This window comes from Salmonella sp. FC25216 (genome assembly GCF_057751355.1).
The window spans coordinates 1-54,169 of sequence record NZ_JBDGON010000002.1; the positions used below are offsets into that span (position 1 = coordinate 1).

A 54,169-nucleotide genomic window follows, 5' to 3' on the forward strand; every position below is an offset into this window, starting at 1 on the left:
GACTCACTGAGGCGTCTTAATACTAAAATCTGGCTCCTCTGACTGGACTCGAACCAGTGACATACGGATTAACAGTCCGCCGTTCTACCGACTGAACTACAGAGGAATCGTTTCAACGAGGCGCATAATACTGGGCCAGCTATACCGTGTCAATAGTAAAATTAACGCGGTAATTCAATTGGTTAATTAACCTACAAAATGAGGAATTAATGCTCTGATGCTTTCCCGTAGTCGCCCTCGGTTGAGTGTACCCGTAAGCGCTGAGAAGGGTCCTGGCGATAGAACTGACAAAAACGCTGCCATAACGACGGAAAGCGTGGAGCAAACAGTTCTGGCGCACTGAAAAAATACTCTGACAACACGGCAAAACATTCTGCTGGGTCGGTGGCGGCATAGGCATCTATACTGGCAGCGCTTTCGCCAACAAGATCGATTTCATCCTGTATATTATTCATTGCAGCGTGGAGATCGTGTTCCCAGCCGGCCACGTCCCGCAACGGGATGAAAGGAATACCGCTGGCGCGATCGCCATTGCGCATATCCAGTTTGTGCGCGACTTCATGGATAATGAGGTTGAAACCCGAAGCATCGAACGAGTCCTTGATATCCAGCCAGTTCAAAATGATTGGCCCTTGTTGCCAGCTTTGCCCCGACTGTACGACGCGCTGACTATGCACCAGACCTATGTCATCTTCCCATTCATCATCTACAACAAAGGGGGCGGGATAAATGAGTACTTCATGGAAACCATCAAGCCACTCAATACCGAGCTCCAGGATCGGTAAGCAAAAAATTAACGCAATACGCGCGCTTTTCAACGAGTCGAGCTCAAATCCCTGTAGCGCTACCAGCCTTTTTTGCTGCAAAAAACGTTCGGCCAGCGCAATGAGCCGGGCCTGTTCTTGCGCAGTGAGGTTTACCAGAAGAGGTATAGCCAGCGCATCATCCCACGGCCAGTCTGCGTTCTGGGTTATTTCTTGTGCTTTCCAGGGCCATTTAATCATCGTTTTGCTCGTAAACTCGTCACTTGAACAAAATTACCCAAACAGGGTCTGTTAAAATGCCAAATTACCTGGCATCATTGCAATATACGGAGAGATGCCGGAGCGGCTGAACGGACCGGTCTCGAAAACCGGAGTAGGGGCAACTCTACCGGGGGTTCAAATCCCCCTCTCTCCGCCACTATTCAAACACTTAGCTTAACTGCTTTCAACGACCCTCGTCACACTTGGTATGTCACACCTGATATCCTGGTATATAGTGTTGGTATACGCGCTGGATCTCTTTCTTACCATCATCATCTTCTGATTTCCTCAAAACAGCACGTGTCAGTGTTGAAGAAATCTTCGCTTCGCAATGGTGGCACGTCTCCGGTTTACGATATCAGGAGAGTGGCGCGTTTATTACCAGGGTAGGTAGGCGTTGTGAGACGTAGCTGGCTATTAATAGATATTTGATGAAGATTATTTACGCCAGGTTCACCTGCAGCGGCGGACATAGCTAAAAAAACGTATGGCAATCAGCGCGATAATGCCAAAAAAGCAATTAATATTTTTTTAACAAAACTAAAGCTTGCTATGTTCAGTTAACCGTGCGTTAATGGTTGTGCGGTTTGATACAAACTTATCTGAAGTAGTGATTGTAATATTTCTCATTATTTGTTCCTCTTGAGATCTCCTTTAGGTTTTTTTCTCTCTGATAATTTTCTTCAGGCCATTCTGCCCAAGGGCTAATTCAAAAGGTAACAATATTATGACGACGAAAATCACTGGTTTAGTAAAATGGTTTAACCCTGAAAAAGGCTTTGGTTTCATTACGCCTAAAGATGGTAGCAAAGATGTATTTGTACATTTTTCTGCAATCCAAAGTAATGATTTCCGCACTCTTAATGAAAATCAGGAAGTTGAGTTTTCAGTAGAGCAGGGACCAAAAGGTCCATCAGCGGTCAACGTTGTGGCGCTTTAAGGCAACTGATATCACTAATAAAATTCACTTCAGGTGTCCATGTTGTCATGGTTCACAATACAGAACATCGACATTCGATGTTACTGAGCAAAACCCGTTCGGCGCGAAATGTATTTTTTGTAAGTCAACCATGATCACTTTTGATAATGTTGGGCTATACATTCGCTCAGGACAGGTTCCGCTAGATTTTAGAAAATAATTCACATTAGCTCCGTACAGGAGCTTTTTTTATACCCGGATGATTATAATCTATGGAAGCTGGCATCTATAGTGATATTCTTCTCTCTTTCATACAGCGCCTAAAAAACTTAAGGTTGTTTTCATCTATCGGATGAAACCAGGTCAGCCTATCTTTGCGTTGTTATCCGTTATTCAATTCTCACTATTATAATAATAAGCCCGCGATAAATGCGGACTCGAATAACCTAAAGCGTTTTAGAACGGGTAGACCAGACCAACACCTACGATATCATCGGTTACAATACCGCTTTTCGTGTAGAAGTCGTTATCTTCATCCAGCAGGCTGATTTTATAATCAACCAGGGTGGACATATTTTTGTTGAAGTAATAAGTCATACCGGCGTCAACATATTTAACCAGATCTTTGTCAGTGTAACGCCAGTGGCCACGATGGACTTTCTGACCGCCAAAAATCTTTGCCCTTAGACAGCAAACAGGCGACAGACGGACACAGATCGAAATCGAACTGATACTGTGCGACTACTACAACGTTCTGGGTTTTGTTAGCGATACTTGCAGACCATCAACTTTGCCGTACAGATCAAGCTTGTTGCCATTTTTATTATAAACTTCAGCCGCATTTTCTGCGCCTGCCACTAATAACGTCGGGACAAGTAGTGTCAAAATTTTTCTGTGCATTATGTATTCCCTTGTGATAATAATTTATATGAATGTATAGCCACCTCAATAAAATCATAATCTGATACTATTCTATTAAGTTCGCGAATTTAGAAAATAACATGCAACAAATACATTTCAAATTATTTCTATTCGATTTTTTATAATGTAAACTATATAGATAGTAATGAATATATACATTATAATTATCATTTTTATCAATGATTTATTGATTTTTATTTGAGGATTTTTGTTGCGAATATAATTTGTTTTTTATATGTATTTTATATTTTGATTATGAAAAGACATAAAAAAAACCGGCATAAGCGCCGGCAATATGGGTAATAATAAAAATAAATAATAAAAGGCTAATAACCGGATCATTTTGACATTTAATACCAATAAAATAAAACACTATCTCAATAGGTAAAAATAAGTTGTTCTGGTTATAGGTTATTCTGCATCAGAATGCGATTCAATCACCATTATCTTATTTAACAGCAGGTTCAGCGCCAGGCGCAACATTGTCTGAGAATAAACTATTTGTGGCATGAATAACCAGAACAGGCGGAGAAGGTATTTCATGGTCGAAATGTGACTGATATCACATTATAATGTAATTAATGTCATATGACTTACATCACAAAAGCGGAGTAAAGTTTGAGTACCAGGGAGGACAACGCCACCCGTAGCATGGGCGGTAAATTAGCGTTATGGGTTTTTTATACCTTTTGCGGCTACTTCATCTGGGCGATGGCACGTTGCATCTGGTTGATGTCCGCCATACAAACCGAGCCGGTTCTCGGCCCAACCAGCGCGCCTGGCAGCGCAACGGAAAAATGGCTTAACGCGCTCTCGCTGGGCGTCGTCTGGCTTATTCTGGGGAGTATTGCCTGGTACACCCGGCCTCGCAAAAAACTGGCTTATCCCTCCAACACTAAGCCAGAAACGCGCAAGCAAGCAGGGATGTAAAGTGGTGACGGATATGTCAGGATAGCGAACCACATGCTCAGGCATGTAATAAAAATGGTCTGCTATAAAGAGAGGGCGTATGGACTCAGGATACTGGCAATCGCAGTTTGAAGACTGGCTACGTCACCACCACCAGGAGCAGGATGCCGCCCATGACATCTTCCATTTTCGTCGTGCTTGGGCAACCGCGCAAACGCTCGGGGAAAACGGTCCTGTCGACTGGCTGGTGGTTCTGGCGGCATGTTATTTTCATGACATTGTCAGCCTGGCGAAAAATCATCCGCAGCGGCATCGCTCTTCCATTCTGGCGGCGGCAGAAACCCGGCGTATTTTTCTGCGGGATTTTCCTGACTTTCCGGCAGAAAAACTGGTGGGTATTTGTCATGCTATCGAAGCGCATAGTTTCAGCGCAAACATTGCGCCCGCCACGCCAGAGGCAAAAATCGTGCAGGATGCAGACAGACTGGAGGCATTGGGCGCCATTGGTCTGGCGCGGGTCTTTGCGGTCTCCGGCGCGCTGGGCGTCGCGCTGTTTGATGCCGACGATCCCTTTGCTGACAGACGGCCTCTTAACGATAAACAATTCGCGCTCGACCATTTTCAAACCAAACTGCTGAAACTGCCGCTGACGATGCAGACCGAACGGGGCAAGTACCTGGCGCAGCGTAATGCGGATTTTCTGGTGTCGTACATGGCAAAATTGAGCGCTGAGTTGAAAGGCGACTATGAAACGCAGGACCAGGCGGTCATCCAGAGGTTTGCTACGCATCAGTAACCCCTGTCGCTGAAACGTAAACCGCGTCATTTTATGTTAGTCTGTCGGCAATTATTTTTGGCCGGTTAAATGTATGCAGGAAAATATTTCAGTAACACACGCCCGGAACCTCATCGCCGACGACGCCGGAAGCGAGATCCAGGCGATGCTGAGTCAATTGCTGGAAATCTATGATGTTAAAACGCTGGTGGCGCACCTTAACAGCCTGGGCGAACAGCACTGGAGCCCGGCCATCTTAAAGCGCGTAATGATGAACGCGGCATGGCATCGTTTGAGCGACAATGAACTCGCCTGTCTTAAAACAGGGTTGCCGACGCCGCCAGCGCATCATCCGCATTACGCCTTTCGTTTTATCGATCTCTTCGCTGGCATCGGCGGTATTCGCCGCGGATTTGAAGCGATAGGCGGACAGTGCGTGTTTACCAGCGAATGGAATAAGCACGCGGTACGGACATATAAAGCGAACTATTTTTGCGATCCGCTGCAACATCGCTTTAATGAAGATATCCGCGATATCACGTTGAGCCACCGGGAAGGGGTCAGCGATGAGGAGGCGGCGGAACACATTCGCCAGCATATTCCGCAACATGATGTCCTGCTGGCAGGCTTTCCCTGCCAGCCATTTTCCCTGGCGGGCGTCTCCAAGAAAAATGCGCTGGGCCGGGCCCACGGCTTTGCCTGCGAGACTCAGGGGACGTTATTTTTTGATGTCGTAAGAATTATCGACGCCCGCCGCCCCGCGCTGTTTGTGCTGGAAAACGTGAAAAACCTTAAAAGTCACGACCAGGGCAACACCTTCCGCATTATTATGCAAACGCTCAATGAACTGGGATATGACGTGGCGGATGCCGCTGACAATGGCCCGGACGATCCGAAAATTATCGACGGGCAGCACTTTCTTCCTCAGCATCGGGAACGTATTGTGTTGGTGGGATTCCGCCGCGATTTGAACCTGAAAACCGATTTTACGTTACGCAATATCGCCCGCTGTTATCCACCGCGCCGTCCGGCGCTGGCGGAGCTGCTGGAGCCCGTCGTCGAAGCCAAATATATCCTGACGCCGGTACTGTGGAAATATTTATATCGCTACGCAAAAAAGCACCAGGCGCGGGGAAACGGTTTTGGCTATGGCATGGTTTATCCTGACAATCCAGAAAGTGTGGCGCGCACGTTATCTGCACGTTACTACAAAGATGGCGCCGAAATCCTGATTGATCGTGGTTGGGACATGGCGAAAGGCGAAGCGAATTTCGACGATATCGGTAATCAACAACATCGTCCCCGCCGACTCACGCCGAGGGAGTGCGCGCGTTTAATGGGATTTGAGGCGCCGCAAACGTACCAGTTCAGGATACCCGTCTCGGATACTCAGGCTTATCGCCAGTTTGGCAATTCCGTGGTGGTGCCGGTATTTGCCGCGGTAGCAAAGCTACTGGAAGCCAAAATTCACCAGGCGGTGGCGCTGCGTCAGAGAGAGGCGGTAGATGGCGGACGTTCACGATAAAGCCACGCGCAGTAAAAATATGCGCGCGATAGCGACCCGCGATACGGCCATTGAAAAACGTCTTGCCGGCCTGTTAACCGCGCAGGGGATTACGTTTCATACTCAGGACGCGACATTACCGGGCAAGCCGGATTTTGTGGTGAATGACTATGATTGTGTGATTTTTACTCACGGCTGTTTTTGGCATCATCACCACTGTTATCTGTTCAAAGTACCGGCCACGCGAACGGCTTTCTGGCTGGAAAAAATCGGTAAGAACGTTGAGCGAGACGAGCGCGATATTCAGCGTTTACAGGCGCTTGGCTGGCGGGTACTGATCGTCTGGGAGTGCGCCTTGCGCGGGCGGGCGAAATTGAGCGACGCGGCGCTGGCGGAGCGCCTGGAAGAGTGGATCTGCGGCGGCGGTGCCAGCGCGCAGATCGACACCCAGGGTATGCATCTACTGGCGTGAATTTTCCGTTTTACACGGCGTGACCACCGCCCTGGCGGAAAACAGGTACTTACCCAGCGTCACCAGCACTACGGCAAACACAATCACGCCCAGCGCGGCCCATTCAACGGGCGAGAGCCTCTCGCCGCCCAATCCGGTGCCAAGCAACACGGCGACAACCGGATTCACATAGGCATAGCTGGTCGCCAGCGCCGGGCTGACATTGCGAATCAGGTACATATAGGCATTAATGGCGATGACAGAACCGAACAGCGCCAGGTAGCCGACGGCCATAAAACCCGATAAGCCAGGCAGCGTGGTGAGTTTCTCGCCGGAAAGAAACGCCGCGCAAAGCAAGACCACGCCCGCCGCCAGCATTTCAATCGCGCCCGCCATCATGCCTACGGGGAGGGCGATGCGCGAGCCGTAAACGGAACCAAACGCCCAGCTCATCGAGCCTATCAGGATCAACATCGCGCCCCACGGATTGCCGCTTAAATTGCCACCACTGTTCAGCAGAATAATCCCGGCAAGCCCAATGGCAATCCCCACCCATTCTAATTTGCGCGTTTTAATACCGAAAAAGTAACTAAAGCACAGCGTAAATAGCGGGACGGTGGCGACCACAACTGCAGCAATGCCCGATGGCACGTTTTGATGCTCCGCCACCGTAACCAGGCCATTACCCACCGCCAACAATAATAAACCAATCAGCGCAGCATTGATGGACTGGCGCAGCGGCGGAAGTTTTTCGCCGCGCAGCAGCAAAAACGCCATAAGCAAAATACCCGCTGAGAGGAAACGTACGCCTGCCATCATCAGCGGCGGCCAGCTTTCAACGCCTATTCGGATAACAAAATAGGTAGACCCCCAAATGATGTACAAGGCAAAAAGCGCGCCAAAAAGAGGTAACAACTGCCGGAAACGCATAATCTCTCACGGTGAAATAAAAAGGGTGAATATAGTAAACGTCAAAATTATTATGCTGGCGAGCATTATAATTGTCCTTTTTGAATAAAAAGGCGTTGACCCGTGCCGCTGGTTTCGGCATTGCGCGTTTTGCTACATACTTAACGTTTTAGAAGAAAAAACCGAGGGAATCATTTTGGCAGGAAGTAGCTTACTGACATTGCTCGACGATATTGCCACGTTGCTGGACGATATTTCGGTAATGGGCAAATTGGCCGCGAAGAAAACCGCGGGCGTACTGGGGGACGATCTGTCGCTCAATGCGCAGCAGGTGACCGGCGTTCGCGCCAACCGAGAGCTGCCAGTCGTATGGAGCGTGGCGAAAGGGTCATTGATCAACAAGGTTATTCTGGTGCCGCTGGCGCTGCTGATAAGCGCATTTATCCCGTGGGCCATTACGCCTTTATTAATGTTAGGCGGCGCGTTTCTCTGCTTTGAAGGGGTAGAAAAAGTCCTTCATACCTTTGAAGCGCGAAAACACAAAGAAGACCCGGCGGAGCGGCAAAAACGTCTTGAGGCGCTGGCTGCGCAAGATCCTTTGGCCTTTGAAAAAGATAAAGTGAAAGGGGCGGTACGTACCGATTTTATTCTTTCTGCTGAAATTGTGGCTATCACCCTGGGGATTGTCGCGCAGGCGCCGCTGCTTAATCAGGTACTGGTACTGGCAGGGATTGCGTTGGTCGTAACCATTGGCGTGTATGGCCTGGTGGGGATTATCGTAAAACTGGATGATATGGGATACTGGCTGGCGGAAAAGCGTAGTGTACTGGCGCAGGGCATCGGTAAAGGATTACTGATTATCGCGCCCTGGTTAATGAAAGCGTTATCCATTGTCGGTACGCTGGCGATGTTTTTAGTCGGCGGCGGGATTGTCGTACACGGTATTGCGCCGTTACACCATGCCATTGAACATCTTGCGCAGCAACAGGGTACTTTCATGGCGCATACGCTTCCCGGGGGGCTGAATCTGGTGCTCGGTTTTATTATCGGCGCCATTGTGGTGGCGCTGGTGAAAGGTGTGGCGAAAATTCGCGGTGTTTCGCACTGATTTTCTGCAATGAATTGTGCAAAATTGCCCGTTGTCGTCTAAGGTGAAAACGTTTCATCTGATACCGGAGGCAGGTATGGTCTTTTCTGTCAGTGAGGAAGTTACGGTGAAAGAGGGGGGACCCCGGATGATCGTCACCGGTTATTCCAGCGGAATGGTAGAGTGCCGCTGGTATGACGGTTTTGGCGTAAAGCGGGAGGCATTCCATGAGAATGAGCTCGTGCCAGGCAAGGAAAGGCGCGTGCGGGACGAAGCCCGATGACAAAACGCCCGGTTAACGCCGGGCGTTTTGTTGTGGATAAAGAGAGTCGTCGCGCGGCGACATGCTGCTATCAGGTTATGCCAGGATTTAGCGGTATCCCTTAGTGATGTCTGACTACCGTAAGCCATCAAGGGGCGTTGTATAAATAACCAGGAGTTACCAGGGTGCCGCACGAGACACTGTTAGAAAATCAAGGCTGGTTTAAAAAGCTGGCGCGGCGTTTTGGTCCCGGCCATGTCGTCAACACTTGCTTTCTGATCGTGATGCTGTTCTCGACGCTACTTACCTGGCGGGAAGTGATGATACTGAAAGACGCCTATGTCGCCAGTCAGCGCAATCATCTGGGGAGCGTCGCGAATGCCCTTGACCGCCAACTGCAATTCAACATGGATAGGTTGATCTTTTTACGTAACGGTATGCATGAAGCGCTGGTGGCGCCGCTGGCTTTTGCCGCATTGCAAAGTGCGGTAACGCAGTTTGAGCAACGACGCGCCCGGCATTTCTGGCAACTGGAGCTGGATAAGCGGCGGACATTGCCGCTATATGGCGTTTCCGATCAGTTTGTCGCCCGGACGACGCTCCTTTCGCGGGATAATCGCGATCTGGCAAATGAATTAACCGCCACGCTGGAGCTGGGGTATCTGGCGCGTCTGGCGCGCTCATCCGCCATGCTGACGCTGGAGACGATGTATGTTTCTCGCTCAGGGTTTTATCTCTCAACCCTCCCTACGGCATACGGTAGCGATATCGTATCACGTTACTATCAGTACGTGACCCAGCCCTGGTTTATTGAGCAAAGTCAACGGCGTAACCCACAGCGCGGCGTGCAGTGGTTTACCTCCTCACAGCCCTATATTGCTGTTGAGCAGCAAAAAGTGACAGCCAGTGTGCCGCTGGATCACGATAATTACTGGTATGGCGTACTGGCAATGGATATTCCCGTCGCGTCATTCCAGCGATTCCTGCGCGATGCGGCTGAAAAGGATATCGAAGGAGAGTATCAGCTATACGATAACCATCTCCGTTTGCTGGCAGACTCCACGCCGGAACAACAAACCGCTAATACGTTAAATGACCGTGAACGCGCCTTACTGGCGCGTGAAATAGAAAAAGATACCCTCGGCGGGCTGCGTTTAGGAACGCATTATGTAAGCTGGGAGCGGCTGGATCATTTTGATGGCGTCCTGCTGCGCGTGCATACATTTCGTGAAGGCATACAAGGGAATTTTGGCAGTATTAGTATCGCGCTGACGCTGTTATGGGTACTTTTTACGGCGATGCTGTTGATCTCCTGGGGCGTTATTCGACATATGGTCAAAAACATGTTTGTTCTGCAAAATTCGCTGCAATGGCAGGCATGGCACGATCCGCTGACCCGGCTCTATAACCGTGGCGCGCTGTTTGAAAAAGCGTCCAGGCTGGCAAAGCGTTACCGGGAATCCCGCCAGCCTTTTTCTGTGGTACAGCTGGATTTAGATTATTTTAAAAGCGTTAACGATCGCTTTGGCCATCAGGCCGGCGATCGCGTGTTGTCCCATGCCGCTGGGCTCATTGGCAGCACCATTCGATCGCACGACATCGCCGGACGGGTAGGGGGCGAAGAGTTTTGTATCGTGCTGCCCGGCGCGACGAAAGCGCAGGCGCTGCAGATTGCCGAACGCATACGCCAGCGCATTAATGACAAAGAGATTCTGGTGACGAAAAGCACGACGCTTCGTATCAGCGCGTCAATGGGGATCAGCAGCGCGGAGGAATACGGCGACTATGACTTTGAACAGTTGCAGTCGCTGGCCGACAAACGGCTTTATTACGCCAAACAGTCCGGACGTAACCGTATTTGCGCCAGCGACGCGACTCAGGAGCGGGAAAAGAAATAGTCCATTCCTTCGCGCCAGCCATTCGGTCCTTCATTCTGGCTACGGTAGACGCGCTGAGGATCGTCGTTACGCAAATGTACGCCCTCCCGGTTTAGCCCTTTAACGATAACCGCATAATCCATCACATCCAGTAAGGGCGCATCATTGGGACCGTCTCCCAGTCCCAACGTCAGAGGACGCGCGTGCCACTGGCGACGATATGCTTCAATCAGCCAGTTGGCGGCCTGATCTTTACCGGCGGAGGCGTCCAGCACATGCCAGAAACGGGCGCCATGGACAAATTGCAGCCCCAGTTCATTTAAACGGGCGACAAACTGCGCCATGCGTTCATCGCTATCGCGCCAGATCAGCGACACCGAAGTTTCATGCAGACGGGTTAGGGCAGACTGTGCCCGATTCAGGCCCGTCCATTCACTTATTACCTGATCGTCAACGTCATCAAAAGTGGTGAACTTAAACTGTTCCTTTTCACGCAACTTATGCAGGACGAGGCGGATTTCGTTGTGAGAAATACCGGCTATCAGGCGGGGATAGTTGGGATGGTCTTCCCAATGAGCGTCCAGTTGGATCACCGCACCGTTTTCCGCAATCAGCGGCAGTCCCTGTAGATTTAACGTCGTCTGGAGCTGGAGCATTTCAGCCGCGGTTTTACTGCTACAGAGGATCACGGGTACGCCGCTTTCATGCAGGCGCGTAAGCCAGGGGGCTGCGGGCTGCCACTCAAAGGTGTGGCTGTTCAGCAACGTGCCGTCCAGATCGGTAAAAATCAGCAAGGGGTCATGGATTGAGAGCATTTTTTCCTCATTTTCCATTGCAACGGCGGGCTTATTTCCAGGAAAAATCCTAAAGCACATCCGAAAGAAGTAGAACGCTAACTGGAACCGATCCCGTCGCTTCCAGACAGCGCATGCGTTGTCACACTTTTGCTACCGAACCATTAGCAGGCTTAATCATTCATGTAAAAAATATTTACTTGTCATGCAAAAAAATTGCAGATAAGGTAAATCTCACATCAGATTTCCTGGTGTAACGAATTTTCAAGTGCTTCTTGCATAAGCAAGTTTGATCCCGACCCGTAGGCCGGGATTTTTTTCGGCCATTTTTAACGGTTTATTTCCGTTACACTAAAATCATGAATATCCAGCTCGAATGCTTCAGCTAATTCATGCCATGTATGATATTCCCGTCCGTCTACGCTCACTCGCTCAGGATCTTCCTGGCTACGGTGAACCTCGCTTTCGCTGATTTCATTTATTGCCGCCAGTAGCGCATCTACGTCGACGCTGACTTCGCGCTTGGCCGTATCGCTGTACTCTTTTGCCGTTTTCATCTTCACTACCTCGCTGGTTCCTGACAGCCTAAGTATAGCCCGTTGAGAAAACCAGCAAACACGTCAGCAAGGCGCTGTCAGACGCGGAAAATTGTTCTACACTGGCACAAAGTAACAGGAGGAAAATGATGAAGGTGAATGATCGGGTAACCGTTAAAACGGACGGCGGTCCCCGCCGACCGGGCGTGGTACTGGCAGTGGAAGAATTTAGTGAAGGCACAATGTATCTGGTTTCGCTGGAAGATTACCCGCTCGGCATCTGGTTCTTCAATGAGTCAGGTCATCAGGACGGCATTTTTGTCGAGAAGGCGGATCAGGACTAATTGAGCCGGACTGGAGGTGCATTGCCAGTCCGGATGTCTCAGCGCATGTTAACAAAAATGCCGTTAGTGACGTTATCTGTCAGTCGTACTACGTGATAGATCACTTGTTTATTATGCGTTTTTATCTTTCGTTTAATATTCCCCTTATGGGAGGACACTGTCTTGGCTTTAATATTCATTCTGTCAGAAATCTGAATGGTTCCCTGACCTTCCATCCACATTCGCAGCATGCTGGATTCAGTTCGACTTAACGATAACGTTGGTAAATTTATGGTTCCTGAAATACCAGACTCTTTTTTCAGAATATCGCCAAGAATAGTATCCAGCGAGTCAGGTTTAATCGATTTTGAGCTAATCAGTAAGTTTTTTCTTACTAATAAATATTCATCAAAATGTACATTAGCAATTGCCATAAAAACAATAAATAACGTGTCAGGATGTTGATTAATGATTTGCTTTATTTGTTGACTGTCTGAAGGCGTATGAATAAAACAGTCCTCATTAATAAACACCACCGAAGGCTGATGCGCGCTACAAGCGATAGCGAGTTCGTCAACGGTTTCGATGTCGTTGATTTCCCTTTTTTTCACCCCTCTGCTGACCAGATACCCGCTTAACCCTAGCCGGGTGTAACTGCATAAATCCATAATAATCGTTGACATGGCATACCCTCACTCAATGCGTAACGATAATTCCCCTTACCTGAATAACTCACCATAATCAGACGGAACACGAATAGTCACCTTAGATAACGCTTACGCCGTTTTTCAGGCGAACTTACTATCCCGTAAAGTTGCATATAATTTGCCAGGAATCATCTTAAAGTAAAGTGAATATTGTGTTATGTGAGTGAAGTAAAAACAAATAAGTGGCAACAGATATATCCTGGTGAATGTTTTTTAAAATTTATTTTCGGATAAACCTTAGTAAAACATGATAAAGATTATGGGTTATTATTTATCGGCATCTCGCTAACAATATCAGCAAGCAAATTGAAAATTTCGCTGAATAAATGTTCGCAAAACGGTGCAATTAATGGCATTAGCGCGGCCATCAGCATAATGCCGACGGTGAGCGTCAGCGGGAAACCGATAACGAATATAGAAAGCTGTGGTGCCATGCGGTTTAATAGCCCCAGCGCCAGATTGAGCGTAAGCAGGAGGGTAATGACCGGCAATGCCAGCATCAGTCCGTTTAAGAAAATGAGTCCTCCGGCCCTGGCGAGCGCCATAAACGCATTACTGTTCACCGGGTTGCTACCGATGGGCAGGGTGTGGAAGGTATCGACCAGCAGCGAAATAAGCCACAAATGACCATTAAAGGTGAGAAACAGTAGCATGGCGAGCATATCCATAATACGCGCCAGGACCGGCATATTAAGGTGGCTGCCCGGGTCGACGAAGGTGGCAAAGGAAAGCCCCATTTGCAGACCGATAAATTCACCCGCGGTACGAACCGCCGCAAAGGCGAACTGCATGGTAAATCCCAGCGCAATACCGATCAGAATTTGTTGCATTGCCAGCCATAAGGCGGCAATAGAAAAAAGCGGCGTATCGTTTGTCGGTAACGACGGCGCGATAACGAGGGTAATCATCACTCCCAGTCCCAGCTTTACACGCTTGGGAATAGCGCGCTCGCTGAGAATCGGCGCGGTTGAAATCAGCGCCAGCACGCGCAGCAAAGGCCAGAAATAAAGATTCATCCAGTATAGCCATTGCTCGCTTGTGACCTGTATCATCGTTCTGTTTATCCGATGATATAAGGTAAATTGCTGAACAGAGTGCGTACGTAATCCAGCAGCAGGTTGAGCATCCACGGGCCGGCAACGATAATTGCGATAAATACGGCGACGATTTTAGGGATAAACGACAGCGTCATTTCATTAATCTGAGTGGCGGCCTGCAAGATACTGATAATGAGGCCGGTAATCAGCGCGACGAGTAACAGCGGCGCAGCCAGGGCGAGGGCGACTTTCATCGCCTCGGTGCCCATCATCATGACGGATTCTGGAGTCATTTTGCGCCTCTAACTGTAAAAGCTTTGGGCCAGCGACCCCACAAGCAATTGCCAACCATCGACCAGTACAAACAGCATCAGCTTAAACGGCAGGGCGATTGTCGCTGGCGGTACCATCATCATCCCTAACGCCATCAGTACGCTGGCGATCACCAGGTCGATAATCAAAAAAGGGATGAAAATCGTAAAACCGATCTGAAACGCCGTCTTTAATTCGCTGGTGACATAGGCGGGCAGGAGAATACGCATCGGTACTGCTTCCGGTCCCTGTAACGGGCCGCTATTGGCCAGACGGGCAAACAGCGCCAGATCGGCTTCGCGGGTTTGGCGCAGCATGAACGCGCGTAACGGTTGCGCGCCTTTATCCAGCGCTTCCTGCATAGAAATTTTCTGCTCGCTAAACGGCTGGTAAGCGTCCACGTAAATCTTGTCAATGACGGGCGACATAATAAAAAAGGTCAAAAACAACGCCAGTCCGAGTAGTACCTGATTTGGCGGCGCCGAGGGCGTGCCCAGCGCGTTACGCAACAAGCCAAAAACAATGATGATGCGGGTGAAACTGGTCATCATCAGTAAAATCGCTGGCAGGAACGTCAGCGAGGTGATGAAGACCAGAGTCTGGACGGATAATGACCAGCTTTGGCCTCCGCCCGCTAATGGTTGGCTGATAAGCCCCGGCAGTTGCGCAGCGGCGGCGGGACTAAAAAGCCACAGGCCCGCCAGCGAAAGGAATAACAAGCGGCGCATCAGGATCTCCCGGAACGCTTGAGTAAGCTCTTCATCATGTTCTGGAAATCTGCCGGTGGGGCCACAGGCGCTTCCGTGTCGCTCTCCGCGGGAGGAAGAGTGTGCAGCAGGTTAATCTGCGAGGCGGTTACGCCCAGTACCAGACGTGCATTTTCGACCTCAACAATCACCACGCGTTCTCGCGGGCCGAGCGAGGCGCTGGCTGATACCTTGAGTCCACGCACGCTATTTCCTTTTGGGGCGAATCCCATACGCTTAATCACCCAGGCCGCCGCCAGAATGAGCGCTATAATGCCAATTAATGCGCCGCTCACTTGAATTAGCGGCGATCCGGTTGACGCGGCGGGCTGAGAAACCGTGGCCTGTGTCTTCATCATTAACGACTCAAACGACGCATACGCTCGGATGGCGTAATAATATCGGTGATACGTACACCGTATTTATCCGCCACGACGACCACTTCACCCTGGGCAATCAGGTAGCCGTTAATCAGGATATCCAGCGGCTCGCCCGCCAGTCCGTCCAGCGCGACGACCGACCCCTGCGTCAGGCGCAGCAGTTCTTTAATGGTCATTCGCGTGCGGCCCAGCTCTACGGTCAGTTTTACCGGGATATCCATAATCAGGTCGATATCCTGCATGGCGCCGCTGACATCGCCGCCGCCAAGTTGTTGGAAAACCGCGTCGGCGGCGCTTTTATTGGTGGTCGCTTTTTGCTCGTTTAACGCGTCAGCCCACAGATCATCCAATGCGCCAGTATTCTCATCGGACGGATTATTCATGTCACTCATTTGGGCTGTTCCTCATTCAGCGAATTCAAAATTGGGTTGATCAAATGTTCTACGCGTAGCGCATACTGTCCGTTTACGGTGCCATATTGGCTGGTGAGTACCGGCACGCCGTCCACATGAGCAATAATGCGGTCGGGTTTTTCAATCGGCAGTACATCGCCGGGTTTCAGCTTCAAAATCTGGGAAAGACGCAACGGAATGTCGGCAAAATTCGCCACCAGCTCCAGTTCGGAGTGCTGAACCTGGCGTACCAGGTTATCACGCCAGTTCTGATCTTCATGGCGCGAGTTTTCCAGCGGCGGGTTCACCAGCAGCTCACGCAGCGGCTCGATCATGCTAAATGGCAGACAGATGTTAAATTCACCGGTCAGATTGCCGATTTCCACATGAAACGGCGTATTAACGACGATATCGTTCGGCGAGGTGGTGATATTGGTAAATTTCACCTGCATTTCGGAACGAACATACTCCACTTCCAGCGGATTAATGGCTTTCCAAGCATCGCTATAGCCTTCCAGCGCCAGTTTCAGCATACGGTTGATGACGCGCTGTTCCGTATGGGTAAACTCGCGGCCCTCGACTTTGGTCGGGAAACGACCGTCGCCGCCGAACAGGTTATCGACGGCAATAAACACCAGACTCGGCGAGAACACCACCAGCCCGGTGCCGCGTAGCGGCTTCAGGTGGATAAGGTTCAGGTTGGTCGGTACCGGCAGATTACGCGCAAATTCGTGATACGGCTGAATACGTATAGCGCCCACGGTAATATCCGGGCTGCGGCGCAGCAGGTTAAATAATCCCATCCGGAACTGGCGTGCGAAACGTTCGTTAATGATCTCCAGCGCCTGCAAGCGTTCACGCACGACGCGACGCTGGGTATTGGGATCGTAAGGGCGAATATCGCTATCGCTTGCGATACCGGGAGTGGGTTCGTCTTTAGTGTCGCTGTCGCCGTTCAACAGCGCATCGATTTCAGCCTGAGAAAGAATACTATCGCCCATATCGTTACCGCAGAATAAAAGCTGTATAAAGCACGTCGGTGACGACCTGTCTTGGTTGTCCGGCAACGAGCGGCGCGGCCAGCGTCTCTTTAATGGCGGCAATCAGTTTTTGTTTGCCTGCTTCCGTTGAGAGCTCGGCGGCATTCTGACGGGAAAACAGCAACAGCAGACGGCTGCGCACTTCCGGCAGATATTCATTTAATCGCGCGCGGGTCGCTTCGTCTTTCAGACGCAGGGTTACGCCGATATACAACACACGATCCGCATCGCCCAGATTGACGGTAAACGTATCCAGCGCAAAAAATACCGGCGCAGGCGGCGGAGCCGGTTCCGCTTTAGCGTTCGGGGTCGGTTGTTGCTGCATACGCCAGTAGCTATAACCTGCGGTTGCGCAGGCGGCGAGGGTAATCAACACCAGCAAAGGTATCCAAATCGAGCGTTTGCTCTTTTTGTTAATCGCGGAGTCAGTCATCTGATACGGGCTTCCTGTTTCGGTACTGCTTATTGGCTGATTATCCCGTGTCCTGTCCACGACAAAGCGTGGAAAAGACGCGGATAATCATGCTACCTCTGGCGTTAGGCGAAGATATCCACTGCGCCATTGCCGCGTGCGGCGGCCTGAAGCGAGGCCGGCGCCGCTAACGCTATGTCATCTTCAGCGCCAAACGCGTCCGCATGTTGGGCGCGGGCAGGCTGTTGCTGCTGCGATGAAGACTGCTGCTGTCCGGCAAAGCTTTCGCTACTGATGCTGCTTTGTCCCAACTGAATGCCGCTTTCCGCTAACTGGGTCCGCAACATGGGCAGCGCGGCTTCCAGCGCGGCGCGGACATGGCTGTGCGGCGATACCATCTGGAGCTGCGCCTGATTGTCATCCAGCTTGAGCGAAATATGCACCTGACCTAACTCTTCCGGATGTAATCGAAGCTGCGCGCTTTGCTGTCCCTGACGTGTAAATAACATGACCTGCTGACTGAACGTTTGCTGCCATTCATGGCTGCCTAACGGCGCGCTGAGAACCGGGGCTGAGGCAACAGGTAGCGGTTGCGGTTGCGCCGTGGCGCTGCTGAGAGTCGGCATTGCCGCGCCATGCGTTACTGGCGCGGGTGGGCTATCAACATCCACTTTCGCGCTGGTCGCGGCGGCGGCAGCAACCAGCGGCGTCAGTGATTGACCCGTGGCGCGATCGTCGCTGATGCGCGCAAACGACGCCTCTGTTTTCCCTTTTTCATGCTCGCTAAAAGAGAGCGTATGTGTCTCTTCCTGCGGCGCCGATCGCATGTCGCCGCGTAAAAGTGACGGCAAGGCGATGTGATTTTCAGCCGACGTTTCTCCGGCGACAGGCGTCGCGACAGGTTGTCCGGGCAGCATGGCGAATAAGGCGCTCAGACTGGCGAGATCCTCATCGCTCAGCGCTGGCGTTTTCTCATCATGCTGCGCTGTTTTACTCAATGCGGCCAGAGCGCTGGTTTTCAACGATGGCGTTAGCGTAGACAGTAGATGTTGCGCTTGTGTCAGATCCGTAAGCGTTTCATCCGTCGCATTCGCTTTTTGCGCCAGCAGGTCGGCAAGCTTCGCCGCCTGACCCGGTTCGCCATGTTGGGTCAGTAACCCTTTTGATAATTTGCCGCCTGCCGCCTGTAAATCGGTCAGCGTGATGCGGGCGTCTTTGCCCTGTACGCCGTCTGCGCCTAACGCGCCCGCCAGTAGCGCCAGAAAGTCCTCGGCTGAACCGGTGGCTTTTCCTGACGTCAGACCCGCGGTCATGTCGGTATCGGTGGTGATCAGTTGGGGCAGGGTGATCATTCGGGTTTCCTCATTGCTGCACGCTGAGCAAATTCATCCATCTTTTTCTGATCCATGCGGTTTTCAGCTAACAGCGCTGCCGCGGTTTGTCGGTCCTGTAAGGTTTGCCAGGCCTGAAGACGCTGCTTTTTTTCACACCAGCTCTTCAGCGCCATGTCAACTTTTTGCGTCCACTGCGTAAGCTGGAGGCGATGCTGCTCTATCGCCTTTTCCAGTGTCTGAATAAACTGCTGATAATTGATCCAGCGATTACTGGCGATGCCATTGCCCATATCGGTGTTCAAATTACTGCGATACTCATTCTGATAATCGATCAGCATTTTGAGCTGTTCTTCCGCCTGTTGGCAGCCGCGACGCATTTCTCCCAGTAAACGCGCCGCGTTATCTACCTCTTTTTCGGCCAGATCTTTGAGTGTTTCCAGAGCGCCATGTTGTGCCATGATCGTCGCCCTCCTGCTTTATCACACCGTCGGGAAAATTAAATCGAGCGCCTGGAGAGAGTCCTCCCAGTCGGCCCGTTCAAAAATGCCTTGCTGTAAAAACGCTTCTAATTGCGGCCATAAGGTAATGGCTTTATCGAGCATCGGATCGCTGCCTTTGGCATAGGCGCCGACGCTGACCAGATCGCGGTTACGCTGGAAACTGGAAAGCAACTGTTTAAATAGCCGTACCCGCGCATAGTGCTGCTCGGTAATGAGCGCGGTCATCGCCCGGCTGATTGACGCCTCGATATCAATGGCCGGATAGTGTCCGGCCTCCGCCAGACGGCGGGACAAGACAATGTGCCCGTCAAGAATTGCGCGTGCCGAGTCGGCAATGGGATCTTGTTGGTCATCCCCTTCGGTCAACACGGTATAAAACGCGGTGATAGAGCCGCCGCCGTGGATGCCATTACCGGCACGTTCGACCAGCGCCGGCAGCTTTGCGAACACCGAGGGCGGATAACCTTTGGTGGCTGGCGGTTCGCCGATCGCCAGCGCAATTTCACGCTGCGCCATCGCATAGCGAGTCAGCGAATCCATAATCAGCAACACATGCTGTCCGCGATCGCGAAAGTCTTCGGCGATGCGAGTGGCATAGGCGGCGCCCTGCATTCGCAGCAGCGGTGAGACATCAGCCGGGGCGGCAATCACCACCGAGCGCGCGCGACCGTCGGGGCCGAGAATATTTTCGATGAAATCTTTGACTTCGCGGCCACGTTCGCCGATAAGTCCCACGACAATCACGTCCGCCCGCGTGTAGCGCGCCATCATGCCAAGCAGAACCGACTTACCGACGCCGGAACCGGCAAATAGCCCCATACGCTGACCGCGCCCTACGGTTAACAACGCGTTGATAGCGCGCACGCCGGTATCCAACACATGTTCGATTGGCGTTCGCTGTAGCGGGTTAAACGGCGGTGTGATTAACGCGCCAGTCTCCATCGTATCCGGCGCAGGCAGTCCGTCCAGCGGTTTACCGCCGCCATCCAGCACCCGACCAAGCAGGGCCGGGCCGAGCGGTAACTGTTTGCCGCTTTGCAGACCATCGCCATGCCCGTTACGGGCGTAAACGCGGGCGCCGGGCAGAATGCCTTCGACTTCTTCCAGCGGCATTAAAAACAGACGTTGGCCGTTAAAACCGACCACTTCCGATTCCACCTCTTTGGTTTCAGGGCCGTCCTGGCGCTCAATAATGCAGGTTGCTCCCAGCGGAAGCTGGAGACCGGTGGCTTCCAGTACCAGTCCAGTGGCGCGGGTTAAACGTCCATAACGACGCACCGCCGGCAATAACGCTATTTTTGCTTCAAAGTTGTCGAGCGCGGTAAGCCAGCGGGTTAGACGCGTGGTCATCAGAGCACTCCCGGCGCCGCCAGGCGACATAACTCTTGCCAGCGAGTGGCGACACTGGCGTCCAGATCGCCCTCATCGGCAGACACTTTACACCCACCGTGATGCAGAGTCGGATCGCCACGCAACCGCCAGCCATGAAGACTGAGCGTGGCGCCCAGCATCTCTTCCACCCGCTGTAAGTCGTCCGGATGCACGCGCAACTGCGGCTTGCCGCTAAAGAGCGGCTCTTGCTGCAATAGTTGTTGGATCTGTTTAATCAGCGCTGAGTTGTCCACTGCCGGCGTTTGGCCGATGACCTGACGCGCGGCCTCCAGGGCCATTTGCATCAGCCGTGAGGCGATGACGCTATCGAGCGCGTCAAGCGTATTCTGAAACTCGCTCACTAACTGCTGCATACGGGCATGAATCGGCGCCTGCTGCGTCTGCGCCTGGGCTTGTCCTTGCTCCAGCCCCTGCGCTAACCCTTCCTGATATCCCTGTGCGTGTCCTTTTTGCCGTCCCTCCGCCAGCCCGGCGTTATAACCTTGTTCATGGGCCTGTATTTTTAGCTGCGCCAGTTCCTGCTCCAACTGTTGTTCGGCAGTGAGCTTGGGCTCTGGCGCATCTTCTGTCAAGGTAACGTTATCAGCTTCAACCGGCACAAACGTCTCTGGCGGCGGGGCGAGGTCGTCGGGGGTCCAGACTTGCCACGGCAATTCATTAGACATAGGTATCCTCGCCGCTGCCAATCACCATTTCGCCGGTTTCCGCCAGACGACGCACAATAAGCAGAATCGCTTTCTGCTCGTTTTCCACCTGAGACAGACGAACCGGGCCACGGTTGGCAAGGTCGTCGCGCAGGATATCGGCGGCGCGCTGGGACATATTGCGCAGGAACTTCTCGCGTAATGGCGGTTCGGCACCTTTCAGGGCGATCAGTAGCGACTCGGAATCCACTTCCTGCAGCAGACGCTGAATACTGCGATCGTCCACATCCACCAGATTTTCGAACAGGAACATCTCGTCGATGATTTTCTGCGCCAGTTCGCCGTCGAATTCACGCACAGCGGTAATAACCGCTTCTTCCTGCTGCGTTTTCATCAGGTTGATAATTTCCGCCGCGGTTCTTACGCCGCCCATTTTGCTGCGTTTCAGGTTCTGACCGTCGAGCAGGCCATTCAGCACTTCGGTCAACTCCGCCAGCGCCGCCGGCTGTACACCGCCAAACGTCGCGATACGCAGCATCACATCATGACGCAGACGCTCGTCAAACAGCGCCAGAATATCGGCGGCCTGGCCGCGTTTGAGGTGGACCAGAATGGTGGCGATAATCTGTGGGTGTTCGTCGCGAATCAGGTCGGCGGCGCTCTGCGGTTCCATAAAGTTGAGCGTTTCGATACCGCTGGTGGTATCGCGCGTTTCCAGAATATCTTCCAGCAGGCTGGAGGCGCGCTCTTCGCCCAGCGCTTTTATCAGTACGGAGCGTAGGTATTCGTTGGCATTGATATTCAGCGCGGCGAACTGCTCCGCTTCCTGCTCAAACTCTGACAGTACGTCCGTCAGTTGTTTGTTGGAGATCTGACGCACGTTAGCCATCGCCGTACTTAGCGCCTGTACTTCGCGGGTGGAGAGGTGTTTAAACACCTCTGCCGCCCGGTCTTCGCCAATGGTCATCAACAAAATGACGCTTTTATCGGTACCGCTAAGATTACTCATGATCGTTACTCATCCACTGGCGAATGACCAGCGCCACCACGCGCGGATCGTTGTCTGACATTTCGCGAATACGCTGACTCATCACCTCGGCGCCAAGACGCTGGTTAGCCCGACGTTGCTGGAGTTGCTCGTCTTTGCTGAGGCGTACTTCCACAGCTTCTTCGGTTTCCTGACGAACCTGCGCCTGTTCCTGCGCTGCTTTCGTTTCTTCAACGCGGCGCGTCAACTGCGGACGTACCGCTTTGCGCCACAGAATCCAGGCCACCAACAGCACCAGTAACCAGCGACCTGCCGCGAGCAGTTGATCGATAAAGGATTGCTGTTGCCAGAAGGGCAGTTCGCCGCCGGTTTCATCCACTGCGGTAAACGGTGAATTCACCACGTTTAGCGTATCGCCGCGTTTATCGGAAAAGCCCATTGCTTCGCGGGTTAAATCCTCGATCTGTTTCATCTGATCGGCAGTCAGCGGCAGCGGCTTGCCATCCGCCAGCGTTTTGTAATTCACCACGACGGCCACTGAGAGACGCTCAATATCGCCCACATTCATTTTGGTGTGACGAATGGTACGGTCCACTTCGTAGTTGCTGGTTTCATTACGCTGCGTATTGCGCGGACCAGTGCTGTTACTGTTCGTACTGGTGCTGGTTTGTGGCGTATTCTGCGCGTTTTGCTGATTGGTCGGCGGCGTGGCGATCGGCGCCTCGTTCGGCGGCGCTGGTTGGTTCGACAGCGCGCCAGGCACGCCGCCGGGGTAGCCCGCGCCTATCTGTTCGCTAATATTCAACTGACGTGAACGCAGGGTGGCCTTCGACGCATCGCCGTTCGGGCTGTAGTGCTCTTCCGTCTGTTCTTTATTGGCGAAATCCAACTGGGCGGTTACCTGAGCGTGAACATTACCGTTACCGACGATAGGCGACAGAATGGCTTCGATACGGCGCTGGATACGGCTTTCCACATCATTAGCGAATTTTAATTGTGCGTCATTAAGGTCGCGACCGCTGGTATTGGATTGCGTAAGCAGATGACCGGATTGATCGACCAGAGTAACGTTTCCTGGCGGCAAACCGGCGACAGCGCTGGAAACCAGATGTACTACGGCGCTAATTTGTCCTTCATCCAGCGCCCGGCCCGGTTCCAGTGTGACGGTGACGGAGGCGGAAGGGGATTTTTGTTCCCGCACAAATAGAGACGGTTTTGGCATCGCCAGGTGAACGCGGGCGCTTTTTACCGGACCCAGCGTCTCGATCGTCCGGGCCAGTTCACCTTCCAGCGCGCGCTGATAATTCACCTGCTCGCTGAACTGACTGATACCGAATTTTTCCTGATCAAGCAGTTCAAAGCCTACCGCACCCCCTTTGGGCAACCCCTGCTGTGCCAGACGTAGACGCAGTTCGTGCACTTTGTCGGCTGGCACTTCAATCGCGCCGCTGCCATTGGCAAAGCGATAGGGGATATTCATCTGGGTCAACTGCGCGACGATCGCGCCGCCGTCCTGATCGGAAAGATTGCTAAATAGCGTGCGGTAATCGGGCGTTTTGGCCCACAGCACCATCGCAACGACGATCGCCACGGCAGCGGAACCCGCCACAATTAATGGAATTCGGGGATTCGCGCGTAGGCGATTAAGCCACTCGAGAGGTTTAGGTTGGGTTGCAGTCGATGCAGTCGCACTCATCTCGCACCTCGTGACTGATCGTGGACGGCGTTTTTTGCAAAGTGGAACAAGACTCACTCCCGGGTCAGCAAACTCGAAAAATTGACGGTCTCATTATTTGCGGTTTCGAATTTTTCTATGCGCTAAAAACCGAGGTTTTTTATCGTTATTTAACGCCTTTATCTTATTGACAAACTGGTAATCTCTGTTGCGTAAAAAATCATCCAGGGGAATAGCATGGCAGCAATACAGGGGATTGAAGGGGTTATTAGCCAGTTACAGGCGACGGCGGTGGCCGCGCGCGGGCAAGAAACGCACTCGCAGCCGACGGTGAGTTTTGCCGGTCAGCTACATGCTGCGCTGGATCGTATTAGCGACAAGCAGACGGAGGCGCGCGTTCAGGCTGAAAAATTCACTCTGGGTGAGCCGGGCATTGCGCTTAATGATGTGATGGCCGATATGCAGAAAGCGTCCGTCTCCATGCAAATGGGAATTCAGGTGCGCAACAAGCTGGTGGCTGCGTACCAGGAAGTAATGTCGATGCAGGTTTAAGCCAGAGCTGACAACACATCGGCAGCGAGCTCCCAGGCGTTTACATAAGTCAGTGGCTGGGGGCGTGACTTATGTAACTAGTGCGTCAGAAAGTGGATTTATTTTTTGCGAGGCGAGCTCATTTCATTGATAAGCGGGTTGCACATTGTTGCAGGGACTTATTAAAAATAGGGTACGCTTGTTTACTGACGCCATACATCCCTACCGTTCGTTCTGGCGATGTTGACATTGAGTTTGCGATCCAGAATGTTCCGGCAATGTGCGCGCCGTTGCGATAATACACGGTAAATTCTTTATTAACGCCTGGAAAATCTGTTTCATGGAGATCCAGTATATAACCATACTGGTACAGATTATCAGCGAGACAGCGGGCAATGACGCTGGGATACGCATTGACTACTGTGACGGGTGAGTAACGGGCAGCAGCAAGGCTGACGGTTACCATAAGAGAAATGAGAATAACTTTTATCATTTTTTTGACTTTTGCTGCGCATAAATAAATCTCACCTGATGGCATCAGTGAGTAAAAGTATCAATATCCGATAGTTTTTATGGTGTGGGCGAAAAATAATAATTACTTTATATTTTGGTCAAATAGTCATAAATTTTTCATCATCTCAGAAAAAATTAAAGCGGTATCTATTAATAATAGATTTATGCAGCGGCGCACAAGACAACCTTGTCTGATTTATTTTATGTGTTTTAGATTTTTGCCTGTTACGCCGTAAAAAATGTCTCCCGCCGTAACGTACAGCGGGAGCATGCGCTTATTTTTGAATCAGATAACGAATTGTTGGGCCATCCTGCTGGATATCCAGCACCGTATAGCCATGATTGCGCGCATCCAGCGGAATATTATTAATAGATTGCGGACAATCGCTCACCACTTCCAGAATCTCCCCTTTTTTTAGCTGCGGCATCGCTTCCAGAGTCGCTACCGCCGGATACGGACAGGGTTCGCCAACCATATCAAGACGGTAATCAGGGACGATATTTTTCATGTGGATTCCTTAGCGAGAGTTAGCCCGGCGCGGCGGAAGAAACATTTTTCCCAACCGATGATTAACATCAGCGCGGCAAATAACAACAGATACGTGACCAGCAGACCACCCAGCGGGCCGAAGGTACTCAACAGGTTCACTTTATCCCAACTGGTCGCCAGCGCGGGCGCGAAATCATCCCAGTAGTAAGCCAGGATGGTCGAACCGATGACATTGCCGAGTCCCACCCACCAGTAATGCACCTGGCCCTCTACGGCGCGGTACATCCAGCCGGTTTCGCAGCCGCCCGCCAGCACGATGCCAAAACCGAACAGCAGTCCGCCAATGACCGCATTCGGGCCTGCCCACATAATTTTAGGTGCAACGCCCAACTGCACGTAGCTGAAAATACCAATGGCGCTGACCGCCATGCCGAAAATAATCGCTTTTGCCATATGGGCGCGTCCGGAGATCCACAGATCGCGGAAGGCCGAGGTAAAGCAGATTTGCGCGCGCTCGATCAGTAGTCCAAATCCGACGCCGAACAGCATCGCCAGTCCCAGTTTCGGCTGATGCATTGCCGTTAACAGCGCCCAGCCCATCATGCCGATAAAGACCAGCATACCGAGCCTGAAACGCCGTCTTGCCTGATCCGGTTTCTGCGTCAGCGGGGAAGCCGCGGAGACCTTCTGCATTTTCACCGGTATACGAAATATCGGCAGCAGCGTAAAGCGGGCGCCGAACCAGGAGCCGATAGCGGTCGCCAGCGCAAAGAACCACGCGTGTAGGGAGAACTGCGGAATACCGGTAAAAAAGGCGGCCAGGTTACACCCCATCGCCAGACGCGCGCCGAAGCCAGCGATAATGCCTCCGACCACCGCCTGCACGATACGGATTCTGCTACGCGGCATACGCAGTTTTACGTTGTTGGCCCACAGCGCGGCGGCGAAACAGCCACCGAACATGCCGAGGATCATCATTCCGTCGATACGCGTCAGCGGCGTACCTTCCAGATGAATCAGCTTATAGTAGCCCCACTGTTCGGCATGAACGCCAAAAAGCTGTAAAATTTGCCCGCCCCAGCGGGTAAATTCGCCCGTCACGGCCCAGAAAGTACCGGTGATGCCAAAATAGTAGGTAGAGAGAATACCGGCTGCGATCACCGCAGGGGCCGGGGCCCAGAATTTAATTAACCAGGTTTGCCTGAAGTGTTGCCATGACATGTGTTTAGCCTCTGAACTCAGAAGGTGTGAAACAAGAAGTGTGCATACTACACCGATCACAGAATTTGCCCACACCTAATAAGCGGTAATACCGACTGGATCAAATTGCGGCCAGAGCCTGGAAAGGCTGGCGGCATCAGGGCTTTAATGCCACAATTCCTCTTTCTTCTGATGCAGGATGAATGATGAAAAAAGTAGCGATCGTTGGCGCATTGCTGGTTCTGGCCGGATGCGCTGAGGTGGAAAATTATAATGATGTGGTGAAAACGCCAGCGCCGGCCGGTCTGGAAGGGTACTGGCAGTCAAAAGGCCCGCAACGTAAGCTGGTGAGTCCTGAAGCTATCGCCAGCCTGGTAGTAACTAAAGACGGCGATACGCTGGACTGTCGCCAGTGGCAGCGCGTTATTGCCCTGCCGGGTAAGCTGACCATGCTCTCCGATGATTTAACCAATGTTACGGTTAAGCGTGAGCTTTATGAGATTGAGCGCGACGGGAATACCCTGGAATATGATGGTATGACGCTGCAACGGGTCGCTCGTCCGACGCCGGAGTGCGCCGCCGCGTTAGAAAAAACGCCACTGCCGACGCCACTGCCGTAATTTTGCTTCCCGGCAGCGTTCTGCCGCCGGGAAAGTTCATCACGCGTCCTCAATAACCCACACGCTGACGCTGCCTCCGTTGCAGAAAAAAGTCGCTTCGCCTTGCTTGTTAGTTACAACATGCTCATCCCGGTTTCTCAGAAAATCACGCCAGGTCTTGTTAGCGTAATTGTCGCCGAGCAGGAGGGTTTTTTCACCGTCGTCGCCATTAGAAAGTACGACCACGCAGCCTGGGTTTTCTTTAGTACCACTGCGGCTAAAGGCAATACAGTTAGGATGATCGAAAAAGAGTGTTTGTATGCCGTGCGCAAAATGATGACGAGCGAGGATCAGCCGATCCAGTTGGTTAATGACCGGCATTTCGACCCGACGGGGCTCACTATTTTCGTTGCTATCCTCATAGCTGGCGCCGTATAAATCGGGATAGAATACCGACGGTACGCCGTTTTCACGAAGCAGGATCAGCGCATAGGCTAACGGTTTGAACCAGGGTTCTACCGGGGCTTCCAGCGCCTGTAACGGTTGTGTATCGTGGTTAGCGACCAGCGTTACCGCGTGAAAAGGATCGGCTTCTACCAGCGTGCCGGTGAAAATGTGGCGCATGTCATAATCCGCGCCCTGGCGGGAGGCCTCGTGAAATTTCATCTGCAATGGCGCGTCGAACAGCATGGTTTTCCCGTCAACCTGATCGATGTACGTTTGTAGTTTATCCACTTCATACGACCAGTATTCTGCGACAATAAACAGCGGTTTTGGTGCGACGGCCTGTACATGCTCAATCCATTCTTTATAAAACCAGGCGGGTATATGTTTTACCGCGTCCAGGCGAAAGCCGTCACAGTGGGTTTGTTCCATGACCCAGCGTGCCCAATATTTAATCTCTTCCGTAACCGCATGGTTGCGAAAATCGATATTTTCGCCCATCAGGTAGTCAAAATTACCCATCTCATCATCAACCTGATTGTTCCAGCCATCGCCGGTATAGTCATTGACGATCTTAAAAATGCCGTCTTCATCGGGATTTTCGATGTGATCAATGCCGCTGAAACAGTGATAGTCCCAAATAAAGTTGGAATATTGGCTCGCGCGGGCAGGGAAGGTGTAGCGCGTCCAGCCTTCGCATTCGATGATGTTGTCATCGATTTGCGTGCGGTCATCCTGATTCACGCGCTGGACGCGAATACGTTCTTTTTCGTCTGCGCCCATTTTGTGGTTCACAACCACGTCGAGTAACACCGCAATATTATTTTTTTTGAGCGCGTCTATCGCTGTCAGTAACTGGCGTTTATCGCCGTACTTTGTCGCGACGGTGCCTTTTTGGTCAAATTCGCCGAGGTCAAATAGGTCGTAGGTATCATAGCCTACGGAATAGCCGCCGGAGGCGCCTTTACAGGCGGGCGGTAGCCAGACCATATTGATACCGATATCATTCAGCCCATCAGCACGTTCCGCCAGCTCAGGCCAGAGTTTACCGCCGTCGGGATAATACCAGTGGAAGTACTGCAATAAGGTGGGGTTTTTCATCTTCCGCGCTCCAGAAGTCGTTTAGCCGACCTCTGGAGTATGGAGGAGTTTTCATACGAGACGGGAAAATATTATGAGGCGCCAGGCGCGTCTGGCACTAGTAACATACCGGAAAGACGGCCATAAGCGTTATTGAGCGATTTTTGGCGGGTGGATTGTCCGATCAAACTACTGAGTTCATCCAGTCGCTGTTGCAGCAGCCCTTTGAGGAGCTGCTCATTATCCAGCGTTTGTTTGATGTACCCGGCGACCATATCCTGAATACTTCGCGTAATGCCCGGTGGAGTTTGCTTTTCCATCACCGTTTCAATACTTTGCAGATAGGAGACCTCTTGTTGCAGTAAGAGATCCCATTCACCTCGCTGCGCAAGTTCAAGCAGCGATTGACTGAGCAGCGCAATACGCTGCCAACGGTTGATAAACTCCACGGTTGAGGTCATTAACGAGACTCCTGGAAAGATGCTTTCGGTGAAATCTGCTTCCAGGCTTCTGCAATATTGCTGAGTAACCCTTCCACTTCTTCGATGGCCTGAGCGTCGTTACGCAAGTTAGCCTGCAGTAAACGGCGAATCATATAGTCGTATAGTTCGGAAAGATTCGTCGCAATCTCACCGCCTTTTTCCTGATCGAGACCGGCTTTCAGACCGTTATCGATAATATTAATAGCTTTGCTTAACGCTTCACCTTTCGCGACAACATCGCCTTGTTCTAAAAACAGGCGAGCGCGCACCAGGGCGCTATTCGCGCCATCAAACAACATTTCAATCAACTGGTGCGGGCTGGCGCTCATCACGGCGCTTTCCACGCTGACTTGCGCATAAGCTTTGATACCGCTCGCGGTGTACATGGTGACCTCTGTTATCTGGAGTTGCTCATTGCTGTAAATTGCTGGGTCAAATAACTACTGGTGTTATTCAGTTTACTCATCATGGTATCCAGTTGGGTAAACTGGGCCTTGTAACGGGCAACGGTTTCATCGATGCTGTTGCTAACGGACAGGTATTGTTTGGTCAGGCTTTTCAGCGTGGCGTTAATGTTGTCCTGCGCATTATCAATAATGCCGTCATCCGCCAGATAACTTTTTACTTCGGTGGCAATTTTGGTGGTGATCCCCGTTTCTTTACCATCGCCCACCAGCAGCTCACGTGCTGCGGCTGTGTTATCTTTCAGTGCCTTGGACAGCTTATCATCATCAATCTTCAGTTTGCCGGAAGTCCCATCCTGGGCGATGCCAATTTCCGCCATCGTTTTGAACGCAGAGTGACTACCGCTATTGGCAAATTGTGCCCGAATCCCGGTCTGAATAGTACGAACCACACTATCGCCTAACAGAGCGCCATTTTTATCGCTGGCCTCTTCGCCCGGCTCGACAGCAGTATATTTAGTTAATGAATTAAAGGTGTCCACCAGCGAGTTATAGGCATCAACCCAGGATTTAATCGCCTCTTTCGCTTTAGTATCATCTTTCGTTACCGTCACGGTCGCGTCGGTCACTTTCTTCGTCAGGTTTAGCGTAATTCCCTGAGGGGCGTCGGTTACGGTATTGCTCTGACGCTCAATATCGATACCGTTTACGTTCAGCTTTGCATTTTCCGCCTTCACCAGCTCTTTCATGTTGCCGGTATTGGTGGTGCTGTCATAGGCGAGTAGATCGTTAAGTTTCTTATCGCCTTCCACCGTTATCTTCATCGTATTGTCGGTACCGCTATCGGCGGTAAGCACCAACTGGAATTCGTTCTCTTTGACCTTAACGATACTGGCGGAAATACCGCTGTCGGCGTCATTGATCGCATCGCGAATCGCCTCCATTGAGGTGTCGCCGTTATCCAGCTTAATTTCCAGCGGCTCTTTACGTCCCGGCTGTTCAATTTTAATTGTCCGGGACGTGGCCGACGTATCGCCCAACTGCTCTTTGGTGGTCGCGAAGGTGGTTTTTGTCGCCAGCGACTGTGCGGCGGCAAGCTGGGTTACGCTGATCTTATAAGTACCTGCGGCAGCGCCAGCGGTAGTACTGACTTTGAGATCGTCGGTAGTACTGGACGCCACGGTAGACTTAAACAGATCCGCTTTATTTAACGCGGTATTTGCCGTCTGGAATTTTTCTAATGAGCTTTTCAGTGTGCCGTAGGCAGTAAGCTTTGCCGAATTCGCGCTCTGCTGCTTGGTAATTGGCGTTAAGCGTCCTTTTTCGTTCTTTGCCAGGTCTGTCAACAACTGGTCCAACGGTAAGTTTGATCCCACACCTAATGATGAAATTGAAGCCATGCCTTCTTCCTTTTGATTGCAAACAGTAGTTAAGCGCGTTATCGGCAATCTGGAGGCAAAGTTTAATGTTAATTTTGCAAAAATAATGCGCGGAATAATGATGCATAAAGCGGCTATTTCGCAGGCTAAGAAAAAGATCGGGGGAAGTGAAAAATTTTCTAAAGTTCGAAATTCAGGTGCCGATACAAGGGTTACGGTGAGAAACCGTGGGCAACAGCCCAATAACATCAAGTTGTAATTGATAAGGAAAAGATCATGGCACAAGTCATTAATACAAACAGCCTGTCGCTGTTGACCCAGAATAACCTGAACAAATCCCAGTCCGCACTGGGCACCGCTATTGAGCGTCTGTCTTCCGGTCTGCGTATCAACAGCGCGAAAGACGATGCGGCAGGTCAGGCGATTGCTAACCGTTTCACCGCGAACATCAAAGGCCTGACTCAGGCTTCCCGTAACGCTAACGACGGTATTTCTATTGCGCAGACCACTGAAGGCGCGCTGAACGAAATCAACAACAACCTGCAGCGTGTGCGTGAACTGGCGGTTCAGTCTGCTAACAGTACCAACTCCCAGTCTGACCTCGACTCTATCCAGGCTGAAATCACCCAGCGTCTGAACGAAATCGACCGTGTATCCGGTCAGACTCAGTTCAACGGCGTGAAAGTTCTGGCGCAGGACAACACCCTGACCATCCAGGTTGGCGCCAATGACGGTGAAACTATCGACATCGATCTGAAGCAGATCAACTCTCAGACCCTGGGTCTGGATACGCTGAATGTGCAGAAAAAATATGATGTGAAGAGCGAAGTTGTTACTGATGGTAGTGGTGGTAAGGCATTTGATCTCACCGCGCTTAATGATACTAACCTTAAGGCTGCAGTTGGTGGGACTCCTGCTCCGACAGGAACCGCTGTAGTAAAAGATGATAAAGTATATTATAACAGCGCTGACGATAAATATTTCGTCGAGATTGATGGGCTAAGTAGTGGTAATGGCTTCTATGAAGTTAGCGCAAATGCAACAACTGGTGCTCTTAAAATTGGTGCAGGGTTAACAACGGCTGGCGCAACGGTACCGGCGGGTGCTGAAGAAGTTACATCTGTGCAGTCAAAACCCGTAGCTCTCAGTGCTGATGTTAAAAAACAATTGACTGATAGTGGCGTTAGCGTAGCGGACGCTGGTAAAGGCCGATTAGTCACAATGTCTTATACTGATAAAAACGGTAAGACTATTGATGGCGGTTTCGGTGTTAAAGTTGGGGCAGATATTTATGCTGCAACAAAAAATAAAGATGGATCGATCAGCATTAACACCACTAAATATACCGATAAAGACGGCAATACTAAATCCGCACTAAACCAACTGGGTGGCGCAGACGGCAAAACCGAAGTTGTTTCTATTGGTGGTAAAACTTACGCTGCGAGTAAAGCCGAAGGTCACAACTTTAAAGCACAGCCCGATCTGGCGGAAGCGGCTACCACAACCACCGAAAACCCGCTGCAGAAAATTGATGCTGCGCTGGCACAGGTTGACACGTTACGTTCTGACCTGGGTGCGGTACAGAACCGTTTCAACTCCGCTATCACCAACCTGGGCAACACCGTAAACAACCTGACTTCTGCCCGTAGCCGTATCGAAGATTCCGACTATGCGACCGAAGTCTCTAACATGTCTCGTGCGCAGATTCTGCAGCAGGCAGGGACTTCCGTTCTGGCGCAGGCTAACCAGGTTCCGCAAAACGTCCTCTCTTTACTGCGTTAATCCGGCGATTGATTCACCGACACGTGGTACACAATCAAGGCAGCGAAAGCTGCCTTTTTTAATTCCGGAGCCTGTGTAATGAAAGAAATCACCGTCACTGAACCTGCCTTTGTCACCCGCTTTTCCTGTTCTGGCTCGGCCTGTCGCGACCACTGTTGTAAGGGCTGGAAAATCACGCTGGATAAGACGACGGTCAAAAAGTATCTCGCCAGTAAAGACACGACGATTCGTACCATAGCGCAAGACCATATTATTCTGCTGAAAAAGAACAACAGCCACTGGGGGGAAATTAAACTGCCTTCCGCGCTGGGAAATTGCCCCTATCTGGATGAGGACCGTCTGTGCCGGGTGCAAAAAACGTTGGGAGCAAAGGCATTAAGTCATACCTGTTCCTCTTTCCCGCGGGCGCATCATACCTATAAAAATGAGGTACGTAACTCTCTGAGCCTTGCCTGCCCGGAGGTGACGTCCCGCATTTTAAACGACCCTGACGCGATGGCGCTTGGCGAAAAAACAATCATTCAGCAGACATTCAATACTGCGCCGTTATTTCCACCGCAGCAAAAGTTACTCAATCTGTTTTGCCTGAGTTTGATCAACCATGCCAACAGCAGTACGGAAGCCGCGCTCTATGCGTTAATTAAATTTGTCATGTATGCGCAGAAATTTGCCAAAATTGATGATGCGGCGCTGGGTGAACTGGAACAAGTGTATGCCGCGTTACTTGAGCAATTGCAGACAGGCGTGCTGGCGCAGGAGTTGATGAATATCGCGCCGGATAGCAAGGTAAAAACCTCGCTGGTATTGCAGATGCAGAACTATTTCCGCTCGCTCCCGCTTAATCGCGGCAGTATTATCCTTGATCACTACATCCAGTGTCTTCTGCGGGTGTTGACGGCGGAAGAGGGCGTTTCAATGGAGCAGAAGGTCGGCGATATTGAGACCTCGTTCGCACGTTGTTTGCAGGCGGATGAGCAGCAGGGGTGCTGGGCCTTCAGGAATTTAATTCTCTATAAAATTTGGGAAAATAATTTCCCCAATCAGCCGAATGTTGACCCGTTACGCGCGCTGTATATTATCGTGGCGGAATATGCGTTTATTAAGCTATTAACGGCGGCCAGCGTGCATGAGCGCGGGCGGCTTGAGTGGGATGACGTTACCAACATTGTGTATAGTTTTCACTCCCGCAGTCAGCATAACAGCGAGGTGGCGAAGAATTTTCATCGCCATATAGAAACGGTGCGTACTGGCGACGATCTGTCGATGATTCATCTTCTGACATAATTTTGTTCGGGGTGGGCTCTTGCGCATCCCGTTAATTCTATCTGGCTGATTTTATTCTGCTCTTTTATCCGCAAAAAAGGCGCTACAGGTTACATAAGTGAAATAACCCTTCTTTTATAGCCTTATTCCTTCGATAGAACCCTCTGCAGAAACGGATAATCATGCCGATAACTCATTTAACGCAGGGCTGTTTATCGTGAATTCACTGTATACCGCTGAAGGTGTAATGGATAAACACTCGCTGTGGCAGCGTTATGTACCTCTGGTGCGTCACGAAGCATTGCGCCTGCAGGTGCGATTGCCGGCGAGCGTGGAACTGGACGATCTGCTACAAGCGGGCGGCATCGGGTTATTAAATGCGGTCGACCGATATGACGCTTTGCAAGGAACGGCATTTACCACTTACGCAGTGCAGCGTATTCGTGGGGCGATGCTGGATGAATTACGCAGCCGCGATTGGGTGCCGCGTAGCGTCCGGCGTAATGCCCGCGAAGTGGCGCAGGCGATGGGACAACTGGAGCAGGAACTGGGGCGTAATGCGACGGAAACCGAAGTGGCGGAACGTCTTGGCATTCCTGTTGCAGAGTATCGTCAGATGTTGCTCGACACCAATAACAGCCAACTTTTCTCTTACGATGAGTGGCGGGAAGAGCATGGCGATAGCATCGAACTGGTGACTGAAGAACATCAACAGGAAAACCCGTTACATCAACTGCTGGAGGGTGACCTGCGACAGCGGGTAATGGACGCGATTGAATCGCTGCCGGAACGCGAGCAACTGGTGTTAACGCTGTATTATCAGGAAGAGCTCAATCTGAAAGAGATTGGCGCGGTACTGGAAGTCGGCGAATCGCGGGTCAGCCAGTTGCATAGTCAGGCCATCAAACGATTACGTACCAAACTGGGTAAGTTATAGGTAGCGCATGATCGCACCCGAAAAGTGCCGCACAACGTATAGACTACCAGGAGTTCTCATGACGGTGCAGCAACCTAAAAGGCGGCCCCTGAGCCGCTATCTTAAAGACTTTAAACACAGCCAGACGCATTGCGCGCATTGTCACAAACTGCTCGATCGCATTACGCTGGTTCGTCGTGGCAAGATCGTTAATAAAATCGCCATTTCACAGCTGGATATGCTGCTTGACGACGCTGCCTGGCAGCGAGAGCAAAAAGAGTGGGTGGCGCTGTGTCGCTTTTGCGGCGATTTACACTGCAAAAAACAGAGCGATTTTTTCGATATTATCGGTTTTAAACAGTATTTGTTTGAACAAACCGAGATGAGCCATGGCACGGTGCGGGAATATGTAGTGCGTTTGCGACGTCTTGGCAATTATCTCAGCGAGCAAAACATTTCCCACGATCTGCTGCGGGACGGTTTTCTCGACGAAAGCCTGGCGCCATGGTTGCCGGAAACCAGCACCAATAATTACCGTATCGCACTGCGTAAATACCAGCAATATAAAGCGCATAAACAGATTGCGCCCAGACAGATATCCCCCTTTACCGCCAGTTCTGATATATATTAAAAAAGAATAAGATGTAGCAGAGTCGTGTTGGTGAATTGCGGTAAACCTTCTACATTAGGCTGAGTCCCCCCAAGGTTCATGAGACGTGACGATGCGCCATGGCGGGACACAGTCTATGGTCATTAACGGCAATATTCGGGGTTACTATGAAATTAGCACTGCTGGGACGTCAGGCACTGATGGGAGTAATGGCTGTGGCGCTGGTTGCGGGAATGAGCGCGAAGAGCTTTGCCGATGAGGGTTTGCTGAACAAAGTTAAAGAACGCGGCACGCTACTGGTAGGGCTGGAAGGCACCTACCCGCCGTTTAGCTTTCAGGGCGACAACGGCAAATTAACCGGTTTTGAAGTCGACTTCGCCGAGGCGTTAGCAAAACATCTGGGCGTTAAAGCGTCGCTGAAGCCGACCAAATGGGACGGAATGCTGGCGTCGCTGGATTCTAAACGTATTGATGTGGTGATAAACCAGGTCACGATTTCAGACGTCCGCAAGAAAAAATATGATTTCTCTACACCTTATACTGTCTCCGGCGTTCAGGCGCTGGTGAAAAAAGGGAATGAAGGCACGATCAAAACGGCTGCCGATCTGCAGGGCAAAAAAGTAGGCGTCGGGCTGGGTACTAACTATGAAGAGTGGCTACGTCAACATGTTCAGGGCGTGGATATCCGTACCTACGACGATGATCCTACGAAATACCAGGATCTGCGCGTAGGCCGTATTGACGCGATTTTAGTCGATCGTCTGGCGGCGCTGGATCTGGTGAAAAAAACCAAAGGGACGCTGGCTGTCACCGGTGATGCTTTTTCGCGTCAGGAGTCCGGGGTTGCATTACGTAAAGGTAACGAAGATTTGCTGAAGGCGGTAGATAACGCGATTGCGGAAATGCAAAAAGATGGCACCTTAAAAGCGCTTTCCGAAAAATGGTTTGGCGCTGACGTGACCCAATAATCCTCTACGTTGCCTGGCAGGCAGAGCGCCGCCGGGCAATACCCATCTCATACTATGTCAGCAAACGGAGGCGCGTTAATCGGCGCCTTTTTTATTTCCGTTGAATCAACGTGCATAATAAAAAGAACACACGACAACACTACCGGAGGCTTAATGCCACTACATCACTTAACGCGCTTCCCTCGTCTGGAGTTTATCGGCGCGCCTACCCCGCTCGAATACCTGCCGCGGTTGTCTGATTATCTTGGCCGTGAGATTTACATTAAGCGCGATGACGTTACGCCCATTGCGATGGGCGGCAATAAACTGCGCAAGCTGGAGTTTCTGGTGGCCGACGCGCTGCGGGAAGGGGCGGATACGCTGGTAACCGCAGGGGCGATTCAGTCGAACCATGTCCGTCAGACGGCGGCGGTCGCGGCTAAATTGGGACTGCATTGCGTCGCCTTACTGGAAAATCCCATCGGTACTACCGCGGAAAATTACCTGACGAATGGTAATCGCCTGTTACTGGATTTATTTAATACGCAAATTGAGATGTGCGATGCGCTGACCGATCCGGATGCGCAACTTCAAACGCTGGCGACGCGCATTGAAGCGCAAGGGTTCAGGCCCTATGTGATTCCCGTTGGCGGTTCCAGCGCGCTGGGCGCAATGGGATACGTAGAGAGCGCTCTGGAAATCGCCCGGCAGTGTGAAGAGGTCGTCGGACTCTCTTCGGTGGTGGTGGCTTCCGGCAGCGCAGGTACGCACGCCGGGTTAGCCGTCGGGCTGGAACACCTGATGCCTGATGTCGAACTGATTGGCGTGACCGTTTCACGTTCTGTCGTCGAGCAGAAACCAAAAGTGATTGCCTTGCAGCAGGCTATTGCCGGTAAGCTGGCGCTGACGGCGACGGCGGATATTCATTTATGGGATGACTATTTTGCTCCAGGTTACGGCGTGCCAAATGACGCGGGGATGGAGGCGGTGAAACTGCTGGCGCGTCTGGAGGGGGTACTGCTGGACCCGGTATATACCGGCAAAGCGATGGCGGGTCTGATAGACGGCATCAGCCAGAAACGCTTTAACGATGACGGGCCGATTCTCTTTATTCACACCGGTGGGGCGCCTGCGCTGTTTGCCTACCATCCTCATGTATAATCTCCAGGTAATCAACGCGAATGCAAGAAAGTATCCAACTGGTTATTGAATCGCTGCCGTATTTGCTTAAAGGCGCCGTATTTACCCTGCAACTGAGTATTGGCGGTATGTTTTTCGGCCTGCTGCTGGGATTTGTGCTGGCGCTGATGCGGATGTCGCCGCTATGGCCGGTTCGCTGGCTGGCGCGCTTTTATATCTCGATTTTTCGCGGTACGCCGCTTATCGCCCAGCTATTTATGATCTATTACGGCCTGCCGCAATTTGGTATTGAGCTGGACCCTATTCCGGCGGCGATGATTGGTTTATCGCTCAATACCGCGGCTTACACGTCTGAGACGCTGCGCGCGGCGATCTCGGCTATCGACAAGGGACAATGGGAAGCGGCGGCGAGTATTGGCATGACGCCGTGGCAAACGCTACGCCGCGCTATTTTGCCGCAGGCGGCTCGCGTCGCGCTTCCGCCATTGAGCAACAGCTTTATCAGTCTGGTGAAAGATACATCGCTCGCCGCGACGATTCAGGTGCCGGAGTTGTTTCGCCAGGCGCAGTTAATTACCTCGCGAACGCTGGAGGTGTTTACCATGTATCTGGCTGCGTCGTTAATCTACTGGCTGATGGCGACCGTCTTATCGGCACTGCAAAACTATTTTGAAAACCAGCTTAACCGCCAGGAGAGAGAGCCAAAATGAGTGCGATCCAAGTCACCAACCTGGTCAAAAAATTTCATGGTCAAACGGTGCTGCACGGTATCGACCTTGAGGTGAAGCCCGGAGAAGTCGTCGCCATTATCGGCCCGAGCGGCTCAGGGAAGACAACGTTATTACGCAGCATTAACCTGCTGGAACAACCGGAAGCGGGCACCATTAAAGTGGGCGACATTGTCATTGATACCGCCCGCCCATTAAGCCAGCAGAAAGGGCTGATTCGCCAGTTGCGCCAGCATGTCGGCTTTGTCTTTCAGAGTTTTAACCTGTTCCCGCATCGTACTGTGCTGGAAAATATCATTGAAGGTCCGGTGATTGTAAAGGGGGAGCCGAAAGCCGACGCGACGGCGCTGGCGCGGGAACTGTTAGCCAAAGTCGGATTGGCCGGAAAAGAGACCCGCTATCCGCGTCGTTTGTCGGGCGGGCAACAGCAGCGCGTGGCGATTGCGCGCGCGCTGGCGATGCGCCCGGAAGTGATTCTGTTTGATGAGCCCACTTCGGCGCTTGATCCTGAATTAGTTGGCGAGGTGCTCAATACGATTCGCCAGCTGGCGCAGGAAAAGCGCACAATGGTGATTGTCACTCACGAAATGGGCTTTGCGCGCGACGTGGCTGACCGGGCAATATTTATGGATCAGGGGCGAATTGTTGAGCAAGGGCCTGCGAAAACCTTATTCGCTGATCCTAAACATCCGCGTACCCGCCAGTTCCTTGAGAAATTTTTAATGAAATAATGCCTTTTCAACGCTCGCCCGAATTAACCGTGCTTCGGGCGAGCGCAATGAATAATTATGAACTAATTCTGCCAGAATATTAGCTACTCCCTCAGGCGCAAGCAGAAAACTGTAATGCCGCTCAAGTATTCTACGATTCGTCCGATATTTCTTACATATAAACGCTATTTATGTGTTAATTTGAATCATTCATAATAATGATTATCAATATCAAAGGCGTGACCACAAAATATGCAGGAAAATGATTTCTTCACCTGGCGACGCGCAATGCTGTTACGCTTTCAGGAGATGGCGACAGCAGAAGATGTTTATACTGAATTGCAATATCAGACACAGCGGCTGGAATTTGATTATTATGCACTATGTGTTCGTCATCCCATTCCCTTTACCCGGCCTAAAATATCGCTTCGTACCACTTATCCTCAGGCGTGGGTAACGCATTACCAGTCCGAAAACTATTTCGCGATCGATCCGGTATTAAAGCCGGAAAATTTCAGGCAGGGCCATTTACATTGGGATGACGTGCTATTTCATGAGGCACAGGCGATGTGGGATGCAGCCCGGCGTTTCGGGTTACGCAGAAGCGTAACCCAGTGTGTGATGTTGCCGAATCGGGCGCTGGGCTTTTTGTCTGTCTCTCGTGGCAGTCTGCGTTGCTCCTCCTTTACCTACGATGAAGTGGAGCTGAGGTTGCAACTGCTGGCGCGGGAGAGTCTTTCGGCGCTAACAAGACTGGAAGACGACATGGTGATGGCGCCGGAGATGCGTTTCAGTAAACGTGAGAAAGAGATTCTGAAGTGGACAGCGGAGGGGAAGACCTCATCGGAGATCGCTATTATTCTGTCGATTTCTGAAAATACCGTTAACTTCCACCAGAAAAACATGCAGAAGAAATTCAATGCGCCGAATAAAACGCAGATTGCCTGCTACGCTGCGGCGACAGGTCTGATATGACGCGTTGACGATTCTTCACGTCAGACGCGAAACCGGCTGAAAGCAACGCTAACAGCCGGTTTTTTACTACTGGCGGTAAGCCTGTTTAATTTGCTTAACCGTACTGGAAAATACCGCCGCTTGTGCTTCATCATCCATCTGCGCGATCTGTTTTTCCATTTTAAGAATCACGCGGCCTGCATCGGCCTGGCCCATCGCCTGCAGCATCAGCGTTAACATGGCTTTCAGGCAGTTGACTTCAGTAGCCAGTTCTTGATTATTCTCAGCGGTGGAAAAATCAGGCGTACTCATTTATTTTCCTCGTTATGTTTCAGTGAAAATGTGCGATAGCAGATGTTAAGGCGGCGGAGTATACCATAAGCTACGCTAAAAATAGCAGTGGTTGTTTTTTGATCAAAAAGCCGAAGATTTACCCATAAAATAAACGTTGCCGCGTGATGCATATATTTTCTTCATTCTTTGTTTATTACGCGTATTTCACTCGTTAATTATTGTTACAAAGTTGATTTCCTAATTAGTGTTTAGACAGCGGAACGTGAAATTTTTGTCACCATTATGAAATACCTGACTGAGGCGGTTGCGCCAGAAGGGGCTACAGCACTGGCGGTTTCCGCATGACGTACAACATAATTTCCAAAAACGAGAGCAAAATCGAATAGCCGGCGTTTTTTTACGTTTCAAAGTTGAGATAAAACCAGCTAATATAAGGGCGATTAACTATCAGTAGCGTTATCCCTATTCTGGAGATATTCCTTTGATCAACGTTCTTCTTGTTGATGACCACGAACTGGTGCGCGCAGGGATACGACGCATTCTTGAAGATATAAAGGGCATTAAAGTTGTCGGTGAAGCGTGCTGCGGAGAGGATGCGGTAAAATGGTGCCGTACTAACGCCGTTGACGTTGTGCTGATGGATATGAACATGCCTGGTATCGGCGGCCTTGAGGCGACGCGTAAAATTGCCCGATCGACAGCGGATATCAAAGTGATCATGCTGACCGTCCATACGGAGAACCCGTTGCCCGCCAAAGTGATGCAGGCTGGCGCAGCAGGCTATCTCAGTAAAGGTGCCGCGCCTCAGGAGGTGGTGAGCGCTATTCGTTCGGTGTATACCGGACAACGCTATATCGCTTCCGATATTGCCCAGCAGATGGCGCTCAGTCAGATCGAGCCTGCAAAAACGGAAACGCCGTTCGCCAGTTTGTCTGAACGCGAGTTGCAGATTATGCTGATGATCACTAAGGGTCAGAAGGTCAATGAGATTTCAGAACAGCTTAATCTCAGTCCTAAAACGGTGAACAGCTATCGCTATCGTATGTTCAGTAAATTAAACATTCATGGTGATGTTGAGCTGACTCACCTGGCAATCCGCCATGGCCTGTGTAATGCGGAGACGTTAACAAGCCAGTGAGTGAAATGTTTGACGCAAAGGCGTTCCTGAAAACCGTTACCAGTCAACCCGGCGTCTATCGTATGTATGACGCTGGTGGTACGGTTATTTATGTCGGCAAAGCGAAAGACCTGAAAAAGCGTCTTTCCAGCTACTTTCGCAGCAACCTGGCTTCGCGTAAAACCGAAGCGTTAGTCGCGCAAATTCAACACATTGATGTCACGGTAACGCATACCGAAACGGAAGCGCTGCTACTTGAACATAATTACATCAAGTTGTATCAACCGCGTTACAACGTGTTGTTGCGTGATGATAAATCCTATCCTTTTATTTTCCTGAGCGGCGATACTCATCCACGTCTGGCGATGCACCGTGGCGCCAAACATGCGAAAGGCGAGTACTTCGGTCCGTTTCCTAATGGCTATGCTGTGCGGGAAACGCTGGCGCTGTTACAGAAAATTTTCCCTATCCGCCAGTGCGAAAACAGCGTGTATCGCAACCGTTCGCGTCCTTGCCTGCAATACCAGATTGGCAGGTGTTTAGGCCCATGCGTTGCAGGACTGGTCAGCGAGGAGGAGTACGCGCAACAGGTGGAGTATGTCCGGCTGTTTTTGTCCGGCAAAGACGACCAGGTGTTAACACAGTTGATTGCCCGGATGGAAAAGGCCAGCCAGAATCTGGCATTTGAAGAGGCGGCGCGTATTCGCGATCAGATTCAGGCGGTACGCCGTGTTACGGAGAGACAGTTTGTCTCCAATACGGGCGACGATCTCGACGTTATCGGCGTGGCTTTTGATGCCGGTATGGCCTGTGTGCATGTGCTGTTTATTCGCCAGGGTAAGGTGCTGGGCAGCCGCAGTTATTTTCCAAAAGTGCCTGGCGGTACGGAACTGGGCGAAGTGGTGGAAACCTTTGTCGGCCAGTTTTACCTGCAGGGTAGCCAGATGCGCACGCTACCGGGCGAGATACTACTCGATTTTAACCTGAGCGATAAAATGCTGCTGGCCGATTCGTTGTCGGAACTTGCCGGACGGCGTATTCATGTCCAGACAAAGCCGCGCGGCGATCGCGCCCGTTATCTCAAGCTGGCGCGGACCAACGCGGCGACGGCCTTAACCACTAAACTTTCGCAGCAGTCCACCGTCACGCAGCGTTTGACCGCGCTGGCGACGGTGTTAAAACTTCCTGCGGTCATGCGAATGGAATGTTTTGACATCAGCCATACCATGGGGGAGCAAACGGTCGCATCCTGCGTGGTATTTGACGCTAACGGGCCATTACGCGCCGAGTATCGTCGTTATAATATCGCGGGCATCACGCCGGGTGATGACTACGCGGCGATGAATCAGGTGCTACGTCGACGTTATGGCAAGGCCATAGAAGAAAGTAAGATTCCGGACGTAATTCTGATCGACGGCGGAAAAGGGCAACTCGCCCAGGCGAAAGCCGTTTTCGCTGAGCTGGATGTTCCCTGGGATAAGCATCGCCCGTTGCTGCTCGGCGTTGCCAAAGGCGCGGACAGAAAGGCCGGGCTGGAAACGCTTTTTTTTGAACCGGAAGGCGAGGGGTTTAGCCTGCCGCCAGACTCCCCAGCGCTGCATGTCATTCAGCATATTCGCGATGAGTCGCACGATCACGCGATCGGCGGGCACCGTAAAAAACGGGCGAAGGTAAAAAACACCAGTACGCTGGAAACTATTGAAGGCGTTGGGCCTAAACGCCGTCAAATGCTGCTGAAATATATGGGGGGTTTGCAAGGACTACGTAACGCCAGCGTAGAAGAAATTGCAAAAGTGCCGGGTATTTCGCAAGGTCTGGCAGAAAAGATCTTCTGGTCGTTGAAACATTGAGGCCACTGTAGCAACATAGGGGTAATTTCACTGACAACAGATAGTTACCCGTCACTATGCAATTTAATATCCCTACGTTGCTCACGCTGTTTCGCGTCATCCTGATCCCATTCTTTGTCGTGGTGTTTTATTTGCCGTTCGCCTGGGCGCCGATGGTCAGCGCGCTGATTTTCTGTATTGCCGCTATTACCGACTGGTTTGACGGCTTTTTGGCGCGACGCTGGAACCAGAGTACGCGTTTCGGCGCCTTCCTCGATCCCGTTGCCGACAAGGTACTGGTGGCGATCGCCATGGTGCTGGTCACCGAGCATTATCATAGCTGGTGGGTGACGTTACCTGCGGCGACGATGATAGCCCGCGAAATTATTATTTCTGCTCTGCGTGAATGGATGGCGGAGCTGGGCAAACGAAGTAGCGTAGCGGTTTCCTGGATCGGTAAAGTCAAAACTACCGCGCAGATGGTGGCGCTGGCGTGGCTCTTGTGGCGTCCGAATATCTGGGTGGAGTATGCGGGTATCGCGCTTTTCTTTGTCGCAGCAGTGTTAACGTTGTGGTCCATGTTGCAATATTTGAGCGCGGCACGTGGAGATTTGCTTGATCAGTGATCGTTTCGCCGCAAATTTCAGCAAACGATCGTGAGTGACGAAAAATATCGTTGACTCAGTGCGTCAGGTAAGTAGAATGCAACGCATCGAACGGCAGCACTGATTGCCAGACGATAACAAAATCAAGTGATTAACAAGTTGCTTGATAATGCGGGAATAGCTCAGTTGGTAGAGCACGACCTTGCCAAGGTCGGGGTCGCGAGTTCGAGTCTCGTTTCCCGCTCCAGTTTAAAAGCATTGGCGTAAAGCGGATGCTGGATGAAAAATTTGGCGCGTTAACAAAGCGGTTATGTAGCGGATTGCAAATCCGTCTAGTCCGGTTCGACTCCGGAACGCGCCTCCAATTTTTCCCGAGCCCGGATGGTGGAATCGGTAGACACAAGGGATTTAAAATCCCTCGGCGTTCGCGCTGTGCGGGTTCAAGTCCCGCTCCGGGTACCATGGGAAAAACAAGAATAATCAAAGCAATAAGCAGTGTCGTGAAACCACCTACGGGTGGTTTTTTTGTGCCTTTAATTCACACGCCGGTCATGAGCGTGAACTTTCCAGTGCTATTCACAGTAAAAAACATTGGTAGCGGCATTTCTGCCAGTATAGCAGTTATCGTGTTACCGCCCTCCAGGACCATGCTGGCAAATACTAAACGTCAGGTAAATCAGCCGGTAAAATTCATTAATCTGTATAAAAAATACTGATATGTTTTATTCCTGATTTATGAAGAGGGTAGATATGCCAGTGAAATATACCGATAATGCAAAATTCTTTATTAGCTTCATTAATATTGGAATTGTAGGTTGCACTTTTCTACTCTTTTTTATTTTATATGAACCTGATACGGAAGTTGTAACCCATGTTTTTCCGGGTGAGTATTCATCTTCTACGTGTGATGCGCGTAATTTTATCGGCTACGTCGATGCAAATGATTTTGCAGGATATATAAAAATAGCAGAATCGACACGCTACAGTATGTATTGTCTGAAAAAAACGGGGGCTGGTCAGTGGGGTATTTATGCAAATTAAACGAGTATATCGCTACATAATGGATGTTTTTTGCACAATTTAATTAAAGGTAAATAGCAGACTAACATTCATCATAAGATAATGTGATTGGCATCATGCTTTAATCACGTTTTGCAATAATGTCTTAATAACAGGTCAACTACAGACAATTTTAGGTTTTCGTAAATGGTGATTTTGGTCAGTCTCTATATTGTGCTTTCCCTACGTTACGGAGATGATGATGCAAAACAAAGCCTGGGCCGTTTTATTGATGCCGCTGTGCCTTACCGCTTGTCACCAGACGACGTACCGACCAACGGCCAAAGGTGAAATCCCCGCGGGGAGTTATATTGACCCAACAAAAACGCGCTTTCCGTTAGCGGATTATTCACAGTCGGTCGATAAATGGATACCTCCGGACTCGGCTGATTACACTATTCCGGTTATTGATAGTGCTACCCAACAACGCTACTTTAGCGCACTGAAATCCCATTATTTCGGAATGGACAGTGAAGCACACTCGCCGTGGAATGTTTTTTATATCACCACGTTGCTGAAAAAAAACGCAGGGCAGGCCCGGGATGCCAGTATTAAGCAGTTCCTTAGCGACGGCAGTGCTTATTGGGGGGAAAATTTCAGATTGTATTCCTCACACTGGAAAGCGGGGGTAAGAGGGAATGCGGATACGCAGATTGATGATATATATCATGCCTCCCGACGTGGCATTATGGTCAGAGAGAGTTTAGTCAGAGCACTACCAACGGACGATCCGCTCTTTAACGATCCCCGTCGGGCGGGCGAGGGGTACCCTTTTGATAATTTACAAATGTCTTCGCTGCGCCCCGGCACGCCGGTCTATACGCTAACGGAGAGCAAAGACCAACGTTGGCAATATGTCGTTTCACCGGCGGTAACAGGTTGGGTTCATAGTGAGGATATTGCCAGTGTGGATCAGAAATTTGTAACCCAGTGGGTTTCGCTCGCTCATAAGCAACTGGGAGCATTTATCAACTCGCCAGTTTCTGTCCATGCCGCAGGCGTCTATTATTTCACCGGGCGACCGGGCACTATTTTACCGTTCCGGAATCAACGAGCGGGTCTTTTCCTGATTGCGGCGCCAGTTCGCGACAGCAATGGTCGTGCGTCTATCCATTGGGTCTGGCTAAGTGACAAAGAGTTTACGGCTATGCCGTGGAAAATGACGCCGGAAAATATTGCCGTATTAATGAAATCAATGGGCGGCACCCCCTACGGCTGGGGAAATTTTAACTTTTATAATGATTGTTCAGCCGAAATCCGCAGCCTGATGATGCCGTTTGGCATATTCCTACCCAGACATTCAACCGCGCAGGTAGAGGCTGCTGGACGAGTCGTCGATCTCAGCAGTAAAAGCACCCAAATGCGGATCGATTATCTCACCAGGTACGGAAAACCGTTTACTACGCTGGTCTATATTCCAGGGCATATTATGCTGTATATCGGTAACACAACCATGAACGGGCAGGTGGTACCGGTCACTTATCAAAATATCTGGGGATTGCGCCCGAACAATGCCAATAGCCGGAGCATTATCGGCGAGGCAGTATTTTTCCCACTACTCCATTTTTATCCTGAAAATCCTGAACTGGTATCGCTGGCTGGTAAGGTTCTGTTTAAACTTGGTTATATAGAATAAGGTTGACAGGCTGTGCTATCGCGGAATACGTGATTGAGGCAACTGTGCGCAGTGGATATAAAGATGGTATCCCTGTAAACTGTATCTGAAAAAGGTATGCGCTATAGTGCGGTCTGTTTATTTGAAATACTATCTGGAGTTGATTCTGGATGTGGTCATGAGCCTCACACATTGAAGTGAGAGTTATTGTTAGCGGTATCTGGCTGGAGGCTGGGTGGTAAAAAGACGTAGTTTATTGCATTTTAATAACCGTACCCGGTCGGAGCGCGATCTTGGGGATCTGGTCACTAAAGTTTTTGAGAAAGCGGCGAAAAAAGAACCGCAACCGCTATACACATTTAGCCTGCCGTTGCTGAGTGTGCAGGATGAGATCCGTGCTTACTGTAAGAAAAAAAATATCAAAATAGGGTATGATACTCTGTTTATGGAAATAACCTTTTCTGCTGACAGAGAAGCGGTAGACGAACTCATCAAACACTTTTTTACTGAAAATAAGCTCTATTTAAGAGGACGATTTTATCTGTCCGCGGCGGTGGTATAAGTTAGCATGAGTATAATATAGCGAGAAACATTTAGAATGCCTGTCCCGTCTTGCGCACCGCCAGCATAGCGATTATTACACTGAGTAAAGAATGTCTGATTTCAATAAGGGAAGAGGATGTTGTACTCATATAGGACAGTGACGCCCCCGCCGTTATGAGAAATATGCAGTGGAGAGTATCTCATGGTAGAGAATGCGCGGGCAATGACCGTCGCGAACGCGAGTTCAGATGCCTGGCTTTTATGTGGATTTGAGCGCTTCTTAGCGGAAAACCTGCTTCCCGATCCTCCTTTTGTGCGTTAACTTCCGGAATCCTCCCCATTTCGTGTTAATCTGGCCCCTGATGGTTGCCATCCAAACTGCCTGCAAAAATTATTTTTATCCGCTGCAATGTAAGAGAGCCACAGGCGGAAGTCATCACTGAGGAAAAGCGTTATGAAAATGGAACCATTAAATGAGAACGAGCTGGAATGGCTGGATGATGTGTTGACGAAATACAATACCGATCAGGCCATTCTGGATGTCGCGGAACTGGACGGTTTGATTACTGCGGTACTGAGTTCTCCGCGTCCAATTGAGCCGGAACAGTGGCTGGTAGCGATATGGGGTGGACCCGCGTACGTACCGCGCTGGACATCTGAAAAAGAAATGACGCGATTTATGGACCTGGTGTTCCAGCACATGGCGGACACAGCCGCCCGGCTTGAAGACTATCCAGAACAGTTCGAGCCGCTGTTTGGCCTGCGAGAAGTTGATGGCCATGAACTAACGATTGTTGAAGAATGGTGCTTTGGTTATATGCGTGGAGTGTCGCTGTCCGACTGGTCAGATTTGCCAGATACGCTAAAACCGGCTCTGGAAGCGATTGCATTACACGGCACTGAAGAAAACTTTGACCTGCTGGATAAAATGAGCCCGGAAGCGTTCGATAAAAGCGTTGACGCTATCCGTATCGCGGCGCTTGAGCTGCATGCCTGGTGGATGGCGCATCCGCAGACTACGCCGCTACAGATGCCGGTAAAAGTAGAGGTGAAAGTGGGGCGTAACGATCCTTGTCCATGCGGGAGCGGCAAAAAATTTAAGCAGTGCTGCCTGCATTAATTCCTCATAAACGACATAGCGTGATGATTATCGAGCCTGGATGGGGTCCGGGCCCGGTAATCTTTTCCTGGCATTAACCTGGATCGGGCAGGAATCCCATTGCGATCGAAAACTGGACGCCAATCACGACAATGCCGCAGATAAACACCAGCGCCAGCGCCGGGGTGCCGCCTGCCACACGATATCCCGCCTGAGAATTCTGTTTGCGGCATTGCCAGACCAGCATGGCAGGGATTAGCAGTGCCAACACTGCCAGCGCCACGCCGGCATAGCCTAATGCCATCACAAATCCGCGTGGGTAGAAAAGCGCAAACGCCAGCGGCGGCAGAAAGGTAATCAGCCCGGTTTGCATACGCCCGAACACCGTACTGCGACGCTGGAATAGATCGGCCAGGTAATCAAATAATCCTAGCGCTACGCCCAGAAAAGAGGTTGCCAGCGCCAGATCGGCGAACAGGTGGACCGCCAGTTCGACATGTGGGGAAGCGACCACTTCTCTGAGCGCCTGCAGCAGACCATTTAACCCGGCATGGCTGGCTAGCAGCCCTCTGAATGTCGGCGAGTCGATGCTTCCCAGCGTGGCAAGCTGCCAAAAAATATAGGCCACTAACGGAATGGCGCTGCCCGTCATAAAGACCCAACGCAGCTTGCGAATGTTGCCGTTCATATAACTTACAATACTCGGTACACTTCCGTGAAAACCAAAGGAGGTGAAAATGACCGGTATTGCAGATAATGCCAGTCCCTGCTGTAAAGGAAGCGTAAGAAGATTTACTTTATGAATATGTGGTGTTAGCAACGCAAGCATGATGACCAGAAAAATGATCTTCGCGCTAAACAGAAAGCGGTTAAAAAGATCGACCAGCGAGGTACCCACACACACCACACCACCGGCAACAAAGGTGAACAGCAGCACACCGGCGGCAGGAGAGAGCGTGGCGCCGACCCAGTTGTTAATACTGGACGCCAGTAATTCACCGGCTCCGGAAATGTAGGCGGCGGTGAGCGCATACATTAAGAACATCATGCTGAATCCCGTAAGCCACTGTCCGTAACGTCCAAGATAGCGTTTTGCCAACGAGCCCAGCCCGGTATCCGCCGGAACATGTTGATACACCTCCAGTAATAGTAACGCGGTATAACACATCAGCGCCCACAGTCCAATCAACAATCCCAGCGTAACGCTGAAACCAACGCCAGCCGCTGCCAGCGGCATTGCCAGCATCCCGGCGCCGATAGTGGTGCCTGCCACGATAAAAATACTGCCCAGAGTTCTGTTTTTCACGCTTTCTACTACCCCGGTAAAAAAGAACGGTGATATCCGCGGCGCAGGGTAAGCCATTACGCTATTTTCGTCAAATGGTCGTTACAATATGTGTACTGTAAATTTTACAGTTCCGGGCATAAAAGCGAATATGGGAAGAGACGCGTACAACCACCGCAAACCTGCGCTAGCGCAAAGTCGCTCGCACAAGGACACATTAGGCTACGGGTTTTATTCAGGAGGGGTTATGGATTCCATTCATGGTCACGAGGTGCTCAACATGATGATTGAGTCTGGCGAGCAGTATACGCATACTTCGCTGGAGGCGGCAATTAAAGCGCGCTTTGGCGAGCGGGCACGATTTCACACCTGTTCAGCGTCAGATATGACGGCGGCGGAACTGGTCGCGTTTCTGGCGGCGAAAGGAAAGTTCATTGCCGTGGATGGCGGTTTTTCAACGCATGAGAGTAAGATCTGCCGCCATTAATACACCACGGTGAGAGTTCGTCTCACCGTGTAAGGACGTGTTGGATTAATTTTGCGTATCCAGTGTTGAGAGTTCTTTATCAATGAAATAAAGCCCTTCGCCGCTTTTTCCCGCCAGCGTTAATTTATCAATAATGGATTTGAATAATTTTTCTTCTTCATGCTGTTCTGCCACATACCACTGTAAGAAATTAAATGTCGGATAATCCTGGCTGGTCATTGCGGCATGAGCCAGTTCATTAATTTTTTGCGTAATAAGTTGCTCATGCTCATAGGTCGCGCGGAACAGTTCATCCAGTGAGGCGTACTCAGCGAAGGGCGAAGAAACGGTATTAATGCGCGGCAGACTTCCGGTATCGGTAAGGTAGTCGAACAGGCGTTGCATATGCGTCATCTCTTCTTGCGCATGGCGACGAAGAAATGCGGCGGCGCCTTCAAAACTGTGATAGCTGCACCACGCGCTCATCTGTTGATAGAGCAGTGAGGAATACAGCTCCAGATTCATTTGCTCATTCAGCTTGTCGATCATTTCTGTTTTCAGCATGGTTCCGCTCCACAAATAGCAAAAGATATACAGTGATGTGCGCCACTATAATTTGTTATTTTATTATTTGCAAAAGGTAAAATATTAAAATTAATTATTAAAAATACGAATGGGAATAAAACGCATTAGCACCATTGTGTACTCTAAATAATTCAGGTTGCAGGCAGGCGGCGCGGCGAATCCCAGGGGGGGACATAATTAAGTGGCTGGGGAAACGAGGAAAGCCAACGCACATGCCGCTTGAAATATGACGAGTATATAAATAAAGGAAAGCCAGCACCTTCATGCTGGCAATAGCGACCATGCACTATCCTCCATTGTACATGGTGTCGGCGTTAAGCCAGCAACCTTAATAATAAAGCGGCATGATTTGCGGGACGGCTACGCCCCGGCACTGCCAGGAGAGGGTAAATCGGGTGTTCAGGCACAAAGAGCCCGCATAAATGCTACAGGTTCCTACCGGCTGACCAAACGACACGGCATCGGCATAGCCCATCTGCTGGCATTCGCGAGTTGCGGTCCCGTGAGAAACATAGTCGTCTGTCCGTGACGTAAAAAATAGCGGCTGGTTATACGTCAGGCGCACAATGCCGCTTATCGGGCTGGCTTCGCTGACCTGCGCTTGTCGAGTAATGGTGCACCCCGTCAGGGCTAGCAGTGAAAGAGTAAAAATAAGAGGCTTCATAAAATCGCTCCGACAGTTCGGTATCGGACCATGCTACCTCGTGTCTTTCACCGTCAATGGCTGGAATAACTTACGGATTCGCCTTGATTAAAGGTAACGGCAGGAGATTTACAGCGGGAGCAGAAAATGTGTGAGCGCCTTTTTGTTTTTTAAAACTTGGTTTCATTAAATTTGAAAGTATGTTTGTAAGCGTGTAGTGTAGGCGAAACGTCATGATTTACACAGGCGCGATCGCCTGCATTCAGGAGGAACACCATGAAAATCGCATTGATGATGGAAAACAGCCAGGCCAGCAAAAACGCCATCATTTATAACGAACTTAGCGCTGTCGCCGATGAAAAGGGATTTCCCGTTTTTAACGTCGGTATGTGCGACGAAAATGACCATCATCTGACGTACATTCATTTAGGCATTATGGCGAGTATTCTGCTTAATTCAAAAGCGGTTGATTTCGTCGTTACCGGCTGCGGTACAGGTCAGGGCGCGCTCATGTCGCTAAATATTCATCCTGGTGTCATTTGTGGCTATTGCATCGATCCGGCAGATGCTTTTCTGTTTGCGCAGATCAACAACGGTAATGCGTTGTCCCTGCCATTTGCGAAAGGCTTTGGCTGGGGCGCTGAGCTGAACGTGCGTTTCATCTTTGAAAAAGCGTTTACCGGTCGTAAAGGCGAGGGCTATCCGCCTGAACGTAAAGCGCCGCAGGTTCGCAATGCGGGCATTTTGAATCAGGTTAAAGCTGCGGTCGTCAAAGAGAATTATCTGGATACATTACGGGCTATCGATCCTGAGCTGGTTAAAACAGCGGTTTCAGGGCCGCGTTTCCAGCAATGTTTGTTTGAAAACGGCCAGAATAAAGAAATAGAAGCGTTTGTACGTGAGATTCTGGGGTAATGCCCCGCCCGACAAGTCAGAAGCGTTTCGCCCTGTCGCCAGGCATGATGTGTCGATAAAAGACCAGTAGCGACAGGTTCTATTCCTGGCATACAGACCAGAAACGGTGTTGCTACCGTTTCTGGCTATGAATGGGTACTATGACGTCCTGACTATAAGGAGTTCATCATGCCCCATACACTTAATGCCGACCAGGAACTGCTTTCTGACGTTGTCGCTTGTCAGTTGGTTATCAAGCAGATTCTGGACGTAATCGATGTGATTGCGCCAGTGGAAGTACGCGAAAAAATGTCCAGCCAATTGAAAAATATCGACTTTTCTAATCATCCTGCCGCCGCTGATCCGGTCACGATGCGCGCCATCCAAAAAGCGATAGCTCTGATCGAACTGAAATTTACGCCCCAGGGTGACTCTCACTAACAACCGCTGACTGTAGGCCGGATTAGCCGCTTCACGTTGCTATCCGGCGTAATAACGTCTCAATATCGTCGTTCAGGTAGCTGTTATCAGTGATGCTGATAGGTCACGACGTTAAGGAGATGTTGATCGGTTTGCGCCAGACATAACCCTGCTCGTTTAGCGCTGCGAACTTCTTCGAGAATAGTTTGTAAAAGTACGCCATCCTGCTGCTGCTCTTTTTCCAGGGTATGGAGAAAATCAAGCGTTGAGGCATCATTGAGCGCTTTCGCTTCGTCCGCAAGACGCGACAGCGTGCTGGCGCGTTGCTGATAATCCTCCAGAGTTTTCTGGAACAGTTCTTCCAGAGAACAGAGCTCATCGCCCGGAACGTCAATGGCTTTGACGATAGGGGTGGCGCCAGCGCTTTTCATAAAATTAAACATGCGCATCATTTGCGTCACGTTGCCTTGCGCCTGGGTACGAAGAAAGGTGGCGGTGCCTGTTAAACTGTGTTCAGAACACCATTCGCTTAGATGGAGGTAAAGATTTGATGCGTAAAATTCAAGGTTCATTTGCGTGTTGAGCTTTTGAACCATTCCTACTGCTGCCATAACAATATCCTTATTTCCAGAAAGTGTTGATGTGCATGACGGACGAAAATGCAACAGGCCGTTGTCACACTCTTACATCCATGCACAATAAATACTCTTAGCAGAAGAACTCCGTTCCGCCAGTCCCTTATGCGATCTGATTTCCTGTTTATCGATCGGTAACGAGAATAGCGCGTCAATAAAAATAAGAAAATCCTTAAATGCAATTGTTTATCTTTTTTTACATTTTCAGTGACGCGATTTTTTCAATAGTAATGTTTTCTGTTGTGCTTTTGTAATTATAACTAATTGAAAAACAATAGATATATAATTATTGTTTTGTTTTATGAAACATTGTTTCAGATCATAGAATAATCGTTTGAATCGTGGTAGTATCAATAAAATAAACATTATCCGATCTGGTTGTCACACGCATGAACGGTTGATAGCAAATTTACCTGTTTTTATAAAAAAACTGATTTTGCTGTAGATCATTTTTAATGTCATTAATCATACGGGCACATTATTCGGTTGAGCATAGTTTTGATGGGTGACACGTTAACAAGGAGCAGTCAATGAAAAAGGTCGCGGTGCTGCTGGCGCCAGGATTTGAAGAGGCAGAGGCCATTGTTACTATTGATATCCTGCGGCGTTTGCATATCGACGTAGAAATGCTGGCGTGTGCTGAATCTCGGGCGGTGGTGAGTTACCATGATATTCCCATGGTTGCGGACAGCACGCTGAGTGAACGCCAGCAGGCGCTTTTCGATGCGGTAGTTCTACCGGGTGGTCCGCAGGGTAGTGCCAATCTGGCCGCTAATCCGGCAGCGATCGCTTTCGTTGCGCGTCATGACGCAGCAGGTAAATTAATTTGTCCTATCTGTTCCGCTGCGGCAAGGGTACTGGGTGCCCACGGATTACTGAAGGGGCGTCGTTATGTTTGCTCCGGCGATCTGTGGAAAGCGGTTCAGGAAGGTGTCTATGTGGATGCTCCTGTTGTTGAAGACGGCAATTTAATTAGCGGCAAAGGTTTGGGTCATGTCTTTGATTTCGCGCTAACCCTTGCCGCCAGACTGCTGGCAGACGACGCACCGGTTCGCGA

63 protein-coding genes, 5 tRNA genes and 3 pseudogenes (1 of these 71 cut by a window edge) are annotated in these 54,169 nt (G+C 50.7%); 36 read left to right on the forward strand and 35 right to left on the reverse strand.

Translation table 11 applies throughout. The features are described 5' to 3' along the window. Positions 1–30: 30 nt before the first annotated feature. Together AC3G3F_RS03395 and mtfA are read right to left on the reverse strand one after the other, a co-directional pair. Positions 31–106: transfer RNA gene (locus AC3G3F_RS03395), tRNA-Asn, on the reverse strand. Positions 107–206: 100 nt separating this feature from the next. Next, on the reverse strand, positions 207–1,004 hold the full coding sequence (mtfA, locus tag AC3G3F_RS03400; RefSeq protein ID WP_023246485.1) for a DgsA anti-repressor MtfA: 798 nt from the start codon (positions 1,002–1,004) through the stop codon (positions 207–209). An 88-nt stretch (positions 1,005–1,092) separates the two neighbouring features. Between mtfA and AC3G3F_RS03405 the strand changes: the two genes are divergently transcribed. The 3 genes from AC3G3F_RS03405 (at position 1,093) to ymcF (ending at position 2,164) form a co-directional block, all read left to right on the forward strand. Beyond that, positions 1,093–1,182, forward strand: a tRNA-Ser gene (locus AC3G3F_RS03405). 570 nt (positions 1,183–1,752) lie between these two features. Continuing rightward, positions 1,753–1,965 (forward strand): transcription antiterminator/RNA stability regulator CspE, encoded by a 213-nt coding sequence (gene cspE / locus AC3G3F_RS03410; RefSeq protein WP_023246484.1) that lies wholly within the window; start codon positions 1,753–1,755, stop codon positions 1,963–1,965. 10 nt (positions 1,966–1,975) lie between these two features. Continuing rightward, a complete protein-coding gene (gene ymcF / locus AC3G3F_RS03415) occupies positions 1,976–2,164 on the forward strand; it encodes a cold shock small protein YmcF (RefSeq protein WP_024131163.1) in 189 nt (62 codons plus the stop codon). A 236-nt stretch (positions 2,165–2,400) separates the two neighbouring features. Here the strand turns inward: ymcF and AC3G3F_RS03420 are convergent. Both AC3G3F_RS03420 and AC3G3F_RS03425 read right to left on the reverse strand, forming a co-directional pair. Further along, a pseudogene (locus AC3G3F_RS03420) lies at positions 2,401–2,716 on the reverse strand (porin); the annotation flags it as partial. A 5-nt stretch (positions 2,717–2,721) separates the two neighbouring features. Next, positions 2,722–2,844 (reverse strand): annotated as a pseudogene (locus AC3G3F_RS03425) (porin); the annotation flags it as partial. A gap of 639 nt (positions 2,845–3,483) precedes the next feature. On the opposite strand from AC3G3F_RS03425, the gene drpB reads away from it, so the two are divergent. The 4 genes from drpB (at position 3,484) to AC3G3F_RS03445 (ending at position 6,525) form a co-directional block, all read left to right on the forward strand. Beyond that, positions 3,484–3,795 carry a cell division protein DrpB gene (drpB, locus tag AC3G3F_RS03430; protein WP_023246830.1) on the forward strand — a complete coding sequence of 104 codons (312 nt, stop codon included), beginning with the start codon at positions 3,484–3,486 and terminating at the stop codon, positions 3,793–3,795. Between the two features lie 79 nt (positions 3,796–3,874). Beyond that, positions 3,875–4,570 carry a phosphohydrolase gene (locus tag AC3G3F_RS03435; protein WP_488394449.1) on the forward strand — a complete coding sequence of 232 codons (696 nt, stop codon included), beginning with the start codon at positions 3,875–3,877 and terminating at the stop codon, positions 4,568–4,570. 73 nt (positions 4,571–4,643) lie between these two features. Continuing rightward, positions 4,644–6,074 carry a DNA cytosine methyltransferase gene (locus AC3G3F_RS03440; RefSeq protein ID WP_023246832.1) on the forward strand — a complete coding sequence of 477 codons (1,431 nt, stop codon included), beginning with the start codon at positions 4,644–4,646 and terminating at the stop codon, positions 6,072–6,074. Further along, positions 6,055–6,525, forward strand: coding sequence for a very short patch repair endonuclease (locus AC3G3F_RS03445; protein WP_023246833.1), 471 nt, complete (start codon positions 6,055–6,057; stop codon positions 6,523–6,525). Before AC3G3F_RS03440 ends, AC3G3F_RS03445 begins: the two co-directional genes overlap by 20 nt. Here AC3G3F_RS03445 and yedA read toward each other — a convergent pair. After that, on the reverse strand, positions 6,514–7,434 hold the full coding sequence (gene yedA, locus AC3G3F_RS03450; protein WP_023246834.1) for a drug/metabolite exporter YedA: 921 nt from the start codon (positions 7,432–7,434) through the stop codon (positions 6,514–6,516). The two genes, AC3G3F_RS03445 and yedA, sit on opposite strands and share 12 nt — an antisense overlap. A 169-nt stretch (positions 7,435–7,603) precedes the next feature. On the opposite strand from yedA, the gene AC3G3F_RS03455 reads away from it, so the two are divergent. From AC3G3F_RS03455 to dgcQ, 3 genes are all read left to right on the forward strand, one after another. Beyond that, positions 7,604–8,521, forward strand: coding sequence for a DUF808 domain-containing protein (locus AC3G3F_RS03455; protein WP_088733885.1), 918 nt, complete (start codon positions 7,604–7,606; stop codon positions 8,519–8,521). 76 nt (positions 8,522–8,597) lie between these two features. Further along, positions 8,598–8,783, forward strand: a complete 186-nt coding sequence (locus AC3G3F_RS03460; RefSeq protein ID WP_000232161.1) for a YodC family protein — start codon at positions 8,598–8,600, stop codon at positions 8,781–8,783. A gap of 164 nt (positions 8,784–8,947) precedes the next feature. Continuing rightward, the gene (gene dgcQ / locus AC3G3F_RS03465; RefSeq protein ID WP_053508875.1) at positions 8,948–10,660 is read left to right on the forward strand and encodes a cellulose biosynthesis regulator diguanylate cyclase DgcQ; all 1,713 of its coding nucleotides are present in this window, start codon (positions 8,948–8,950) and stop codon (positions 10,658–10,660) included. Here the strand turns inward: dgcQ and AC3G3F_RS03470 are convergent. Together AC3G3F_RS03470 and yodD are read right to left on the reverse strand one after the other, a co-directional pair. Next, positions 10,639–11,454: a mannosyl-3-phosphoglycerate phosphatase-related protein gene (locus AC3G3F_RS03470; RefSeq protein ID WP_488394451.1), complete on the reverse strand. Its 816-nt coding sequence runs from the start codon at positions 11,452–11,454 to the stop codon at positions 10,639–10,641. The genes dgcQ and AC3G3F_RS03470 overlap by 22 nt on opposite strands. A gap of 308 nt (positions 11,455–11,762) precedes the next feature. Then, on the reverse strand, positions 11,763–11,990 hold the full coding sequence (yodD, locus tag AC3G3F_RS03475) for a YodD family peroxide/acid resistance protein (protein ID WP_023246837.1): 228 nt from the start codon (positions 11,988–11,990) through the stop codon (positions 11,763–11,765). 128 nt (positions 11,991–12,118) lie between these two features. On the opposite strand from yodD, the gene dsrB reads away from it, so the two are divergent. Further along, positions 12,119–12,313, forward strand: a complete 195-nt coding sequence (dsrB, locus tag AC3G3F_RS03480; RefSeq protein ID WP_023246838.1) for a protein DsrB — start codon at positions 12,119–12,121, stop codon at positions 12,311–12,313. 38 nt (positions 12,314–12,351) lie between these two features. On the opposite strand, the gene rcsA is transcribed toward dsrB, so the two are convergent. From rcsA to fliF, 14 genes are all read right to left on the reverse strand, one after another. After that, on the reverse strand, positions 12,352–12,975 hold the full coding sequence (gene rcsA, locus AC3G3F_RS03485; RefSeq protein WP_023246839.1) for a transcriptional regulator RcsA: 624 nt from the start codon (positions 12,973–12,975) through the stop codon (positions 12,352–12,354). A 281-nt stretch (positions 12,976–13,256) separates the two neighbouring features. Beyond that, positions 13,257–14,051, reverse strand: a complete 795-nt coding sequence (gene fliR, locus AC3G3F_RS03490; RefSeq protein WP_023246840.1) for a flagellar biosynthetic protein FliR — start codon at positions 14,049–14,051, stop codon at positions 13,257–13,259. A gap of 8 nt (positions 14,052–14,059) precedes the next feature. Next, a complete protein-coding gene (fliQ, locus tag AC3G3F_RS03495; RefSeq protein WP_000187355.1) occupies positions 14,060–14,329 on the reverse strand; it encodes a flagellar biosynthesis protein FliQ in 270 nt (89 codons plus the stop codon). 9 nt (positions 14,330–14,338) lie between these two features. Further along, on the reverse strand, positions 14,339–15,076 hold the full coding sequence (fliP, locus tag AC3G3F_RS03500; RefSeq protein ID WP_001253411.1) for a flagellar type III secretion system pore protein FliP: 738 nt from the start codon (positions 15,074–15,076) through the stop codon (positions 14,339–14,341). After that, on the reverse strand, positions 15,076–15,453 hold the full coding sequence (gene fliO / locus AC3G3F_RS03505; RefSeq protein ID WP_024149564.1) for a flagellar biosynthetic protein FliO: 378 nt from the start codon (positions 15,451–15,453) through the stop codon (positions 15,076–15,078). The genes fliP and fliO overlap by 1 nt, the downstream gene beginning before the upstream one ends. Next, the gene (gene fliN, locus AC3G3F_RS03510; RefSeq protein WP_001282111.1) at positions 15,453–15,866 is read right to left on the reverse strand and encodes a flagellar motor switch protein FliN; all 414 of its coding nucleotides are present in this window, start codon (positions 15,864–15,866) and stop codon (positions 15,453–15,455) included. The genes fliO and fliN overlap by 1 nt, the downstream gene beginning before the upstream one ends. Further along, complete coding sequence (gene fliM, locus AC3G3F_RS03515; protein ID WP_000502811.1) at positions 15,863–16,867, reverse strand: flagellar motor switch protein FliM; 1,005 nt, start codon at positions 16,865–16,867, stop codon at positions 15,863–15,865. Before fliM ends, fliN begins: the two co-directional genes overlap by 4 nt. A 4-nt stretch (positions 16,868–16,871) precedes the next feature. Beyond that, complete coding sequence (gene fliL / locus AC3G3F_RS03520; protein WP_023246842.1) at positions 16,872–17,339, reverse strand: flagellar basal body-associated protein FliL; 468 nt, start codon at positions 17,337–17,339, stop codon at positions 16,872–16,874. 104 nt (positions 17,340–17,443) lie between these two features. Further along, on the reverse strand, positions 17,444–18,670 hold the full coding sequence (gene fliK / locus AC3G3F_RS03525; protein WP_088759818.1) for a flagellar hook length control protein FliK: 1,227 nt from the start codon (positions 18,668–18,670) through the stop codon (positions 17,444–17,446). After that, entirely contained in the window at positions 18,667–19,110 is a 444-nt protein-coding gene (fliJ, locus tag AC3G3F_RS03530) for a flagellar export protein FliJ (protein WP_023246844.1), read from the reverse strand. The genes fliK and fliJ overlap by 4 nt, the downstream gene beginning before the upstream one ends. 21 nt (positions 19,111–19,131) lie before the next feature. After that, positions 19,132–20,502: a flagellar protein export ATPase FliI gene (fliI, locus tag AC3G3F_RS03535; RefSeq protein ID WP_023246845.1), complete on the reverse strand. Its 1,371-nt coding sequence runs from the start codon at positions 20,500–20,502 to the stop codon at positions 19,132–19,134. Next, on the reverse strand, positions 20,502–21,209 hold the full coding sequence (gene fliH, locus AC3G3F_RS03540) for a flagellar assembly protein FliH (protein ID WP_488394453.1): 708 nt from the start codon (positions 21,207–21,209) through the stop codon (positions 20,502–20,504). The genes fliI and fliH overlap by 1 nt, the downstream gene beginning before the upstream one ends. Continuing rightward, positions 21,202–22,197, reverse strand: coding sequence for a flagellar motor switch protein FliG (fliG, locus tag AC3G3F_RS03545; protein ID WP_023246847.1), 996 nt, complete (start codon positions 22,195–22,197; stop codon positions 21,202–21,204). The genes fliH and fliG overlap by 8 nt, the downstream gene beginning before the upstream one ends. Next, the gene (gene fliF / locus AC3G3F_RS03550; protein WP_488394455.1) at positions 22,190–23,872 is read right to left on the reverse strand and encodes a flagellar basal-body MS-ring/collar protein FliF; all 1,683 of its coding nucleotides are present in this window, start codon (positions 23,870–23,872) and stop codon (positions 22,190–22,192) included. Before fliF ends, fliG begins: the two co-directional genes overlap by 8 nt. Positions 23,873–24,088: 216 nt before the next feature. Between fliF and fliE the strand changes: the two genes are divergently transcribed. Then, positions 24,089–24,403 (forward strand): flagellar hook-basal body complex protein FliE, encoded by a 315-nt coding sequence (gene fliE, locus AC3G3F_RS03555; protein WP_023246849.1) that lies wholly within the window; start codon positions 24,089–24,091, stop codon positions 24,401–24,403. A gap of 118 nt (positions 24,404–24,521) precedes the next feature. Here fliE and AC3G3F_RS03560 read toward each other — a convergent pair whose 3' ends face one another. The 3 genes from AC3G3F_RS03560 to yedE all read right to left on the reverse strand — a co-directional run bounded on the left by AC3G3F_RS03560 (position 24,522) and on the right by yedE (position 26,663). After that, positions 24,522–24,920, reverse strand: a complete 399-nt coding sequence (locus AC3G3F_RS03560; protein WP_162786016.1) for a hypothetical protein — start codon at positions 24,918–24,920, stop codon at positions 24,522–24,524. 250 nt (positions 24,921–25,170) lie between these two features. Beyond that, on the reverse strand, positions 25,171–25,404 hold the full coding sequence (gene yedF / locus AC3G3F_RS03565; RefSeq protein WP_000790504.1) for a sulfurtransferase-like selenium metabolism protein YedF: 234 nt from the start codon (positions 25,402–25,404) through the stop codon (positions 25,171–25,173). Further along, positions 25,401–26,663, reverse strand: a complete 1,263-nt coding sequence (gene yedE / locus AC3G3F_RS03570) for a selenium metabolism membrane protein YedE/FdhT (RefSeq protein WP_488394656.1) — start codon at positions 26,661–26,663, stop codon at positions 25,401–25,403. The genes yedF and yedE overlap by 4 nt, the downstream gene beginning before the upstream one ends. A gap of 128 nt (positions 26,664–26,791) precedes the next feature. Between yedE and yedD the strand changes: the two genes are divergently transcribed. Continuing rightward, positions 26,792–27,205 (forward strand): lipoprotein YedD, encoded by a 414-nt coding sequence (yedD, locus tag AC3G3F_RS03575; RefSeq protein ID WP_023246852.1) that lies wholly within the window; start codon positions 26,792–26,794, stop codon positions 27,203–27,205. A 39-nt stretch (positions 27,206–27,244) separates the two neighbouring features. Here the strand turns inward: yedD and amyA are convergent, their stop codons facing one another. From amyA to fliD, 4 genes are all read right to left on the reverse strand, one after another. Next, a complete protein-coding gene (gene amyA, locus AC3G3F_RS03580; protein WP_488394457.1) occupies positions 27,245–28,729 on the reverse strand; it encodes an alpha-amylase in 1,485 nt (494 codons plus the stop codon). A 71-nt stretch (positions 28,730–28,800) separates the two neighbouring features. Next, complete coding sequence (fliT, locus tag AC3G3F_RS03585; protein ID WP_000204899.1) at positions 28,801–29,169, reverse strand: flagella biosynthesis regulatory protein FliT; 369 nt, start codon at positions 29,167–29,169, stop codon at positions 28,801–28,803. Then, positions 29,169–29,576, reverse strand: a complete 408-nt coding sequence (gene fliS / locus AC3G3F_RS03590; RefSeq protein ID WP_000287764.1) for a flagellar export chaperone FliS — start codon at positions 29,574–29,576, stop codon at positions 29,169–29,171. The genes fliT and fliS overlap by 1 nt, the downstream gene beginning before the upstream one ends. Positions 29,577–29,587: 11 nt before the next feature. Beyond that, positions 29,588–30,994 (reverse strand): flagellar filament capping protein FliD, encoded by a 1,407-nt coding sequence (gene fliD, locus AC3G3F_RS03595; protein ID WP_023246854.1) that lies wholly within the window; start codon positions 30,992–30,994, stop codon positions 29,588–29,590. A 255-nt stretch (positions 30,995–31,249) separates the two neighbouring features. Here fliD and AC3G3F_RS03600 point away from each other — a divergent pair, with 255 nt between their 5' ends. The 9 genes from AC3G3F_RS03600 (at position 31,250) to sdiA (ending at position 40,044) form a co-directional block, all read left to right on the forward strand. Continuing rightward, positions 31,250–32,755 carry a FliC/FljB family flagellin gene (locus AC3G3F_RS03600; protein WP_488394459.1) on the forward strand — a complete coding sequence of 502 codons (1,506 nt, stop codon included), beginning with the start codon at positions 31,250–31,252 and terminating at the stop codon, positions 32,753–32,755. Between the two features lie 78 nt (positions 32,756–32,833). Next, a complete protein-coding gene (gene fliB / locus AC3G3F_RS03605) occupies positions 32,834–34,039 on the forward strand; it encodes a flagellin lysine-N-methylase (RefSeq protein ID WP_114048890.1) in 1,206 nt (401 codons plus the stop codon). Positions 34,040–34,235: 196 nt separating this feature from the next. After that, positions 34,236–34,955 carry an RNA polymerase sigma factor FliA gene (locus AC3G3F_RS03610; protein ID WP_001087453.1) on the forward strand — a complete coding sequence of 240 codons (720 nt, stop codon included), beginning with the start codon at positions 34,236–34,238 and terminating at the stop codon, positions 34,953–34,955. A 58-nt stretch (positions 34,956–35,013) separates the two neighbouring features. Beyond that, positions 35,014–35,565 carry a flagella biosynthesis regulatory protein FliZ gene (fliZ, locus tag AC3G3F_RS03615; RefSeq protein WP_023248839.1) on the forward strand — a complete coding sequence of 184 codons (552 nt, stop codon included), beginning with the start codon at positions 35,014–35,016 and terminating at the stop codon, positions 35,563–35,565. Positions 35,566–35,711: 146 nt separating this feature from the next. Beyond that, positions 35,712–36,512 carry a cystine ABC transporter substrate-binding protein gene (gene tcyJ / locus AC3G3F_RS03620; protein ID WP_023248838.1) on the forward strand — a complete coding sequence of 267 codons (801 nt, stop codon included), beginning with the start codon at positions 35,712–35,714 and terminating at the stop codon, positions 36,510–36,512. 153 nt (positions 36,513–36,665) lie between these two features. Beyond that, positions 36,666–37,652 (forward strand): D-cysteine desulfhydrase, encoded by a 987-nt coding sequence (gene dcyD / locus AC3G3F_RS03625; protein WP_023248837.1) that lies wholly within the window; start codon positions 36,666–36,668, stop codon positions 37,650–37,652. 20 nt (positions 37,653–37,672) lie between these two features. After that, entirely contained in the window at positions 37,673–38,341 is a 669-nt protein-coding gene (gene tcyL, locus AC3G3F_RS03630; protein ID WP_023248836.1) for a cystine ABC transporter permease, read from the forward strand. Next, on the forward strand, positions 38,338–39,090 hold the full coding sequence (tcyN, locus tag AC3G3F_RS03635; RefSeq protein ID WP_218506373.1) for an L-cystine ABC transporter ATP-binding protein TcyN: 753 nt from the start codon (positions 38,338–38,340) through the stop codon (positions 39,088–39,090). Before tcyL ends, tcyN begins: the two co-directional genes overlap by 4 nt. A gap of 231 nt (positions 39,091–39,321) precedes the next feature. Then, complete coding sequence (gene sdiA / locus AC3G3F_RS03640; RefSeq protein WP_023248834.1) at positions 39,322–40,044, forward strand: quorum-sensing transcriptional regulator SdiA; 723 nt, start codon at positions 39,322–39,324, stop codon at positions 40,042–40,044. A gap of 66 nt (positions 40,045–40,110) precedes the next feature. Here the strand turns inward: sdiA and AC3G3F_RS03645 are convergent, their stop codons facing one another. Both AC3G3F_RS03645 and AC3G3F_RS03650 read right to left on the reverse strand, forming a co-directional pair. Continuing rightward, on the reverse strand, positions 40,111–40,335 hold the full coding sequence (locus AC3G3F_RS03645; protein WP_000106483.1) for a DUF2594 family protein: 225 nt from the start codon (positions 40,333–40,335) through the stop codon (positions 40,111–40,113). Then, positions 40,332–40,487: a hypothetical protein gene (locus AC3G3F_RS03650; RefSeq protein WP_023248833.1), complete on the reverse strand. Its 156-nt coding sequence runs from the start codon at positions 40,485–40,487 to the stop codon at positions 40,332–40,334. The genes AC3G3F_RS03645 and AC3G3F_RS03650 overlap by 4 nt, the downstream gene beginning before the upstream one ends. A gap of 311 nt (positions 40,488–40,798) precedes the next feature. Here AC3G3F_RS03650 and uvrY point away from each other — a divergent pair, with 311 nt between their 5' ends. From uvrY to AC3G3F_RS03700, 10 genes and pseudogenes are all read left to right on the forward strand, one after another. Next, positions 40,799–41,455, forward strand: a complete 657-nt coding sequence (gene uvrY, locus AC3G3F_RS03655; protein ID WP_023248832.1) for a UvrY/SirA/GacA family response regulator transcription factor — start codon at positions 40,799–40,801, stop codon at positions 41,453–41,455. Then, positions 41,452–43,284, forward strand: a complete 1,833-nt coding sequence (gene uvrC / locus AC3G3F_RS03660; protein WP_023248831.1) for an excinuclease ABC subunit UvrC — start codon at positions 41,452–41,454, stop codon at positions 43,282–43,284. Before uvrY ends, uvrC begins: the two co-directional genes overlap by 4 nt. Before the next feature lie 56 nt (positions 43,285–43,340). After that, positions 43,341–43,889 (forward strand): CDP-diacylglycerol--glycerol-3-phosphate 3-phosphatidyltransferase, encoded by a 549-nt coding sequence (pgsA, locus tag AC3G3F_RS03665; protein WP_001160192.1) that lies wholly within the window; start codon positions 43,341–43,343, stop codon positions 43,887–43,889. Positions 43,890–44,039: 150 nt separating this feature from the next. Continuing rightward, positions 44,040–44,115: transfer RNA gene (locus AC3G3F_RS03670), tRNA-Gly, on the forward strand. A gap of 43 nt (positions 44,116–44,158) precedes the next feature. Continuing rightward, positions 44,159–44,232: transfer RNA gene (locus tag AC3G3F_RS03675), tRNA-Cys, on the forward strand. Positions 44,233–44,243: 11 nt separating this feature from the next. Then, a tRNA-Leu gene (locus AC3G3F_RS03680) sits at positions 44,244–44,330 on the forward strand. 247 nt (positions 44,331–44,577) lie between these two features. After that, positions 44,578–44,909, forward strand: a pseudogene (locus AC3G3F_RS03685) (hypothetical protein). A 214-nt stretch (positions 44,910–45,123) separates the two neighbouring features. Continuing rightward, positions 45,124–46,563 (forward strand): SH3 domain-containing C40 family peptidase, encoded by a 1,440-nt coding sequence (locus AC3G3F_RS03690; protein WP_077918487.1) that lies wholly within the window; start codon positions 45,124–45,126, stop codon positions 46,561–46,563. A 214-nt stretch (positions 46,564–46,777) separates the two neighbouring features. Further along, positions 46,778–47,104, forward strand: coding sequence for a hypothetical protein (locus AC3G3F_RS03695; RefSeq protein ID WP_023248828.1), 327 nt, complete (start codon positions 46,778–46,780; stop codon positions 47,102–47,104). Between the two features lie 435 nt (positions 47,105–47,539). After that, the gene (locus tag AC3G3F_RS03700) at positions 47,540–48,205 is read left to right on the forward strand and encodes a YecA/YgfB family protein (protein WP_023248827.1); all 666 of its coding nucleotides are present in this window, start codon (positions 47,540–47,542) and stop codon (positions 48,203–48,205) included. A gap of 73 nt (positions 48,206–48,278) precedes the next feature. On the opposite strand, the gene tyrP is transcribed toward AC3G3F_RS03700, so the two are convergent. After that, complete coding sequence (tyrP, locus tag AC3G3F_RS03705; RefSeq protein ID WP_053508946.1) at positions 48,279–49,490, reverse strand: tyrosine transporter TyrP; 1,212 nt, start codon at positions 49,488–49,490, stop codon at positions 48,279–48,281. A gap of 226 nt (positions 49,491–49,716) precedes the next feature. On the opposite strand from tyrP, the gene AC3G3F_RS03710 reads away from it, so the two are divergent. Then, the gene (locus AC3G3F_RS03710) at positions 49,717–49,956 is read left to right on the forward strand and encodes a YecH family metal-binding protein (RefSeq protein ID WP_023242292.1); all 240 of its coding nucleotides are present in this window, start codon (positions 49,717–49,719) and stop codon (positions 49,954–49,956) included. A 45-nt stretch (positions 49,957–50,001) separates the two neighbouring features. On the opposite strand, the gene ftnA is transcribed toward AC3G3F_RS03710, so the two are convergent. The 3 genes from ftnA to AC3G3F_RS03725 all read right to left on the reverse strand — a co-directional run bounded on the left by ftnA (position 50,002) and on the right by AC3G3F_RS03725 (position 51,184). Next, positions 50,002–50,499: a non-heme ferritin gene (gene ftnA / locus AC3G3F_RS03715; protein WP_000920616.1), complete on the reverse strand. Its 498-nt coding sequence runs from the start codon at positions 50,497–50,499 to the stop codon at positions 50,002–50,004. Between the two features lie 97 nt (positions 50,500–50,596). After that, a complete protein-coding gene (locus AC3G3F_RS03720) occupies positions 50,597–50,803 on the reverse strand; it encodes a hypothetical protein (protein ID WP_134949956.1) in 207 nt (68 codons plus the stop codon). Between the two features lie 45 nt (positions 50,804–50,848). Beyond that, complete coding sequence (locus AC3G3F_RS03725; protein WP_000803229.1) at positions 50,849–51,184, reverse strand: YecR-like family lipoprotein; 336 nt, start codon at positions 51,182–51,184, stop codon at positions 50,849–50,851. Between the two features lie 255 nt (positions 51,185–51,439). Here AC3G3F_RS03725 and AC3G3F_RS03730 point away from each other — a divergent pair, with 255 nt between their 5' ends. Both AC3G3F_RS03730 and AC3G3F_RS03735 read left to right on the forward strand, forming a co-directional pair. Continuing rightward, entirely contained in the window at positions 51,440–52,078 is a 639-nt protein-coding gene (locus tag AC3G3F_RS03730) for an RpiB/LacA/LacB family sugar-phosphate isomerase (protein WP_053508898.1), read from the forward strand. A 168-nt stretch (positions 52,079–52,246) separates the two neighbouring features. Beyond that, a complete protein-coding gene (locus tag AC3G3F_RS03735) occupies positions 52,247–52,498 on the forward strand; it encodes a DUF2766 family protein (RefSeq protein ID WP_023248824.1) in 252 nt (83 codons plus the stop codon). Between the two features lie 86 nt (positions 52,499–52,584). Here AC3G3F_RS03735 and AC3G3F_RS03740 read toward each other — a convergent pair whose 3' ends face one another. Further along, complete coding sequence (locus AC3G3F_RS03740; protein WP_023185714.1) at positions 52,585–53,088, reverse strand: non-heme ferritin-like protein; 504 nt, start codon at positions 53,086–53,088, stop codon at positions 52,585–52,587. 554 nt (positions 53,089–53,642) lie between these two features. On the opposite strand from AC3G3F_RS03740, the gene AC3G3F_RS03745 reads away from it, so the two are divergent. Then, on the forward strand, positions 53,643–54,169 hold the 5' portion of the coding sequence (locus AC3G3F_RS03745; RefSeq protein WP_023248823.1) for a DJ-1/PfpI family protein. The gene runs 31 nt beyond the window's last position; only the first 527 of its 558 coding nucleotides appear in the window; it begins with the start codon at positions 53,643–53,645; its stop codon lies beyond the right edge, outside the window.

What these genes read in the sequence shown, in the direction of transcription:
- AC3G3F_RS03700 (WP_023248827.1), top strand. Translation starts at nt 47,540, where the DNA reads ATGAAAATGGAACCATTAAATGAGAACGAGCTGGAATGGCTGGATGAT.
- fliF (WP_488394455.1), bottom strand. Translation starts at nt 23,872, where the DNA reads ATGAGTGCGACTGCATCGACTGCAACCCAACCTAAACCTCTCGAGTGG.
- AC3G3F_RS03710 (WP_023242292.1), top strand. Translation starts at nt 49,717, where the DNA reads ATGGATTCCATTCATGGTCACGAGGTGCTCAACATGATGATTGAGTCT.
- tcyJ (WP_023248838.1), top strand. Translation starts at nt 35,712, where the DNA reads ATGAAATTAGCACTGCTGGGACGTCAGGCACTGATGGGAGTAATGGCT.
- fliO (WP_024149564.1), bottom strand. Translation starts at nt 15,453, where the DNA reads ATGATGAAGACACAGGCCACGGTTTCTCAGCCCGCCGCGTCAACCGGA.
- fliL (WP_023246842.1), bottom strand. Translation starts at nt 17,339, where the DNA reads ATGACTGACTCCGCGATTAACAAAAAGAGCAAACGCTCGATTTGGATA.
- fliS (WP_000287764.1), bottom strand. Translation starts at nt 29,576, where the DNA reads ATGTACACCGCGAGCGGTATCAAAGCTTATGCGCAAGTCAGCGTGGAA.
- AC3G3F_RS03435 (WP_488394449.1), top strand. Translation starts at nt 3,875, where the DNA reads ATGGACTCAGGATACTGGCAATCGCAGTTTGAAGACTGGCTACGTCAC.
- dsrB (WP_023246838.1), top strand. Translation starts at nt 12,119, where the DNA reads ATGAAGGTGAATGATCGGGTAACCGTTAAAACGGACGGCGGTCCCCGC.
- sdiA (WP_023248834.1), top strand. Translation starts at nt 39,322, where the DNA reads ATGCAGGAAAATGATTTCTTCACCTGGCGACGCGCAATGCTGTTACGC.
- fliJ (WP_023246844.1), bottom strand. Translation starts at nt 19,110, where the DNA reads ATGGCACAACATGGCGCTCTGGAAACACTCAAAGATCTGGCCGAAAAA.
- fliN (WP_001282111.1), bottom strand. Translation starts at nt 15,866, where the DNA reads ATGAGTGACATGAATAATCCGTCCGATGAGAATACTGGCGCATTGGAT.
- ftnA (WP_000920616.1), bottom strand. Translation starts at nt 50,499, where the DNA reads ATGCTGAAAACAGAAATGATCGACAAGCTGAATGAGCAAATGAATCTG.
- yedD (WP_023246852.1), top strand. Translation starts at nt 26,792, where the DNA reads ATGAAAAAAGTAGCGATCGTTGGCGCATTGCTGGTTCTGGCCGGATGC.
- yedF (WP_000790504.1), bottom strand. Translation starts at nt 25,404, where the DNA reads ATGAAAAATATCGTCCCTGATTACCGTCTTGATATGGTTGGCGAACCC.
- fliD (WP_023246854.1), bottom strand. Translation starts at nt 30,994, where the DNA reads ATGGCTTCAATTTCATCATTAGGTGTGGGATCAAACTTACCGTTGGAC.
- tcyL (WP_023248836.1), top strand. Translation starts at nt 37,673, where the DNA reads ATGCAAGAAAGTATCCAACTGGTTATTGAATCGCTGCCGTATTTGCTT.
- AC3G3F_RS03460 (WP_000232161.1), top strand. Translation starts at nt 8,598, where the DNA reads ATGGTCTTTTCTGTCAGTGAGGAAGTTACGGTGAAAGAGGGGGGACCC.
- fliE (WP_023246849.1), top strand. Translation starts at nt 24,089, where the DNA reads ATGGCAGCAATACAGGGGATTGAAGGGGTTATTAGCCAGTTACAGGCG.
- AC3G3F_RS03560 (WP_162786016.1), bottom strand. Translation starts at nt 24,920, where the DNA reads ATGCCATCAGGTGAGATTTATTTATGCGCAGCAAAAGTCAAAAAAATG.
- AC3G3F_RS03740 (WP_023185714.1), bottom strand. Translation starts at nt 53,088, where the DNA reads ATGGCAGCAGTAGGAATGGTTCAAAAGCTCAACACGCAAATGAACCTT.
- pgsA (WP_001160192.1), top strand. Translation starts at nt 43,341, where the DNA reads ATGCAATTTAATATCCCTACGTTGCTCACGCTGTTTCGCGTCATCCTG.
- dcyD (WP_023248837.1), top strand. Translation starts at nt 36,666, where the DNA reads ATGCCACTACATCACTTAACGCGCTTCCCTCGTCTGGAGTTTATCGGC.
- fliH (WP_488394453.1), bottom strand. Translation starts at nt 21,209, where the DNA reads ATGTCTAATGAATTGCCGTGGCAAGTCTGGACCCCCGACGACCTCGCC.
- fliR (WP_023246840.1), bottom strand. Translation starts at nt 14,051, where the DNA reads ATGATACAGGTCACAAGCGAGCAATGGCTATACTGGATGAATCTTTAT.
- rcsA (WP_023246839.1), bottom strand. Translation starts at nt 12,975, where the DNA reads ATGTCAACGATTATTATGGATTTATGCAGTTACACCCGGCTAGGGTTA.
- tcyN (WP_218506373.1), top strand. Translation starts at nt 38,338, where the DNA reads ATGAGTGCGATCCAAGTCACCAACCTGGTCAAAAAATTTCATGGTCAA.
- AC3G3F_RS03645 (WP_000106483.1), bottom strand. Translation starts at nt 40,335, where the DNA reads ATGAGTACGCCTGATTTTTCCACCGCTGAGAATAATCAAGAACTGGCT.
- fliP (WP_001253411.1), bottom strand. Translation starts at nt 15,076, where the DNA reads ATGCGCCGCTTGTTATTCCTTTCGCTGGCGGGCCTGTGGCTTTTTAGT.
- AC3G3F_RS03725 (WP_000803229.1), bottom strand. Translation starts at nt 51,184, where the DNA reads ATGAAGCCTCTTATTTTTACTCTTTCACTGCTAGCCCTGACGGGGTGC.
- amyA (WP_488394457.1), bottom strand. Translation starts at nt 28,729, where the DNA reads ATGAAAAACCCCACCTTATTGCAGTACTTCCACTGGTATTATCCCGAC.
- fliZ (WP_023248839.1), top strand. Translation starts at nt 35,014, where the DNA reads ATGACGGTGCAGCAACCTAAAAGGCGGCCCCTGAGCCGCTATCTTAAA.
- AC3G3F_RS03735 (WP_023248824.1), top strand. Translation starts at nt 52,247, where the DNA reads ATGCCCCATACACTTAATGCCGACCAGGAACTGCTTTCTGACGTTGTC.
- fliG (WP_023246847.1), bottom strand. Translation starts at nt 22,197, where the DNA reads ATGAGTAATCTTAGCGGTACCGATAAAAGCGTCATTTTGTTGATGACC.
- fliT (WP_000204899.1), bottom strand. Translation starts at nt 29,169, where the DNA reads ATGACCTCAACCGTGGAGTTTATCAACCGTTGGCAGCGTATTGCGCTG.
- AC3G3F_RS03650 (WP_023248833.1), bottom strand. Translation starts at nt 40,487, where the DNA reads ATGCATCACGCGGCAACGTTTATTTTATGGGTAAATCTTCGGCTTTTT.
- fliM (WP_000502811.1), bottom strand. Translation starts at nt 16,867, where the DNA reads ATGGGCGATAGTATTCTTTCTCAGGCTGAAATCGATGCGCTGTTGAAC.
- yedA (WP_023246834.1), bottom strand. Translation starts at nt 7,434, where the DNA reads ATGCGTTTCCGGCAGTTGTTACCTCTTTTTGGCGCGCTTTTTGCCTTG.
- fliI (WP_023246845.1), bottom strand. Translation starts at nt 20,502, where the DNA reads ATGACCACGCGTCTAACCCGCTGGCTTACCGCGCTCGACAACTTTGAA.
- AC3G3F_RS03600 (WP_488394459.1), top strand. Translation starts at nt 31,250, where the DNA reads ATGGCACAAGTCATTAATACAAACAGCCTGTCGCTGTTGACCCAGAAT.
- cspE (WP_023246484.1), top strand. Translation starts at nt 1,753, where the DNA reads ATGACGACGAAAATCACTGGTTTAGTAAAATGGTTTAACCCTGAAAAA.
- fliK (WP_088759818.1), bottom strand. Translation starts at nt 18,670, where the DNA reads ATGATCACCCTGCCCCAACTGATCACCACCGATACCGACATGACCGCG.
- mtfA (WP_023246485.1), bottom strand. Translation starts at nt 1,004, where the DNA reads ATGATTAAATGGCCCTGGAAAGCACAAGAAATAACCCAGAACGCAGAC.
- AC3G3F_RS03730 (WP_053508898.1), top strand. Translation starts at nt 51,440, where the DNA reads ATGAAAATCGCATTGATGATGGAAAACAGCCAGGCCAGCAAAAACGCC.
- AC3G3F_RS03690 (WP_077918487.1), top strand. Translation starts at nt 45,124, where the DNA reads ATGATGATGCAAAACAAAGCCTGGGCCGTTTTATTGATGCCGCTGTGC.
- AC3G3F_RS03720 (WP_134949956.1), bottom strand. Translation starts at nt 50,803, where the DNA reads ATGGTCGCTATTGCCAGCATGAAGGTGCTGGCTTTCCTTTATTTATAT.
- AC3G3F_RS03440 (WP_023246832.1), top strand. Translation starts at nt 4,644, where the DNA reads ATGCAGGAAAATATTTCAGTAACACACGCCCGGAACCTCATCGCCGAC.
- AC3G3F_RS03470 (WP_488394451.1), bottom strand. Translation starts at nt 11,454, where the DNA reads ATGCTCTCAATCCATGACCCCTTGCTGATTTTTACCGATCTGGACGGC.
- yodD (WP_023246837.1), bottom strand. Translation starts at nt 11,990, where the DNA reads ATGAAAACGGCAAAAGAGTACAGCGATACGGCCAAGCGCGAAGTCAGC.
- fliB (WP_114048890.1), top strand. Translation starts at nt 32,834, where the DNA reads ATGAAAGAAATCACCGTCACTGAACCTGCCTTTGTCACCCGCTTTTCC.
- fliQ (WP_000187355.1), bottom strand. Translation starts at nt 14,329, where the DNA reads ATGACTCCAGAATCCGTCATGATGATGGGCACCGAGGCGATGAAAGTC.
- AC3G3F_RS03445 (WP_023246833.1), top strand. Translation starts at nt 6,055, where the DNA reads ATGGCGGACGTTCACGATAAAGCCACGCGCAGTAAAAATATGCGCGCG.